Annotated in this window: 55 protein-coding genes and 2 pseudogenes (1 of these 57 running past the window's edge); 49 read left to right on the forward strand and 8 right to left on the reverse strand. The window is 38.4% G+C overall.

Features of this window, described 5'->3' with window-relative positions; genetic code table 11:
* Nucleotides 1–24 precede the first annotated feature (24 nt).
* A complete protein-coding gene (locus ACIFOT_RS03205) occupies nt 25–936 on the reverse strand; it encodes a LysR family transcriptional regulator (RefSeq protein WP_430061590.1) in 912 nt (303 codons plus the stop codon).
* 154 nt (nt 937–1,090) lie between these two features.
* On the opposite strand from ACIFOT_RS03205, the gene gdhA reads away from it, so the two are divergent.
* From gdhA to ACIFOT_RS03220, 3 genes are all read left to right on the forward strand, one after another.
* The gene (gdhA, locus tag ACIFOT_RS03210) at nt 1,091–2,464 is read left to right on the forward strand and encodes an NADP-specific glutamate dehydrogenase (RefSeq protein WP_430061715.1); all 1,374 of its coding nucleotides are present in this window, start codon (nt 1,091–1,093) and stop codon (nt 2,462–2,464) included.
* 426 nt (nt 2,465–2,890) lie between these two features.
* Nucleotides 2,891–3,397, forward strand: coding sequence for a hypothetical protein (locus ACIFOT_RS03215; RefSeq protein ID WP_430061592.1), 507 nt, complete (start codon nt 2,891–2,893; stop codon nt 3,395–3,397).
* Nucleotides 3,398–3,551: 154 nt separating this feature from the next.
* Nucleotides 3,552–4,541: a Gfo/Idh/MocA family protein gene (locus tag ACIFOT_RS03220; RefSeq protein ID WP_430061594.1), complete on the forward strand. Its 990-nt coding sequence runs from the start codon at nt 3,552–3,554 to the stop codon at nt 4,539–4,541.
* A 210-nt stretch (nt 4,542–4,751) separates the two neighbouring features.
* On the opposite strand, the gene ACIFOT_RS03225 is transcribed toward ACIFOT_RS03220, so the two are convergent.
* Nucleotides 4,752–5,264: an N-acetyltransferase family protein gene (locus ACIFOT_RS03225; RefSeq protein ID WP_430061596.1), complete on the reverse strand. Its 513-nt coding sequence runs from the start codon at nt 5,262–5,264 to the stop codon at nt 4,752–4,754.
* 147 nt (nt 5,265–5,411) lie between these two features.
* Here ACIFOT_RS03225 and ACIFOT_RS03230 point away from each other — a divergent pair, with 147 nt between their 5' ends.
* The 5 genes and pseudogenes from ACIFOT_RS03230 to ACIFOT_RS03250 all read left to right on the forward strand — a co-directional run bounded on the left by ACIFOT_RS03230 (nt 5,412) and on the right by ACIFOT_RS03250 (nt 10,628).
* Nucleotides 5,412–6,323 carry a LysR family transcriptional regulator gene (locus tag ACIFOT_RS03230; RefSeq protein WP_430061598.1) on the forward strand — a complete coding sequence of 304 codons (912 nt, stop codon included), beginning with the start codon at nt 5,412–5,414 and terminating at the stop codon, nt 6,321–6,323.
* A gap of 259 nt (nt 6,324–6,582) precedes the next feature.
* Nucleotides 6,583–7,647, forward strand: coding sequence for a GerAB/ArcD/ProY family transporter (locus tag ACIFOT_RS03235; protein WP_430061600.1), 1,065 nt, complete (start codon nt 6,583–6,585; stop codon nt 7,645–7,647).
* Nucleotides 7,640–9,094 (forward strand): annotated as a pseudogene (locus ACIFOT_RS03240) (spore germination protein). The gene ACIFOT_RS03235 and the pseudogene ACIFOT_RS03240 overlap by 8 nt, the downstream one beginning before the upstream one ends.
* 5 nt (nt 9,095–9,099) lie before the next feature.
* Nucleotides 9,100–10,206, forward strand: a complete 1,107-nt coding sequence (locus tag ACIFOT_RS03245) for a Ger(x)C family spore germination protein (RefSeq protein WP_430061602.1) — start codon at nt 9,100–9,102, stop codon at nt 10,204–10,206.
* 221 nt (nt 10,207–10,427) lie between these two features.
* The gene (locus ACIFOT_RS03250; RefSeq protein WP_223587661.1) at nt 10,428–10,628 is read left to right on the forward strand and encodes a cold-shock protein; all 201 of its coding nucleotides are present in this window, start codon (nt 10,428–10,430) and stop codon (nt 10,626–10,628) included.
* A 210-nt stretch (nt 10,629–10,838) separates the two neighbouring features.
* Here ACIFOT_RS03250 and ACIFOT_RS03255 read toward each other — a convergent pair.
* A pseudogene (locus ACIFOT_RS03255) lies at nt 10,839–10,979 on the reverse strand (PLP-dependent aminotransferase family protein); the annotation flags it as partial.
* A 392-nt stretch (nt 10,980–11,371) separates the two neighbouring features.
* Between ACIFOT_RS03255 and ACIFOT_RS03260 the strand changes: the two are divergent.
* Entirely contained in the window at nt 11,372–11,896 is a 525-nt protein-coding gene (locus ACIFOT_RS03260; RefSeq protein WP_430061604.1) for a CBO0543 family protein, read from the forward strand.
* A 612-nt stretch (nt 11,897–12,508) separates the two neighbouring features.
* Here the strand turns inward: ACIFOT_RS03260 and ACIFOT_RS03265 are convergent.
* Entirely contained in the window at nt 12,509–13,426 is a 918-nt protein-coding gene (locus ACIFOT_RS03265) for an AraC family transcriptional regulator N-terminal domain-containing protein (RefSeq protein WP_430061606.1), read from the reverse strand.
* 196 nt (nt 13,427–13,622) lie between these two features.
* Between ACIFOT_RS03265 and ACIFOT_RS03270 the strand changes: the two genes are divergently transcribed.
* The 5 genes from ACIFOT_RS03270 (at nt 13,623) to ACIFOT_RS03290 (ending at nt 19,207) form a co-directional block, all read left to right on the forward strand.
* Nucleotides 13,623–14,606: an aldo/keto reductase gene (locus ACIFOT_RS03270; RefSeq protein ID WP_430061608.1), complete on the forward strand. Its 984-nt coding sequence runs from the start codon at nt 13,623–13,625 to the stop codon at nt 14,604–14,606.
* Between the two features lie 34 nt (nt 14,607–14,640).
* Entirely contained in the window at nt 14,641–15,492 is an 852-nt protein-coding gene (locus ACIFOT_RS03275) for an aldo/keto reductase (protein WP_430061610.1), read from the forward strand.
* 220 nt (nt 15,493–15,712) lie between these two features.
* Nucleotides 15,713–16,567 carry a Cof-type HAD-IIB family hydrolase gene (locus ACIFOT_RS03280; RefSeq protein ID WP_430061612.1) on the forward strand — a complete coding sequence of 285 codons (855 nt, stop codon included), beginning with the start codon at nt 15,713–15,715 and terminating at the stop codon, nt 16,565–16,567.
* 311 nt (nt 16,568–16,878) lie between these two features.
* Nucleotides 16,879–18,054, forward strand: coding sequence for a sulfite reductase subunit alpha (locus tag ACIFOT_RS03285; RefSeq protein ID WP_430061614.1), 1,176 nt, complete (start codon nt 16,879–16,881; stop codon nt 18,052–18,054).
* 322 nt (nt 18,055–18,376) lie between these two features.
* Nucleotides 18,377–19,207 (forward strand): DUF4405 domain-containing protein, encoded by an 831-nt coding sequence (locus ACIFOT_RS03290; RefSeq protein WP_430061616.1) that lies wholly within the window; start codon nt 18,377–18,379, stop codon nt 19,205–19,207.
* A gap of 221 nt (nt 19,208–19,428) precedes the next feature.
* On the opposite strand, the gene ACIFOT_RS03295 is transcribed toward ACIFOT_RS03290, so the two are convergent.
* Nucleotides 19,429–20,121, reverse strand: a complete 693-nt coding sequence (locus tag ACIFOT_RS03295; RefSeq protein ID WP_430061618.1) for a hypothetical protein — start codon at nt 20,119–20,121, stop codon at nt 19,429–19,431.
* 344 nt (nt 20,122–20,465) lie between these two features.
* Here ACIFOT_RS03295 and ACIFOT_RS03300 point away from each other — a divergent pair, with 344 nt between their 5' ends.
* Together ACIFOT_RS03300 and ACIFOT_RS03305 are read left to right on the forward strand one after the other, a co-directional pair.
* Nucleotides 20,466–20,864 (forward strand): DoxX family protein, encoded by a 399-nt coding sequence (locus ACIFOT_RS03300; protein ID WP_430061620.1) that lies wholly within the window; start codon nt 20,466–20,468, stop codon nt 20,862–20,864.
* Between the two features lie 95 nt (nt 20,865–20,959).
* A complete protein-coding gene (locus tag ACIFOT_RS03305) occupies nt 20,960–21,928 on the forward strand; it encodes a ring-cleaving dioxygenase (protein ID WP_430061622.1) in 969 nt (322 codons plus the stop codon).
* Between the two features lie 223 nt (nt 21,929–22,151).
* On the opposite strand, the gene ACIFOT_RS03310 is transcribed toward ACIFOT_RS03305, so the two are convergent.
* Nucleotides 22,152–23,069, reverse strand: a complete 918-nt coding sequence (locus ACIFOT_RS03310; RefSeq protein ID WP_430061717.1) for a DNA-3-methyladenine glycosylase 2 — start codon at nt 23,067–23,069, stop codon at nt 22,152–22,154.
* A gap of 201 nt (nt 23,070–23,270) precedes the next feature.
* On the opposite strand from ACIFOT_RS03310, the gene ACIFOT_RS03315 reads away from it, so the two are divergent.
* The 9 genes from ACIFOT_RS03315 (at nt 23,271) to ACIFOT_RS03355 (ending at nt 31,842) form a co-directional block, all read left to right on the forward strand.
* A complete protein-coding gene (locus tag ACIFOT_RS03315; RefSeq protein WP_430061624.1) occupies nt 23,271–23,861 on the forward strand; it encodes a bifunctional transcriptional activator/DNA repair enzyme AdaA in 591 nt (196 codons plus the stop codon).
* Nucleotides 23,858–24,382 carry a methylated-DNA--[protein]-cysteine S-methyltransferase gene (locus ACIFOT_RS03320; protein ID WP_430061626.1) on the forward strand — a complete coding sequence of 175 codons (525 nt, stop codon included), beginning with the start codon at nt 23,858–23,860 and terminating at the stop codon, nt 24,380–24,382. Before ACIFOT_RS03315 ends, ACIFOT_RS03320 begins: the two co-directional genes overlap by 4 nt.
* A 198-nt stretch (nt 24,383–24,580) precedes the next feature.
* Complete coding sequence (locus ACIFOT_RS03325; RefSeq protein WP_430061628.1) at nt 24,581–25,294, forward strand: metallophosphoesterase; 714 nt, start codon at nt 24,581–24,583, stop codon at nt 25,292–25,294.
* A 25-nt stretch (nt 25,295–25,319) separates the two neighbouring features.
* Nucleotides 25,320–26,285 carry an NAD(P)H-dependent flavin oxidoreductase gene (locus ACIFOT_RS03330; protein WP_430061630.1) on the forward strand — a complete coding sequence of 322 codons (966 nt, stop codon included), beginning with the start codon at nt 25,320–25,322 and terminating at the stop codon, nt 26,283–26,285.
* Between the two features lie 261 nt (nt 26,286–26,546).
* The gene (locus tag ACIFOT_RS03335; RefSeq protein WP_430061632.1) at nt 26,547–27,578 is read left to right on the forward strand and encodes an ABC transporter permease; all 1,032 of its coding nucleotides are present in this window, start codon (nt 26,547–26,549) and stop codon (nt 27,576–27,578) included.
* Between the two features lies 1 nt (nt 27,579).
* Nucleotides 27,580–28,266: an ABC transporter ATP-binding protein gene (locus tag ACIFOT_RS03340; RefSeq protein ID WP_430061634.1), complete on the forward strand. Its 687-nt coding sequence runs from the start codon at nt 27,580–27,582 to the stop codon at nt 28,264–28,266.
* A 39-nt stretch (nt 28,267–28,305) separates the two neighbouring features.
* A complete protein-coding gene (locus ACIFOT_RS03345; protein ID WP_430061636.1) occupies nt 28,306–28,986 on the forward strand; it encodes a response regulator transcription factor in 681 nt (226 codons plus the stop codon).
* The gene (locus tag ACIFOT_RS03350; RefSeq protein ID WP_430061638.1) at nt 28,983–30,362 is read left to right on the forward strand and encodes a sensor histidine kinase; all 1,380 of its coding nucleotides are present in this window, start codon (nt 28,983–28,985) and stop codon (nt 30,360–30,362) included. Before ACIFOT_RS03345 ends, ACIFOT_RS03350 begins: the two co-directional genes overlap by 4 nt.
* 607 nt (nt 30,363–30,969) lie before the next feature.
* On the forward strand, nt 30,970–31,842 hold the full coding sequence (locus ACIFOT_RS03355; protein WP_430061640.1) for a DUF1002 domain-containing protein: 873 nt from the start codon (nt 30,970–30,972) through the stop codon (nt 31,840–31,842).
* Between the two features lie 457 nt (nt 31,843–32,299).
* Here ACIFOT_RS03355 and ACIFOT_RS03360 read toward each other — a convergent pair whose 3' ends face one another.
* On the reverse strand, nt 32,300–32,734 hold the full coding sequence (locus ACIFOT_RS03360) for a S1 domain-containing RNA-binding protein (protein ID WP_430061642.1): 435 nt from the start codon (nt 32,732–32,734) through the stop codon (nt 32,300–32,302).
* Nucleotides 32,735–32,891: 157 nt separating this feature from the next.
* On the opposite strand from ACIFOT_RS03360, the gene ACIFOT_RS03365 reads away from it, so the two are divergent.
* The 3 genes from ACIFOT_RS03365 to sda all read left to right on the forward strand — a co-directional run bounded on the left by ACIFOT_RS03365 (nt 32,892) and on the right by sda (nt 34,222).
* Nucleotides 32,892–33,140: a hypothetical protein gene (locus ACIFOT_RS03365; protein ID WP_430061644.1), complete on the forward strand. Its 249-nt coding sequence runs from the start codon at nt 32,892–32,894 to the stop codon at nt 33,138–33,140.
* Nucleotides 33,141–33,261: 121 nt separating this feature from the next.
* Nucleotides 33,262–33,903 carry a hypothetical protein gene (locus ACIFOT_RS03370; RefSeq protein WP_430061646.1) on the forward strand — a complete coding sequence of 214 codons (642 nt, stop codon included), beginning with the start codon at nt 33,262–33,264 and terminating at the stop codon, nt 33,901–33,903.
* Nucleotides 33,904–34,072: 169 nt separating this feature from the next.
* Complete coding sequence (gene sda, locus ACIFOT_RS03375) at nt 34,073–34,222, forward strand: sporulation histidine kinase inhibitor Sda (protein WP_430061647.1); 150 nt, start codon at nt 34,073–34,075, stop codon at nt 34,220–34,222.
* 598 nt (nt 34,223–34,820) lie between these two features.
* On the opposite strand, the gene ACIFOT_RS03380 is transcribed toward sda, so the two are convergent.
* Entirely contained in the window at nt 34,821–36,851 is a 2,031-nt protein-coding gene (locus ACIFOT_RS03380; RefSeq protein WP_430061649.1) for an alpha-galactosidase, read from the reverse strand.
* Between the two features lie 303 nt (nt 36,852–37,154).
* Between ACIFOT_RS03380 and ACIFOT_RS03385 the strand changes: the two genes are divergently transcribed.
* The 21 genes from ACIFOT_RS03385 to ssuE all read left to right on the forward strand — a co-directional run.
* Nucleotides 37,155–38,054 (forward strand): LysR family transcriptional regulator, encoded by a 900-nt coding sequence (locus ACIFOT_RS03385; RefSeq protein ID WP_430061650.1) that lies wholly within the window; start codon nt 37,155–37,157, stop codon nt 38,052–38,054.
* 187 nt (nt 38,055–38,241) lie between these two features.
* Nucleotides 38,242–38,592, forward strand: a complete 351-nt coding sequence (locus ACIFOT_RS03390; RefSeq protein ID WP_430061652.1) for a hypothetical protein — start codon at nt 38,242–38,244, stop codon at nt 38,590–38,592.
* A gap of 173 nt (nt 38,593–38,765) precedes the next feature.
* Complete coding sequence (locus tag ACIFOT_RS03395; RefSeq protein ID WP_430061654.1) at nt 38,766–39,800, forward strand: LLM class flavin-dependent oxidoreductase; 1,035 nt, start codon at nt 38,766–38,768, stop codon at nt 39,798–39,800.
* Nucleotides 39,801–39,936: 136 nt separating this feature from the next.
* Nucleotides 39,937–41,274, forward strand: a complete 1,338-nt coding sequence (locus tag ACIFOT_RS03400; protein WP_430061655.1) for an LLM class flavin-dependent oxidoreductase — start codon at nt 39,937–39,939, stop codon at nt 41,272–41,274.
* 12 nt (nt 41,275–41,286) lie between these two features.
* The gene (locus ACIFOT_RS03405; protein WP_430061657.1) at nt 41,287–42,939 is read left to right on the forward strand and encodes an ABC transporter substrate-binding protein; all 1,653 of its coding nucleotides are present in this window, start codon (nt 41,287–41,289) and stop codon (nt 42,937–42,939) included.
* A gap of 28 nt (nt 42,940–42,967) precedes the next feature.
* Entirely contained in the window at nt 42,968–43,894 is a 927-nt protein-coding gene (locus ACIFOT_RS03410) for an ABC transporter permease (protein ID WP_430061719.1), read from the forward strand.
* Between the two features lie 37 nt (nt 43,895–43,931).
* Nucleotides 43,932–44,822: an ABC transporter permease gene (locus tag ACIFOT_RS03415; RefSeq protein ID WP_430061659.1), complete on the forward strand. Its 891-nt coding sequence runs from the start codon at nt 43,932–43,934 to the stop codon at nt 44,820–44,822.
* Between the two features lie 14 nt (nt 44,823–44,836).
* Nucleotides 44,837–46,852 carry a dipeptide ABC transporter ATP-binding protein gene (locus ACIFOT_RS03420; RefSeq protein WP_430061661.1) on the forward strand — a complete coding sequence of 672 codons (2,016 nt, stop codon included), beginning with the start codon at nt 44,837–44,839 and terminating at the stop codon, nt 46,850–46,852.
* A 484-nt stretch (nt 46,853–47,336) separates the two neighbouring features.
* A complete protein-coding gene (locus ACIFOT_RS03425) occupies nt 47,337–48,395 on the forward strand; it encodes an LLM class flavin-dependent oxidoreductase (RefSeq protein WP_430061663.1) in 1,059 nt (352 codons plus the stop codon).
* A 36-nt stretch (nt 48,396–48,431) separates the two neighbouring features.
* Nucleotides 48,432–49,763: an LLM class flavin-dependent oxidoreductase gene (locus ACIFOT_RS03430; protein WP_430061665.1), complete on the forward strand. Its 1,332-nt coding sequence runs from the start codon at nt 48,432–48,434 to the stop codon at nt 49,761–49,763.
* 80 nt (nt 49,764–49,843) lie between these two features.
* Entirely contained in the window at nt 49,844–50,602 is a 759-nt protein-coding gene (locus ACIFOT_RS03435) for an alpha/beta hydrolase (protein ID WP_430061667.1), read from the forward strand.
* Nucleotides 50,603–50,746: 144 nt separating this feature from the next.
* Nucleotides 50,747–52,081 (forward strand): LLM class flavin-dependent oxidoreductase, encoded by a 1,335-nt coding sequence (locus tag ACIFOT_RS03440; protein ID WP_430061669.1) that lies wholly within the window; start codon nt 50,747–50,749, stop codon nt 52,079–52,081.
* Between the two features lie 140 nt (nt 52,082–52,221).
* Complete coding sequence (locus ACIFOT_RS03445) at nt 52,222–52,497, forward strand: glutaredoxin family protein (protein ID WP_430061670.1); 276 nt, start codon at nt 52,222–52,224, stop codon at nt 52,495–52,497.
* 54 nt (nt 52,498–52,551) lie between these two features.
* Nucleotides 52,552–53,382, forward strand: coding sequence for a transporter substrate-binding domain-containing protein (locus ACIFOT_RS03450; protein ID WP_430061672.1), 831 nt, complete (start codon nt 52,552–52,554; stop codon nt 53,380–53,382).
* Nucleotides 53,383–53,417: 35 nt separating this feature from the next.
* Nucleotides 53,418–54,125 carry an amino acid ABC transporter permease gene (locus ACIFOT_RS03455; protein WP_430061674.1) on the forward strand — a complete coding sequence of 236 codons (708 nt, stop codon included), beginning with the start codon at nt 53,418–53,420 and terminating at the stop codon, nt 54,123–54,125.
* 15 nt (nt 54,126–54,140) lie between these two features.
* Complete coding sequence (locus ACIFOT_RS03460; protein WP_430061676.1) at nt 54,141–54,836, forward strand: amino acid ABC transporter permease; 696 nt, start codon at nt 54,141–54,143, stop codon at nt 54,834–54,836.
* Nucleotides 54,837–54,847: 11 nt separating this feature from the next.
* Nucleotides 54,848–55,618: an amino acid ABC transporter ATP-binding protein gene (locus ACIFOT_RS03465; RefSeq protein WP_430061678.1), complete on the forward strand. Its 771-nt coding sequence runs from the start codon at nt 54,848–54,850 to the stop codon at nt 55,616–55,618.
* 31 nt (nt 55,619–55,649) lie between these two features.
* Nucleotides 55,650–56,162 carry a GNAT family N-acetyltransferase gene (locus ACIFOT_RS03470; RefSeq protein ID WP_430061680.1) on the forward strand — a complete coding sequence of 171 codons (513 nt, stop codon included), beginning with the start codon at nt 55,650–55,652 and terminating at the stop codon, nt 56,160–56,162.
* 16 nt (nt 56,163–56,178) lie between these two features.
* Nucleotides 56,179–57,318, forward strand: a complete 1,140-nt coding sequence (locus ACIFOT_RS03475; RefSeq protein WP_430061682.1) for a M20 peptidase aminoacylase family protein — start codon at nt 56,179–56,181, stop codon at nt 57,316–57,318.
* 55 nt (nt 57,319–57,373) lie between these two features.
* Nucleotides 57,374–57,598: a Fur-regulated basic protein FbpA gene (locus ACIFOT_RS03480; RefSeq protein ID WP_430061684.1), complete on the forward strand. Its 225-nt coding sequence runs from the start codon at nt 57,374–57,376 to the stop codon at nt 57,596–57,598.
* 40 nt (nt 57,599–57,638) lie between these two features.
* Nucleotides 57,639–57,671, forward strand: the start of a protein-coding gene (ssuE, locus tag ACIFOT_RS03485; protein WP_430061686.1) for an NADPH-dependent FMN reductase. 525 nt of this gene lie beyond the right edge of the window; the window shows 33 of its 558 coding nt (coding positions 1–33); it begins with the start codon at nt 57,639–57,641; its stop codon lies off the right edge, out of view.

Here is a 57,671-nt window from a genome sequence, read left to right on the forward strand (position 1 = left end):
TTCATGCGCCTACTCTATTTAGGTTCATTTTTTAAATTCATGTAATCGTTCATAAGTTTCAAGCAGGAAGTCATAAAACAAAGCTTCGGTGGGAAGAAGTTTCCGTTGGGCAGGGTAGATGACACCGACTGAACGCGTGAGATTAGCATCAGATAATGGGACCATAACAGTGGAACGTGGTGTGTTATCTACCAAAGTCATCTCAGGCATCAATGCCACACCCAGACCTGCTGAGACTAATCCTTTTAATGCATCAATATCTTTCCCTTCGAAGGCGATTTGGGGTGAAAAACCTGCATCATTACAGGACTCAACAACTTGTTCGCGAAAAACAAATCCTTCTGGAAGAACACAGAATGGGTCATCTTTTAAGTCTCGTAACCTAATCGATTTCCTGTCAGATAACGGATGATGAAGAGGGATGAGAGCAACGATATTTTCCGTAAATAGTGTAGCGCCTTTAATTTTTTTCTCTTTTTCCGGATTGGGCATGGGGGCGATCATGGCCAAATTAAATTCACCATTTACAACACCATCTATTAAATCATAATAAAGGGCATTGCTCATTTGAAATTTCGCTTCTGGGTACCTAGTGCGAAATGCATATATGATGAACGGCAAGGTATGAGCCGCCATGCTTATAGGGAATGCAATTCGAACGGTTCCTTTTTCAGGATTTAAATTTTCCTCTACTTCTCTCTTTGCATCCTCCATCATATTCCATACTTGTTTCATTCTTTCAAAAAAAATTCTTCCAATGGGGGTCAACTTTACACTTCGTCCCTCACGAATAAAAAGTTTTACCCCCAATTCGTTTTCTAAATTGAAGATTTGTCTGCTCACGGATGATTGGGCAACATGCAAGGCATCTGCGGCCTCTGTTACATGCTCTCTTTTTGCCACCTCTATGAAATATTGAATTTGCCTTGTTTCCATTTTGTATCACTCCATTTAATGCGTAAAATGCATTAATTTCATCGAAAATTAAGATTGTAACTATTAATTAATAAATTATAAAATGAAAACACATTGAAGAAAAGGAATTTTCTTAATTTTAAAATAGATCTGGGGCTGAAAACTTATGAAAATGATGGAAAGAGTGGAAGAGAATCAAACACAAATTGTAAAGGAATACGTAAATCGTTTAATAAAAGGTGTTAAACTGCGTAATCCAAATGAATCGGAATTTCAGCAGGCTGTTAGAGAAGTCCTTGATTCTTTAGTACCTGTCCTTGTAAAAAATCCGAACTATATTAAACAAGCAGTTCTAGAAAGAATGATGGAACCTGAGCGAATGATTACCTTCAGAGTCCCTTGGGTGGACGATAGAGGGAATGTCCAAGTGAATCGTGGATTTCGTGTTCAGTTTAATAGCGCAATAGGACCGTACAAAGGGGGACTGCGGTTTCACCCTTCTGTTAACGCAAGCATCATAAAATTTCTCGGCTTTGAACAAATCTTCAAAAACTCATTAACAGGACAGCCAATAGGCGGTGGAAAAGGCGGTTCTGACTTTGATCCAAAAGGTAAATCTGATTTAGAAATAATGCGCTTTTGCCAGAGCTTTATGACAGAGCTAAGCAGACATATCGGGCCGGATATCGATGTTCCTGCTGGGGATATCGGGGTTGGGGCTAAAGAGATCGGATATATGTTCGGGCAATATAAAAAGTTAAAAGGTGCTTATGAAGCAGGTGTCCTAACGGGAAAAGGCATTGGTTATGGAGGAAGCTTGGGACGGAAAGAAGCGACAGGATATGGCACCGTATACTTTGTAGAAGAAATGCTGAATACACAGGGATTAAGCTTTAAAGGAAGTACTGTCGTCGTATCTGGATCGGGGAATGTTTCGATTTATGCAATGGAAAAAGCCATGCAGTTTGGTGCTAAAGTGGTTGCCTGCAGCGATTCAAATGGCTATGTTTATGATCCAAATGGTATTGACTTAGAAACGGTTAAAAGATTAAAAGAAGTAGAGAATAAAAGAATAAACGAGTACGTTAAAGAACATCTTGATGCAGTTTATCAAGAAGGCTGTTCGGGAATCTGGACGATCCCATGTGATATTGCTTTACCATGTGCAACTCAAAATGAGTTAAACAAGGAAGCAGCTGAACGGTTAATTTTCAATGGAGTAAAGGCAGTCGGAGAAGGTGCAAATATGCCTTCTACATTAGAAGCCATTGATACTTTTATGGAGCATAATGTTTTATTCGCGCCTGCCAAAGCTGCCAATGCAGGTGGGGTTGCTGTTTCCGCGTTAGAAATGGCCCAAAATAGTGCACGGTTAGCTTGGACACAAGAAGAAGTAGATTTGAAATTACAAGCGATCATGAAAGATATTTATAGTAAGAGTATGAAAGCCTCAGAAGAATATGATGCCCCAGGAAATCTGGTTATCGGTGCCAATATAGCAGGTTTCTTAAAGGTAGCAGATGCAATGATTGAGCAGGGAATAAACTAACTTCATATTTTTGTCTTGATGAAAGGTCACTGAATAGTGGCCTTTTTTGTTAATTATTATTTTTCTGAATTTTTGTAATAAATTTTATATATGTAATTTACATATACAAGTAACATATTGTATAATATGTGTAAATTACATATATGAGTCTAATAGGTCATTAGGTAAAAAAGTTCATCATTTTAAGAATGGGGGCATTTTTGTGAGTGAGAAAGAGGAAATACTACTATATAAAACTTCTAATATTTTAAACAAAGATACAAGCATGATGAATCTGAACGATATTATTGAGGAACTAGTACGAATTATTGAATTAAATACGAAGAATAACTCATAACAAGAATTAAACTTTAGGAGTTTTCCCAAACACCCATGTTTGGCTATTCACATAAAATGAAAAAGGCTAAATTTTCGGGAGGGAAAATAGTGAGTTATTTTTTGCCTGCTCAAAGTCAACAACCACTTTTAATACATGTGTCTTCTGGTCCAGACAGTGCAGGAAACGGCTTTTCAAACTTTGAGAGATCGGTTTACCCTAACTTTTTTTCAGCTTTTGTGACCGCGGTATACCTTCAACGGTATGGAACTCCAGTTACAATGTTTTTTAATGGAGAAGGTGTGAATGGATTAATTAAAGGAAGACTGGCAACCATGATTGGCAATCCTGAAGCGGGAAAAACGATCACAGAACAATTAGGGATGTCCATTCCTGATTTTCTCCAAAGCGACCATCCACAAAATTTATTGGAATGGGCACAGACATTTGTCCGTCATGGAGGGCAAGTAACCTACTGTGGAACAACCAATACATGGGCCGGAAATGCAAAATCCTGGTCCGATAATTCTAAAATGGAATCGTTCGCCAACCCGCTAAATATTCAACAGGTAGCTGCAATTGTAATGAATAAAAATAGGAATTATATTGCTTTATAAAGATAGGCTAAACCCAACAGCAGATGTGTGTTGGGTTTATTATGCAGAAAATCGTAAAAGGGACATTTCGTCCCTTTTTTATTTGGATAAATTTGATCTGATTGATAAACTGATAGAAGACATAGAAAAGCAGAGTAGAAAAGGGGGAAGTTAAGTGAAATATGACAAAGTACGCTGGGGTATTATTGGCTGCGGTGATGTGACGGAAGTGAAAAGCGGGCCGGCATTTCAAAAGGTACAGAACTCCGAGTTGGTCGCTGTCATGAGAAGAAATGGGGAACTTGCACAGGACTTCGCAAAACGGCACAACGTAGCAAAATGGTATGATGATGCGGATGCGCTTATTAATGATCCAGAAGTTGATGCTGTTTATATTGCGACTCCTCCAGGATCCCATAAGGAATACACGATTAAAGTGGCGAAGGCTGGAAAACCCGTTTATGTGGAAAAGCCCATGGCTCTTAATTTCGCAGAATGTGAAGAAATGATTGCAGCCTGTGAGACTGCTGGCGTTCCTTTATACGTCGCCTATTACCGCCGGGCGCAGCCGAAATTTGTAAAAATAAAAGAACTGCTTGAAGCTAAAGAGATCGGGGATGTTAGGTTTGTGTCCAGCATGCAGTATCGACAAGTTTCGGAAGATGTGAAGGACTTACAAAATCCCCCATGGCGGGTTCAGTCCGAATTGGCTGGAGGTGGTTTATTCTTTGATTTAGCCAGCCATACGCTGGACATATTCGATTTTTTGCTTGGCCCCATCAAGGATGTCCAAGGGTTTGCTTCCAATCAAGCAGGCTATTATCGTGCAGAGGATATCGTTACAGGTACATATCTATTTGAATCAGGAATCCATGGTGTGGGTAGCTGGTGTTTTTCAGCATTTGAAAATGTCGATGTCAATGAAATTGTCGGAAGCAAAGGGAAAATTAGCTTTTCTACCTTTGGAAATGACCCGATTATTATGAGGAAAGAGAATGAAGAGAAACGATGGAGCTTTGATCGGCCTCAGCATGTCCATCAACCCCTTGTGGAAATGATTGTTGCTGATTTAACTGGAGATGGCGGGAAGTGTCCAAGTACAGGAGTAACAGGCGCGAGAACAAACTGGGTTTTGGGTAAAATGGTGGAAAATTATTATTTATAGCTAACCATTCCTTGTTAAATGAGCAACAGAAAGAGCATGTTTTGAAAAAAATTGAACAAAACATGCTCATAATGGAATAAACCGGTTTAATCCATGTGCTATTTTTTCTGGATGACTGGGGACATGAACTTTTCTTTATCTGATGGATTCCATTCAGTCACAGCTTTTACCTTTTAGTAATGTTATTTATAAGTATTGCAAAGAATATTTTTATTCTTCTGTCGGATTATTAGGTCCGTTAAGTTCTAATTGATAGAAAGCTAAGTCTAGCCATCTATTGAATTTAAAACCTGCCTTTTCTATTGTACCCGAATGAACGAAGCCAAAGTTTTTATGCATGGCAATGCTTTTTTCATTTGCTGCATCAATTCCAGCAATTAAGGTAATATACTCTCTTTCCTTGGCAGTAGCGATTAATTCTTTCATTAAAGAAGCCCCAATGCCTTTTTTTCTGTATGCCTTGTCTACATAAACAGAATGTTCAATAGAATATTTATAAGCGGGCCATGCTCTAAAAGGACCGAATGTCGCAAATCCAACCACTTTATTATCTTGTTCGCATACTATTATTGGATACCCTTCAACCATCTTTTGTTCATACCAAATTTGTCTGCTTTCAAGCGTTTGGGGTTTATAGGCGTATACAGCAGTAGTATTGAGAATGGCGTCATTATAGATATGTAAAATGTCCACTAAGTCTTTTTGAGTTGCTTCCCTTATCATTCTTTTCTTCCTTTCAAAATAATTTATCTTTCAACATTTATTGTAGAATGTTTCATACAAAACGTAAAATTGAACTTTTTAACCCCTTGCTATAGGATAAAGTTATAGCAAAGCATCCAGCAAATTCAGATAAGAGAAGGTTAGAATATGACGCCTCAACAATTTCGATACATAGTGGAGATTGCCAAGCATAATTCTATTAGTCAAGCTGCTTCTGCACTTTACGTAACACAGCCGAGTATCAGCAAAGCAGTGCGTGAACTCGAAACTGAGTTAGGGATTACGATTCTTAATAGAACGAATAAAGGCGTTGTCTTCACAAAAGAAGGTACAGAGTTATTATTTTATGCAAAAAAGCTTCTAGAACAAATGGAGTCTGTTGTCCATCATTTTAACAAAGAGAAAACAATAAACTTAACAAAGTTTTCTATTTCATCTCAACATTATGGTTTCGCTATAGAGGCTGTTGCAAATTTAATGGATTATTTTGCCGACAGGAACTATGAGCTGGCGATTCGGGAAGGTAAGACAACCGATGTGATTGATGACGTATATACAAGCAGAAGTATTCTTGGAATTTTATCTCTGACCGATTTAAATAAGCACTTTTTTGAGCGTTATTTTATCTCTAAATCACTAATGTTTACCCCCCTTGGTTCACTGAAACAGCACGTCTTTCTCCGAAAAGAGCACCCTCTAGCTCATCTCGAATCCATTACCTTGGAGCAGTTAAGGGACTATCCTTATTTAACCTACCAACAGGACGACATGTTGCTTCATTTTGCGGAAGAAGCCCTGAATGTAGACAATATCGGGAAACTAGTCTATCTCAGGGATAGAGGGGCAATGAATAATCTCCTGTCAAATACAGATAGCTACAATCTGGGAACAGGCTGTATCGTGAATAATTACATGAACCCCAATATTATCTCTATACCATTGGAAGGAAGCAATATAATTCAAGTGGGAATAGTGAAACGAAACGATGTATTTTTGCCAGATGAGCTTCTGGTTTATGTTGAATTTTTAAAATTAGCTTTGGAAAAATCTAAGCCGTAGGAAATGTGACTCCGTCCTAATTTTAGGACTGGGTTACACATTTTTAAGGTTAAGCTTAGGAATGACCGCTGCTGCGGTCAGTTTTCTTATTGGATTGTCGGGGCAGTTAAAGAACACAGGGTAAATTAAATAAAACTTCTTTGGGAATTGATTATTATGGATAATATGCCATTTACATTGGGAAGATAATTTGGATAAGTAATAGGCTAGTAGGCTTTTTAACCTTTTACCGATGCATTCAAAGAAGGGGATTATAGTGATGCAAAAGGTGATTTATTCTGTACATATGTATATTCTACTCATCATGTCTACTGGATTTATGGTCCATGTATTGCTGCATCCCGTTGTTTTAACTTCATCCAAGCGGGACGCATGGATATCTGTAATCGGGAGCTTTGCCCCTTTCATCATTTGGACGATACTTATTTATTTTCTATACAAAAAATACGAACAAAAAAACATTTTTACTTTAATATTTTCATTGCATCCCTGGATTTCATATGGAATCAGTATTTTATTTGGAATTTATTTTTTTCTGACTTCGTTTATCACTTTCAAATATACAATCTTCTGGGCTAATGCGAATTACACGTTTGACATCCCCAATTTTATGATCGCGCTTTTATTCGCTTTTCTTTGCTATTATGCTTCACATAAAGGAATTCGTACCATTGGTGCCATCTCATTTTTCTTATTGCCTTTTGTTGTGATGTTTGGTTTTTTAGTGGGAATTGGAAATATTAAAAATAAGGATTACAGCATGCTCTTTCCAATTTTTGAGCATGGATATAAACCTTTTCTTCACGGAATGATGTATACATGTGCCAGTCTCTTCGAAACGATCTATTTTCTTTTCATTACGCCTTATCTGAAGAACGGAATCAAAATGAAAATGTTCCTGATTGTTGCCATCTTTATCTTCCTTTTAACGCTCGGTCCATTAATTGGAGGCATCGCTGAATTTGGTGCTGAGGAGGCAGGAAATATGAAAGTTCTTGCATATGAACAATGGAAGTTATTGAAACTTGGCACCCTTATCACCCGTCTTGATTTTTTGTCGATCTTCCAGTGGTTCTCTGGAGCATTCATACGGATTTGTTTAAGCATGTTAATCGTAAACCAGCTATTTATTCGCAAAAAGAATCGCTGGATTCTCCCCATTCTTTATAGCCTGCTTATGGTTAGCGTGGTCATCCCATGGGATTTCGAGTCATTTTATTCGTTTTTGTATTCCATCTATTACCCTGCAAGCCTGGTTTTTCTGCTTTTTAGTTTTGGATTATTGCTCCTTTTGAGCCGAAGCAAAGGTGATGTTCATGAATAAAAAGGACTTAACAACATCCGGACTAAAAAAATGGTATAAGAACTCATCCGATATTGTGATCATTACAAAATCCTATCAAGGGCCCGGTTCTTTCCATTCTCTAACCTTTTTGTATTGCCCGAATATCGTCAATACAACGATGATTAACGAATCCATTCTCCCTAAAATAACGGAGGTAATGGAGAAGGAACAAAGGTTTACGATGGAACGTTTAAACAGCTTCCTGGGAATCTCTGAACTAAAAGATGAGGCAGATTTCAAAAATGAACTGGAGAAAAAGCTTTTTTCCGGGGAATTGGTCATTTTTAATGAGGATTCAAAGGATGTGTATTTCATTTCGGTCTCCAATCCGCCAAAGAGGAGCCCGGAAGAATCCAGTTTGGAGACATCGGTAAGAGGACCAAGAGACGGCTTTGTGGAAAACATCTCTGATAACATGGCCTTAATCCGTCAGAGATTAAAAACGTCTTCCTTAAAAAGTATTGAATAAACCATCGGAGATAGAAGCAAAACGAAAATTTTATTGCTTTTTATCGAAGGTATCTTGAATCCCTCTATTTTGGAGGAAGTGCAAAAACGGCTGGGATCCTTAAAAATAGATGTTTTAAACAGCAGCAATCAATTGGAGGAAATGCTCTATGACCGAACCTATTCCATTTTTCCGTTAATGGATTACATTGGCAGACCGGATTTTGTCGTGGATTCCTTGAATCAAGGGAGATTTGCCATATTAGTGGAGGGAAGCCCTAGCTGCTTGCTTGGTCCGACAAGCGTGAACCAATTGTCACATTCTCCGGAGGATACGAACAATAGCTTTTTTTATATCAGTTTTGTCCGAATCTTAAGGATACTGGCATTATTCACTACGATATTTTTACCGGGATTTTTCATTGCTTTGATTACGTTCCAAACGGAACAGCTGCCTTATACCTTGCTTGCAACCATTTCCATGTCGAGAGTCGGGCTTCCTTTATCAAGTCCAATGGAAGAATTTATGATGCTTACCTTGTTTGAACTGTTTAAAGAAGCGGGTCTTAGGCTTCCAAAAGCAGTCGGGCAAACCGTTGCGGTTTTAGGTGGATTGATTATCGGTGACGCAGCAATCCGGGCTGGATTAACGTCGCCGGCCATGCTGGTAATCATATCGATCACCGTAATTTCAGGATATACATTGGTTAACCAAAATATCGGAGGGAATATCGTCATTCTTCGGTATTTTGTTCTATTTCTGTCATCTATCTTTGGGATGTATGGATTTTTTATATCCTTATTTACCATTATAACTTTAGTTTTTTCGCTTGAGAGTTTTGGTGAACCATATGTTCCCCACTTTTTCAATCCTAATTTGCCTGATATCTTAAAATCCTATCTAAGGTTTCCCTTTAAGCTTTTAAAAAAACGCAATCAAGCCTATCAGCCTCAGGATAACACAAGGCAAAAGGAGTAGTTTTTATGAAGAGCTTTATCATTTTTATAATCCTAATTACTCTGTCGCTGCTTTTGACAGGATGCTGGGGGGCAAAAAAAATTGAAGGGGAGGTATATAATACCGCCCTTGGGTTTGATTATAAAAATGGGAAATTCGAAGTGTATACCCAGGGATTGAATTTTGGGAACATTGCTAAACAGGAAGGAGTCAAAATAGAAGATTTGCCTATTTTGATCGGGGAAGCGAAAGATGAAAACATCCTATCAGCATACGGTGCATTAGAACAAAATACCTCTATGCCATTGAGTTTGGGACATGTTAAGGCAATCATATTAAGCGAAAGGATCATAAAAGAAAAAATGGCGGATGTGATCGATATCATGGGTCAATCGCCAAATCTTCGGTACAACATATTCCTTTTTGGCACAAAAGAGAATCTAAAGGAATTGTTACAAACTCATAGCTTTTTTAATTATTCGCAATTGTATTCGATCATCCATGGACCGGATGAGTTGATCAAACAAAACTATTCACTTCCAGTTCTGAGGTACAATCAATTTACTTCCCGTTATTATCGACCAATTGGAACCATCATGATCCCGTCTTTATCCATTGATAAAGCCCATTTTTCAGAAGGAAAATCAAAACAGATAGCGATACTAAACGGAGAATACATAATGTCCCAGCAGCATTACAAAGGCTGGTTAAATAAAGAAGAACTATACGGGCTCAGGTGGTTCTCTAAAGGCATCCGTTCATTTAATGTCCGGGTAGCAACGAAAACGGTAGCGGTAAAAATAAAAAATCCCAAAACAAAAATTGTGGTTTTAAAAGGGAACCAACCATCATATAGGATTGCGGTAAAAGGACAGGCTGCCCTGTACCAAAATTCCGATAACAAAACATACAGGAAAATGCGAAGCGAAATAAATAAAAAAATTAAAAACGATATTCTAACGACCATACAAAAAGGCGACAAATTGAATACTGATGTCCTGAATATCAGTGAAAAGTCTTATAAATACCATTTAAAACATTGGGATATCGGTGCGATTAGAAGATTTAATCTGCATTCTGTAAAAGATATAAAGGTGGATATAAAGATAATTGAATCGGGAAAATACAAATAATGAAAGCCATAAAGATACAGCATTGGAGGTATTTTTATTATTTTTGATTATATTGCTCTCAAACAAGGGGGTGTAAAATCTCGATTTGAAAACTTGAAAACGTTTTTAATTAGTGATATTCTTTAATAAATATTTTTGTTCGGTGTATTTCGTCTTGATAATCACTAAGAGCAAGGATAGTAATATATTGTGTGTTTAACACACTAGGAGGCAACTGAAAAATGGAAAATGGTAAAGTAAAATGGTTTAACAGCGAAAAAGGCTTCGGATTCATCGAGCGTGAAGGTGGAGAAGATGTTTTTGTTCACTTCTCAGCTATCCAAGGCGAAGGCTTCAAAACTCTTGAAGAAGGCCAATCAGTTACTTTTGACGTTGAGCAAGGTAACCGTGGACCTCAAGCGGCTAACGTTCGTAAAGCTTAATAAAAAATAGTTTTTACATGGAACACCCCGTAATCGTTAGATTCAACTAACTATGACGGGGTGTTTTTATGTCCATGCCTTTTTTAAAAGCACTATTCCTAATTGTATTTCCTCACATGTAAGATTAACATTGGGCTAACAAGATGAATGGATTTATTATCGAAGACGATTATGATAGTGAATTTCGTTATACACAGCAGCCATTTCCAGCACTAACCTTGAAGTCGTTTGTTCTAATTTTGAAAAATCAGTACCTGATTCATAAACTGGTAAAGTTTCAAAAGTAAAACAATGAAATTGAAAAGCCTCCCTTGCTCCATCATAACCTGGGTCTTCTACACTTATGCTATTTTTAAAGAAGGTCTCCAATAATCATAATAGTCGTATTGATACAAACATAACGCCTTGTTTTCACCACCATGGTATTCATATGCCTGTTCATCGCCAACTAATCCAACTTTACTTAAAAAAATAGAACCTTCTACTCTTGTTTTACAGGTTAAGGAACTATATGAAAGTCTTCGAATTGCCTCAAAAGAACAATATGAATCAGGGAAGAAAAAAGGATGGGGGTAACACAAAGTACATTTTTTTAGCTCATTCTTCAACGATTGAAGTTTCAGCTGCCTTTTTTGGCGGCTTTTCTTATTGAAGTACCGGTGCCGTATAGTTGAAGAACAAGTTAAGGATATATTGGTAAGTTTATGTAAAGAATAATAAGAAAAAATTAAAGGAAAAGCTTGATGAATGTAATCCTATTTATAGTATATGGATTTATTGGATGGAAATTTGGGAATTGGAAAGAATTTAAAAGTCTGTATCCTACTCTTCTTTTTTTAATAATAGGTGATTTTCTGTCTCAATTTTTGTTATTTGATTATACTATGTGGATGTTTCGTCCTTTAGGACCTTTGGATAATTTTTTTCATTTAAATCACACATTGATTGCACTAGGAAAAATGCTTATACAATATCCAGTGACAATTGCTGTGTTTCTTGGAAGAATGAATCCAAACAAAAAGAGTCTGTTAATTTCAATTGTTTTGTGGTCAGTAATTTATTCAATTACTGAAAAGGTTGCACAAATTTCAGGTATACTTACCTATCATCATGGTTGGAATTATGGTTGGGATTTGGTATTTAACGTCATGATATTTTTAATGTTGTTTATACATTACAAAAAACCTGTACTGGCATGGGTTCTTGTAGTTCCAATAATTCTAGGGTTGTGGTGGATATTCGATGTCCCATTTTCTGTCCTTAAATAATTCTTTTTAGCCCTTTTCTTCGAAAAATGTGAACGTTACCCATTGTATGGTACGTTTTTCATATTCAGCTAATAGGTGCTTGTGTTGAAGATTGAGCTGTCATCGTGACAGCTTTTTCTTGTTCCACTTACGAAGCAGGATAATTGAATTAGATTCGGCAAAAATATCCCCTAAAAAAGGCTTTTAACCTTTTCTTCCTTTCCTAAAACCCAAGTAAAAAACACCCAAACTATATGATACAAACCCGAAAATAATCATAATAACCTTCTTATGCAAATTCCACAGTAAGGCTACTTCGGAAATGAAATTTCCTTTTGTATGCAAATAATAGAGATAGACAATTAGCAGGGATAGGAAAATAAGAAAGATTACCTTAAGTAAACGAAAGAAATTTAAATTGTCGAGAAAAAGTGTTATCTTTCTCTTCTTTTTTGAGGAAGATTTTTTTGGTCTTGTTTCTGTCATAAAATTCTCCTCTCGATTTTTTGTTGTAAATTCACGTTCTGCGATAGAAAATGGAACTCGTTAAAGGCACACTTGGTCTTTCTTTAATAGAAATCTCCAATCATAGCATAAAAAAAGAAATTGGTCTTGTACCATAAGAGCAGAGATTCATGCATTTATCTTATCGTCATATTTCTCCCTAATGCGCTTGATATCCTCTCTAGGTGGAAAACCAAACATACGGGAATATTCCCGGCTGAATTGCGATGGACTTTCATAGCCTACCCGGAAGGCAACGTCAGCAGCATCTGTTGACTCGGATAATAACAAGCGACGGGCTTCCTGCAGCCTTAATTGTTTTTGGAACTGTATCGGGCTCATGGCGGTTACTTCTTTAAAGTGTCTATGAAGTGAAGAAACACTCATGTTCGCGATTTCCGCAAGCTCCTCAATGCGAAAAGACCTATCATAGTTATCAAGGATATGTTGTATAGCATCACTAATTTGAAAAGTAGAGCTTCCTTCTATTGCTATTTGCCCCAGTATAGATCCATGCTGCCCTTGCAGAACCCTATAGAGAATTTCCTTTTTGAAAATAGGAGCAAGTACCGGAATATCTTTAGAATTTTCTAGTAATAAAGCTAATCTGATTACCGCATCCAACAAAGAAGGCTCAATCTTGCTGACAAACATACCTCGTTTTGCACTTTCTTTCGGGCCAACCCGAATTTCGGAATCACTTAAAACCTCTAAGATTTGACTCGGTGTAAATTCAAGCTTAAGAGCCAAATACGGAACGTCGGAAGAAGCTTCTATTACTTGGCCGGTAACTGGCAAGTTAACGGATGCAACAAGATAATCGGCAGGACTGTACCTAAAGCGTTCCTGTGCCAGAGATACTTCCTTCACACCTTGAACCACAATGCAAAGGGAAGGTTTGTATACTCTGTAAATTGGTTCGGTAACATTAGACTCACGAATGAAAAATAAAGATGGAATATCGGTAGCATGTACTCCGTCCCAGCCTGAATAACGCTCAATGAGTTTAGCAAGTTCATCTTGCTGTTTATTTATTTGTTCAGACATACAATCCTCCTTAGTTCATCATCATTGATGTTTCTATTATAATGCCTCTTTAATTAATGCGTAAGTGGTTGTGAGAGGATTAGGCAATCTTTTGCGACGAATGGGATACCGATTACGTTTTTATTTATTGGATAATAAGTGAGTAGAAAGAACAAATGAACAACAACTGAAAATAAAAATGGAAGGAAGATAAATTATGCAAAAACGCAAATTGGGGAAAAGTGGATTAGAAGTTTCTGCGGTAGGACTCGGTTGTATGGGGATGAGTCATGGTTACGGCCTAGCTTCAGATAAGAAAGAAATGATTTCTCTAATCCATAAGGCGTTTGATCGTGGTGTGACTTTCTTCGATACCGCCGAAGTTTATGGTCCATATGTGAATGAGGAGCTGGTAGGGGAAGCTTTAGCCCCATTAAAGGGAAAGGTGATCGTCGCCACAAAATTCGGTATCCAAATGGAAAATGGCAAGCAGGTGCTTGACAGCAATCCGGAGCGCATTAGGCAATCAGTCGAAGGCTCGCTTAAACGCCTTAAAGTGGATACCATTGACTTGTACTATCAACATCGTGTCGACCCAAATGTGCCGATTGAGGAAGTAGCCGGAGCAGTACAAGACCTAATCAAGGAAGGTAAGGTAAAACATTGGGGACTTTCTGAGGCGGGAGTGGTTACGATACGCCGTGCACATGCAGTTCAGCCGCTTACAGCGATTCAAAGTGAATACTCCATGATGTGGAGAAGTCCTGAAGAAGAACTGCTGCCTGTCCTCGATGAACTAGGGATTGGCTTCGTTCCATTCAGTCCGCTAGGAAAAGGATTCCTAACCGGAAAAATTGATAAGAATGCTGCATTCGTTAACTCTGACTTCCGCAGTATTGTACCTCGCTTCAAACCAGAGAATATCGAAGCAAATCAGGTTTTGGTCGAATTGATCCAGAACATTGCTGCAGTAAAAGAAGCAACGCCAGCTCAAATCGCCCTTGCATGGGTGCTTGCCCAGAAGCCATGGATCGTCCCAATTCCAGGCACACGAAAATTGGAGCGTCTGGAAGAAAATCTTGGTTCAGTGGAAGTTGTGCTGACTCCTATGGAACTAAAAGATTTAAATGAAGCTCTCTCGAAGATCGAGATTTCGGGAGACCGCTATCCAGCAGAATACGCAAATAGAGTGGGAAAATAACAGCCATTAGACATAAAAAAATGGAGGATTTCAGATGCAAAAGGTAATTTTGAACAATGGTGTTGAGATGCCTATTCTGGGCTTCGGTGTTTATCAAATTCAAGATGCAAAAGAATGTGAACAAAGCGTTTATGATGCTATTATGGCTGGCTGTCGTCAAATCGATACAGCAGCTTCTTATCTAAACGAAGAAGCAGTTGGCAGAGCCATCAAACGGAGTGGTGTTCCAAGAGAGGAATTGTTTATTACGACCAAACTCTGGGTGCAGGTTACGGGTTATAAGAGCACAAAGAAAGCATTCGAAAAATCATTGGAAAGGCTCCAATTGGATTATTTGGATTTATATTTAATTCATCAGCCATACGGCGATGTTTATGGTTCTTGGCGTGCAATGGAGGAATTGTACCGAGAAGGTAAAATCAAAGCTATTGGAGTGAGTAATTTCCATCCTGACCGGCTGATCGATTTAATCATTCATAATGAAGTGATTCCTGCTGTTAACCAGGTTGAAACACATCCTTTCAACCAACAAATAGAAAGTACTGAATTAATGAAAGAGAACACTGTTCAAATAGAGTCCTGGGGCCCATTTGCTGAAGGACGAAATAACATGTTCCAGAACGAGATTTTAGTATTAATAGCAGAAAAATATAATAAATCCGTTGCCCAGGTGATTTTACGTTGGTTGACACAAAGAGGAATCGTCGCCATTCCAAAGTCAGTTCGTAAGGAAAGAATCATCGAAAACTTCAGTATCTTTGACTTTGAACTAAGCATTGAGGATATGGAGAAGATTGCTACGTTAGATACGAAGGAGAGCTTGTTCTTTTCACATAGAGATCCTGAAATGGTAAAATGGATTGGTACCCGTAAATTAGATATTTAACACTAAAATAAATTAACAATTTAATGACTAATCATTAATATAATTGAATCAAGTAGATGCAGGATTGTAACTAAAATTGCAGGCAAAACCTTAATGGATTGTTACTGCTCATTTAGGCAAAAACCTTAATCGCTAAAATCAGCAATTTTTTCGTTTGCAATTTTAGTGGTTTAGGTTTTTCTTTTTTTATAAAAAAATTTTTGCAGAGGAGAGCAATCTTATGAAACTAATTGCAGTTGATTTGGACGGGACAACACTCAATTCAAGAAAAGAAATTAGTGAGGAAAACATAAGGGTAATTAAAAAAGCACAGCAACAAGGGCATATCGTCATGGCATTATCAGGAAGATCAGCGATATCAGTTCATGCAGAACTTGCTAAATACGGTTTAGATTGCCCAGTCGGCGGAAATAATGGATCAGAATTGTATGCTGATGGCAAATTGATTGAGATAATTTCATTGACATTATCCCAAAGTCAAAGAATTGTCTTAGAACTTGAAAAAGAATCGATGCCTTATAAAATTGGTACAGCCAAAAGTACGTATGCACATAAAGATTGGATGGAACGATTTGAGTACGTACTATCATCAGGACGTGTACCAAATGAATACTACACACATAAGGATTATGAAATGTATACAACTGCTCCTCATGTTTACGGACAGCCAATATTTAATCAGCTTGAGGAGATCATTAACGAAGAATCCGCGGTACAAAAATTCCTCATTTTAGGACTTGATCCAGAACAGAAACAGCGGTTGCATACAATTTTAGAATCCATTGAAGAAACCTTTGTTACATCTTCTTCCCCATTTAATCTTGAAATCACACATATTAATGGTAATAAAGGGAATGGTCTCAAAACAATGGCACGCCATTTTCAGATTCCATTAGAAAATACTGTGGCGATTGGCGATGAAAAAAACGATATCCCCATGTTCAAAGCTGCAGGTTTATCAATTGCAATGGGGAATGCCGAAGACGAAGTGAAAAAACACAGTGATTTCGTTACTTTAACCAATGATGAACATGGAGTTGCCTACGCGATTGATAAATACATTTTGAAAGATTAAAAGTTTTTATCCTTTCGATCAACTGCCAGCGATTAATTGCTGGTTTTGTTTTTGTGTAGATATTGCACCATATATTAAATGAGGATAAGTTAATTCGTGATGTATGACACACTCAATTAAAAATTTTTAGTGTAAAATAAAAATAATAGTTTTTATTGGAAATGTGAATATATTAGTTGTTTTATTAGAAAATGTATTAGATACTGTTGATGGATGCACTTTTAGTACAATTGAATTATCAAATGGGGACCGAACAAAAATGTGACAGGTAAACAATCAAAATTTTATAATGCAAACTTTTTGAGGTGAAGATGATGCAACTTACTTTAGAAAACCTAAAAGATAAAACGGCAGCAACACCATTTTCAAGAACGAATCCATTTCAAGCGAAGGTGCTCAATAATGTAAATTTAAATGGAGCAGGTTCTAGTAAAGAAACGATTCATATTGAGCTATCATTAGAGGGATCAGGCCTTTCTTATGTCCCAGGTGATGCACTTGGTATTATTCCTGCGAATGACCCAGAACTGGTGGCTTCTCTAATAGATGAGATGGCGTGGGATGAAGAAGCAATTGTGATCATTAATAAACAGGGTGAAACACTACCTTTAAAAGTAGCTTTGACAACTTATTTTGAAATCACACTATTATCGAAAAAAATCCTGCAGCAAGCAGCTGAATTTACAGATAATGAAGAGTTAAAAAAGCTGGTACTAGTAGAAAATGCAAATCAGCTAAAAGAATATACTAATGGTCGCGATCTGCTTGATATGTTCCGTGATTTCGGTCCATGGAAAGCTACAGCACAAGAGTTTGTTTCGCTTTTAAGAAAAATGACCCCGCGTCTTTATTCCATTGCCAGCAGCATTGCCGCTCATCCTGGTGAAGTGCATTTAACGATAGGTGCAGTTCGTTACATGGCTCACGGCCGCGAGCGAAAAGGGGTATGTTCAGTTTTAGTTGCAGAACGTGTTCAAGAAGGGGATACGCTTCCAGTATTTGTTCAGCCAAATAAACACTTCCATCTCCCAGAGTCCCAAGAGAAGGATATCATTATGGTAGGTCCTGGGACCGGCATTGCCCCATTCCGTTCCTTTATCGAAGAACGTGCTGTGAATAAAGCTGCTGGCAGATCATGGCTGTTTTTTGGAGACCAGCACGCGGCGTCAGATTTCCTTTATCAAGATGAGTTAGAGAAGTATCAAAAAGATGGAGTACTGACAAGAGTAGATACTGCGTTCTCTCGTGATTCTGAACAGAAGGTTTATGTACAGCATAAAATGCTTGAAAACAGTAAAGAATTGTTTGCATGGCTGGAAAATGGAGCTTACTTCTTCGTTTGTGGAGATAAGCAATATATGGCGAAAGACGTTCACGAAGCACTTCTTACAGTAATAGAAAAGGAAGGAAGCATGACTCGTGAAGAAGCCCAAGCTTATCTGGATGCTATGAAAGAGCAAGGGCGCTACCAGCGTGATGTGTATTAAATATAATTAAAACTTTTCAAAAAGAGTGACCTCATTCCGCTTAAAGCGGCCAATGAAGTCACTCTTTTTTGCGATGATTGGAGGGCAGCGGGGTGGAGTAAGAAACTGGCATTCCCCTTACAATCTCAGATTCAGTTTCGATGTAGATCCTTTTACGTTATCAAAATCATTTGTAATTCCGGTTTCAGTCACGTAGACCCTTTCTATGCTACCCTATTCACTTTTTTAACCTAAAATTAATATTTAATTTAAGGTGATCTTAAGGTTATCCAATTAAAATGGGTATTAGTTAAAGGGTACTATTTAAATTCGGAGGATTACTATGAAAAAGAATTATACAAAAATTGTCCTTGATTTGTTGATGGCCATTACGTTTGTGCTTCTAATGAATCCAAGAGTATTAGACGGTTTACCGTTTCATGAAATAGCAGGTCTGGTTATAGGAGTAGCAATCCTTGTCCACATCGGATTGAATTATCAATGGGTGTTCAATACAACCAAAAAAATACTTGACCCAAAACTCCCAAATAAAACGCGATTTAGTTACTTGTTAAATCTACTCCTTTTAGTTTCAATGGCTGCAGTCATTGTAACAGGGATACTTATTTCTAGGGTAGTATTGCCAAGTCTCGCCATTGAGGGAAGTCATACAATCCGTGAACTACACGGTTTTTCTGCGGATGCTACACTTGCTTTAGTGGGTCTTCATGTTGCGGTACATTGGCAATGGATTATGAGTATATGTAAAAAAGCGTTCAAATCGAAGGACGGAAAACTTAGGAAGGGTGTTTTAGCATCAGTTATTCTATCACTTGCCATTTTGGCAGGTGGAATTCAATGGTTTGCCTCAACTGCAACTCCAAGCAATGGTGAAATCATGCCAAAACAAATGCAGCAAAGTGAGCAGGCAACTAATAATGTGACTACAGCGAACCAAGGGAATACAACGTATACAAATCAAGCAACGCCTAACCGAGATTTTCGAGAAGGAAAATTCCATGGAAAAGAGGGACATGGCGGCAGCAGCAATCCAATTCTCGTCGTCCTTAACTATTTTGCAATATGGGCAGCCATCATCATTCCTACCTACTATATTGAAATACGAATATTAAGGAAAAAACGAGAATCAAGGCTTCGTCCTCAAACCTCCTAACAAAAAGCCCGCTTAATGTTAAGCGGGCTCTTTGTTACCATTCTTTTAAAGTAAAAAAGACTTAACCCCTTGGTTAAGTCTCTATATAAAATTTTCCACTTATTATTTCCTTTCCTAATTTTTTTTCATTTATATTTTATCGAGAAGGATTATCCTATTAATCCTTGTGTTTCGATATTATTAATTATATGAAGTTTTTATTCCATAATGGATAATGCTAATCAACACCTCCCCATAATTAAAATGGTATGGTTCTGATCACCTGGACCGATGAAATCTAACGCGGCAGGAGAAAATACTGTAACTTTTCTTTTTACGCCCTCCAAAAGTATTCGGATTTGTCCAAGAACTACATTAGACTGGAAGACACTGCCTCCCAAGAAAATCCTCTTTTTGACTCTCCTTTCTATGACATCCTTATTTTTTTTACAAACAGTGCGTTCCATTTTCCGCACTTCCACTTTCTCGTTAAGCTGCGATAAATTCTTCTCCGTTTGAAGAACTTCTTCTTCAATCGAAGCGACAATCCCGATTTCACGTTTATTTAATACCAAGACGAAGTGATAGCCTGTCTCCGATTTCTTCTGGACAACCGCTGCTTCATCCGTAATAAACGTGACGAATTCTTCGGATTTGTTCGTTTGTGAGTCTGGAGAGATTTCTTTTTGCTTGATGACTCGAAATATTGCTTTTGCTCCAATTTCTTCAAAGTCAAAGGGTCTAATACTTTGGGTGCGGACGAGATATAGATCAGCAACCTTCCCTTTGCTAGTTAATTGGATACATAAAGCAACATCCTTATTCACCGCCTTTCCCTCATCGTTCGAGAGCATTGGGACATTCATGTTCATTCCTGGAAATTGAACGAAGATGTAGCTGAAGTTTTTCTTAGGCTGTATATTCAGAAGTCTCATAAACTCACAACCTTTCCGATTTTGTAATAGGGTTTTTCCCCGTATAGGTTTATAAATTCAATATTTTTTTTTACTTTCCTTTCAAGGTATGCTGAGTTTTCATCGTCACTTTCTTATGAAATCCGATGGATAATTCCTTTTGTTGAGTATTTATGAGCAATTCTTTTATCGAAAAACAAAGATTGAAAAATTTTTTGTCGTTTTAACAGCTTCCAGTTCATTCATAAAATTTTAGAATTGTAATTAAAACAATAAGTGTTGACTCAAAAGATTATTCGTAGTATATTTATCTCACATTCAAGATATTCGAATTCGAAATAAAAACAAATAGGAGGAATTTTTAGATGATAAATATTGGTTTATTAATTATTCGTTTAGTAGTTGGTGTTTTATTTGTAGGTCACGGCGCTCAAAAATTGTTTGGCTGGTTTGGCGGGTATTGTTTAAAAGGGACGGGAGGCTGGTTTGAATCCATTGGCATGAAACCAGGAGTAACCATGGCTCTATTTGCAGGACTTACAGAATTAATCGGTGGAATCCTGTTTGCTTTAGGACTCTTAACTCCCGTTGCAGGAATCCTGATAGCAGGAACCATGGTAATGGCAATCGTGAAGGTGCATGCTCCTAACGGATTATGGGCAACAGCAAATGGTTATGAATATAACCTTACATTGCTCGCAGTTGCTATTGGTGTAGCATTAATAGGCCCTGGTCAATATGCATTAGATGCTTTTCTAATCTAAATATCTCGAATTAGAGAATTTTTAATTTAATATATTTATATATAATCAAAATTTTAACGGAAAAATACAATAAGAATCCAAGAGGAGTGAAAAACATGGAACTATTAGGATTACATCATGTATCAATTATGACTGGGAAAGCAGAAAAAAATTATGAATTCTATACGAAAATTTTAGGAATGAGACTGGTGAAAAAAACAGTCAATCAAGATGATACAAAGTCTTATCATCTATTCTATGCTGACGCAGAAGGAACACCTGGTACGGAGATTACCTTTTTTGACATCCCTGGACTTGGAAATTCTTACAGAGGAACTTCTGAAATTTCTACTGTATCGTTGAGAGTTAAAAGTACTAATTCATTGGAATTTTGGAAAGAACGTTTTAGCCGCTATGGAATTGAACATGGTGATATTGAAAAAAGAGCTCAACGTGATACTTTAGCGTTTAGGGACTTTGATGGAACTCGATTAATGCTCGTTGCAGATAACGGTGAAAAAGGTGTAAGAGGCGGTATTCCTTGGCAACGGGATGATATTCCTACAGAACATGCCATTATAGGTCTAGGTCCTGTAACACTTACTGTTGGAATTTCCGAACCAACGATTGGAGTTCTTACTGAAGTCATGGGTTTTCGTTTTGTCGGTTCTTATCCATCTCTTGAAGGGGATTTCCCTGAAATCTTGGTTTATGCAACGGGAGAAGGAGGCAGCGGGGCAGAAGTTCATATTGAGACAAGGCCCGATTTGCCAAGAGCTCGGTTAGGCCGTGGAGGAGTCCATCATGTTGCTTTTCGGGTTCCGAATGAAGAAGAATACGATCAATGGGCACAGCACATAAAGAATAACCGTCTGCCAAATTCAGGAAAGGTAGAGCGATTTTATTTTAAAGCGTTATATTTCAGAGAGCCAAATGGTATTTTGTTTGAATTATCAACCGATACACCAGGGTTTGCTGCAGATGAGCCTATGGAAACAATGGGTCAAAAGTTAGCATTACCGCCATTTTTAGAGCCTCGTCGAAAAGAAATTGAAGAAAACTTACGGTCTCTAGAACTGAATTGAACGATTAAAATTTCAGCAGAACACCAATTGTTATTAGAAAAGATAAATGCAGATGTCGAACTACATTGGGAATATAGAGGGCTTAACATTGGAAGAAGTTGAGGCTGCTTCGAATTGGTATAAAAGGATTCATTTAAAGTAAAAAGCTTTAATAATCTAAGAAAACGCACTGGGGAAATTTCCGCCAGTGCGTTTTTGCGAGCTTAAATATTAACGCAACCCTTTAATAAAGAACCCTCCATAAATAAAAGGTGGCATAGGCTTGCCAATTCTCCCATTTTGATTCATACGCTAAGAGCTCATCCTTAGCAGGCTTTCTCTCTGAACCAGTAAGATGTTTGATTGCATTATGCAGTCCGACATCATCAATTGGATATGCATTGGTAAAATGCAAGCAGCGCATTAAGACATAATTCGCTGTCCATGGACCAATTCCGCGAATCTTAATTAAACTCTTCTCTGCTTCTTTAAGGCTATCAATTCTCAATAATTTTTCCTTTGATAGTTCTTCGCTGGCCATCAATTTGGCAATGCCAATAATATATTCACTTTTTTTTAAGGTCATTTTTATATCTGCCAGGTCTGCTGGAGTTAACTGAGCAATTCGATTGTAGGATGGAAATACCCAATATTTCTTGCTATTCCACTCAACTGAATCACCAAATTTTTCAACAAATTGTCTTTTTAAGGTGTAGGCGAATGCTAAGTTTATCTGCTGTCCTAATACTCCCCAGCAAAGTGCCTCGAATAAATCGGGAACGCCGATTAATCGTAATCCGTAAAATTTTTGGACTGGCCACTTAAGCAGTGGGTCTGCTTTTGCAATTTCATAAAATGGTGTTAAATCGCGGTCAAGGTCAAACCATTCACGAATAAAATTGAGAACCTCCGCTCGCTCAGACTGCTTAAAAGTTCCTGGGTCATTTAATAACTGCACGATCATCTGATTACATTCATTAACGTGGATTTGTACTAAGGCTCGGGTTTCACCAACAGCAATTACCCTGGTGATGATTTCATTTTCAACTTCAAACATAACTTCATTTTTGTTCCGTTGTAAATAGCCGAGATTTGCTTTTATATCAAAATCTTCCGGCAAATCAATGGTGATATTCCCGTTGTTATCTTGAAAATAGTTCATTGTATTTTGTCTATTGGACACAATTTAACCCCCCACATCTTTTTCTTTCATTATCACAAAAAATAATTTCATTATCTTGCCTTTATAGTTGAATATGCTTTTTTTTTATTGAAATCGAGTTATATTGATATTAACAAAGCGCAGGTGGAGTTATTTAAGAATATTGACTCCGGACCTATAATAAAAGTAGGGGTGGTCAAAATGAAACATGAGGGTTCAAGCGATGAAATGATGACCGATGAAAAGTGGCAGGCCATTATCAGTAACGATGCAGCGTACAATCATCAATTTTTCTATGCTGTTAAGACCACAGGGATTTTCTGTAAGCCTTCATGCAAATCGCGTATTCCTAAAAAGGAAAATGTCCGGATTTTTCAAAACGCTGAAGAAGCACTATCGGCCCATTTCCGTCCTTGTAAACGATGCAAGCCCACAAATGAGCGATTACCTGATAACGATTGGGTTGCGCTCATTACAGCGTACATTGATAAGAATTATTCTGATAAGCTGACGCTAGAAACGCTTGCTGAAATGAGCCACGGGAGTCCCTATCATTTGCATCGGACTTTTAAAAGGATTTCCGGCATTACTCCAGTTGTATATATCCAGCAAATCAGAATAAATACAGCGAAAAATTTATTGCTTCAGAATGACGTGCCAATTGCGGATATTGGAAAGGCGGTAGGGATACCTAATATCCCTTATTTTATAACATTATTTAAAAAGATGATCGGACATACTCCTGCCCAATATCGACAATTTCATAATAAGTCGGAGGGATTGAATAAATGAAGGCCAAAAATAAGAAACCCATATATTGGACCTTGCTTAAATTTAAAGATTGGAAAATAAATATAGCGGCTTCAGAGAAGGGACTGTGTTACGTTGGCTCACAGAACAAACCGTTTGAGGAATTGTCAGTTTGGGCAGAAAAGCGATTTCCTGGAAGCCCTCTCGTCGAGGATGGGAAGAAGCTAGAGCCTTATGCAGCCGAACTAATAGAATATTTTGAGGGAAAACGAAAGAATTTCTCCGTCCCGTTTGATTATCATGGTACAGAGTTCCAAGTCGCTGTTTGGAACGCACTTTGTGAAATTCCATTTGGAGAGACCAAAACCTATTCTGACATTGCAAACTATATTCATAAACCAGCAGCTGTTCGAGCAGTTGGCGCGGCAATTGGTGCTAATCCGGTGTTAATTACCGTGCCGTGCCACCGGGTTGTCGGAAAAAATGGCTCGTTGACCGGATACCGCGGCGGATTAGAGATGAAGACACACCTCCTTGATTTGGAGCGGCAAGGATCTCAATAGATATTAAGCATTGATGAGGCTTATATGCCTCATCTTTATTCTTATTACTAAGGCCACGAACAAAGTGGAACATCGATTCTTTAATAAAAATTAGAAAATTCAGAGGAATTCACGCCTATTATGTTGAAATAATAAATCAAGCGTTATTTGTGATTTGCCCTTAATTATAAAAAATTAGTAATGTAAGAGAGGTGAAAAATGAGGAAAATCGTAATTTCTGATATTCATGGTTGTGCAGCAGAGCTTGATCAACTTTTGAACAAGACAAACGCTCAACCGGAAGAAGTTATTTTTCTAGGAGACTATATTGATTCCGGACCAGATAGTCTAGGGGTATTAGATAGGGTAATAGATTGGTGCGGCCAAGGTGCAACGGCATTACTAGGCAATCATGACGATTTATTTTTACGATGGCTGGATGATAAAGAAATTATTTTTTATTATGGCAGAATTGGCGGGATGGCTACGATTAATTGCTGCCTACAAAGACTTGGGATGGACAGTGTTGAATATTCTCAATTGCTGCATGACCCAATAAAAGAAAATGAAATAAGAAAAACCATCATGGATTGTTTTTGTAAACAAATTTCCTTCTTACACTCGCTCCCACTATTTAAAAAGGAGTCAGAACTGATTTTTGTTCACGCAGGAATTAATCCGAAAAAAGGATTGGAAAAAACGACCAAAATTGAGTTCCTCAATCTTCGTGATGAATTTATTTACGAGTATAAAGGTTTTGAAACGATCATTTTCGGTCATACACCAACTAGAAGATTACATAATCATAATAATGTATATTTTGGTCCGAACCGAGTAATCGGGATCGATGGAGGGTGTGCCTTCGGAGGACAGCTAAATGCATTAATCATAAACGATAGTCAGTTCAGATCAGCATCAGTATTAAGAAAATAAATTTTCAAATGGAGGCAAAATGAACATGTCAAATATTCCATCAATATTGAAAGGGTTGCGTATTCCCGTAATCGGCGCACCGCTTTTTATCATTAGTAATCCGAAACTAGTCATTGCACAGTGTAAGGCAGGAATTGTTGGTTCTATGCCGGCACTAAATGCCAGGCCTGCATCCATGCTCGATGAATGGCTAGCAGAAATCACAGAGGAGCTGGCAGCGTACAACGCTCAGAATCCGGACCGGCCTGCTGCCCCGTTCGCTATTAATCAAATTGTGCACAAATCCAATGATCGGCTCGAACATGACGTGGAATTGTGTAAGAAATATAAAGTTCCGATCATTATTACTTCCCTAGGGGCTCGTGAGGATGTTAATGCCGCCATACATAGTTACGGTGGAATTGTAATGCATGATGTAATCAATAACAAGTTTGCGCACAAGGCCATCGAAAAAGGGGCAGATGGGTTGATTGCCGTTGCTGCAGGTGCTGGCGGTCATGCTGGTGTGAAGAGCCCGTTTGCATTGATTCAAGAAATCCGCCAATGGTTCAACGGTCCGCTTGCACTGTCCGGATCGATTGCCAATGGTAATGCGGTATTAGCAGCCCAGGCGCTGGGAGCCGATTTTGCCTATATCGGATCGCCTTTCATTGCGACCCATGAAGCGAATGCTGTTGAAGAATACAAGCAAGCAATCGTTGATTCTACATCTGACGATATTGTTTATAGTAATTTGTTTACAGGTGTCCATGGAAACTATCTGGCTCCATCCATCCGGAATGCTGGGTTGGATCCTGATGCACTTCCAGAAAGCGATCCATCTAAGATGAGTTTTTCGGATGGATCATCGAAGCCGAAAGCATGGAAGGAAATCTGGGGATCTGGTCAGGGAATCGGAGTTATTAATGAGGTCACTGGTGCAGGAGAATTCGTTGACAAGCTATATCAAGAGTATCTGGCAGCAAAAGAGAGAATCGTTCATATCGGATGAACAAATCTCGCAAAAAAGGCACCTTCAATTTTTATATTGTGTTGTAGCGGGTAAAGCGACTCTCATTCGAGGGTCGCTTTTATATTTTTACTTGCTTCTTATTTTAACCAATGGTTAATAATGGTTAATTATTATGTATTTTACATACCTAATTCAGTGCGTTAAGAAATTCTACAGATAAATGTCATTTCCTGTTCATCCCCCGTTCACAAACGGATTATAAACTAACGATATCAAAGAGGAATTGGGGGTATAAAGAAGATGAACATTGCTTGGAAAGAAATGAAGAAAAATAAAGGAAGGTTTTTGATTTTAGGTTCTATCGTTTTTCTGGTTAGTTTATTAACGTTTATCATCTCTGGTATAGCAAACGGCTTATCTCAAGATAATGCAGCTTTAATTAAAGATTTGCCAAATGGCCAATTCTATATGACGAAAGAAGCAGACGAAACCTATAATCTTTCAAGAATTAATAGCAGCACCCAAAAGAAAATACTAGACAAACACCAAAACGCTGCAGCCTTTTCAATTCAAATGGGTTTTTTGAATGAACGTAATCATAAGCAGCGGAGCGTCGCCTTTGTTACGTCAACCGAATCGAAGTGGTTTCAAAATGTAAAAAAAGGAGAAGTCGTACTGGACCGTTCTATGGAAGAGGATGGTATAAAAATTGGTGATACGTTAACGAATAATCAGTACGATGGCAAGTTTATTGTAAAAGGCTTTGTAGATCACAGTAAATACAGCCATGCCCCCGTTGCGTATGTCAATATGGAGGACTACCAAGAAATTTACCGGGCTAATCAAATGCAACTTATTTTCATACCGGGAGATTCAACACAAGGATTCGCTGGTCTACAAGCTTTTTCAAAGGATCAGTTCCTTAATGCCATTCCGAGTTATAAAGCAGAACAGATGTCCCTGAATATGATTATTTGGTTTTTAGTGATTATTAGCGGAATGTTATTTGCTATCTTTTTCTACATGATGAACGTTCAAAAAATCGGTTTATACGGTATTTTAAAAGCCATTGGTGTTAAAACAAGCACTTTATTTAAAATGATGTGGACGCAAATGGTGTTGATCACCATCATTGCGCTTGGTCTGTCGATTACACTGAGCCAATTGTTTAATCTGGCTGCGCCTGAAGGAATGCCTTTCCATTTAACCACGGAAAATACCGTACAATTATCGATTATCTTCCTAGTAATCGGTTTTATTGGAGCTACACTTTCCGGTGTTCAGATTAAAAAGATAGAACCATTACAAGCGATTCAACAAGGAGAGGGATAAAATGACGATATTTACAATCGATCATGTTAGAAAAACTTTTACAAATGGTGAAGTGAAGGAAGAGATTCTAAAAGGAGTGAATCTTTCTCTCAAGGAAGGAGAGGTAACAGCATTAGTTGGAGCGTCCGGCTCTGGTAAAAGCACACTCCTAACCATAGCGGCGGGTCTTCAGCCCGCATCGGACGGAACAGTCATTTTCGAAGGAAATAATATAACGAAAATGAGTTCAGAACAAGTGCGAAAAATTCGGGCGACTCAATTCGGTTTTGTCTTTCAATTTGCCCATCTAGTTCCTTTTCTAACAGTTGAAGAACAACTGATGCTCATGATGGAGGTATCAGAATCAAAAATCAATAAACGTGAACAAAAAAAGGAAATTAACAAAATACTAAAATTAGTGGAAATGGACCATCGCAAAAACGCCTATCCTTCCTCTTTATCCGGCGGGGAAAAGCAGCGGGTTGCCATAGCCCGTGCCATAATTCATCAACCAAAGGTTCTCTTCGCGGATGAACCAACGGCAAGTTTGGATTCAAAACGGTCTAAAGATGTGATGGAGTTAATCCGAAATTTAACGAAAACACTAAGCATAATGACATTAATGGTAACCCATGACGAAGAAATGCTCTCATTTGCCGATCATGTCATTAAAATGAGTGATGGACAGATTTTGCAAAGTGTCGTTTAATTTTTTGTAGACATTGTCATTTTTATAGGAGATGCATTCATGACCAATATTTTAATTGTTGATGATGATATCAATGTTTTGCAGCTTGTAACGATTCATTTATCTGAACAGGGTTATCAAGTATTCCAGGCAAAAGACGGGATGGAAGGGCTGGAAATATTGAAGAAGGCAGCATGTAATCTGGCCGTTGTCGATGTGATGATGCCTTTCATGGATGGCTATGCCCTAACGAAAGAGATTCGAAAACAATACGATATTCCCGTCATTCTTTTAACGGCCAAAAATCAAATCGAGGACAAAGAGCAAGGATTTGAAGCCGGTACGGATGATTACCTTATTAAGCCATTTGAACCAAAGGAATTAAGCTATCGTGTTAAAGCGCTGTTACGGCGATATGATCATCAAGCAGATGAATCCATTCAGCGTATTGGCAGTACGACGATCAACAAAAAGAGCTATGAGGTTCAGATTGGGAATCGAACCTTTCTTTTACCCCTAAAGGAATTTGAACTATTAGCTTTTTTCATTTCGAATCCTAAGCAGGTGTTTTCCAGAGAACATCTCATCGAACAGATTTGGGGATTGAATTTTCAAGGGGACGAAAGAACAGTAGATGTCCATATTAAAAGGTTAAGGGAACGTTTCTCTAAGTTGACAGATGATTTCCAAATAAAAACAGTACGCGGTGTGGGATATCTATTGGAGGTCCAACGTACATGAAGTCCCTTTATGTGAAATTTATTGTTATCACCATTGGCATGATGTTGATTAGCTTTATTTTGGCTTTTATCATCTCGAATATCTATTATCAACAAAAGCTAAAGCCTTTTAATGATAGAAAAAATACAAAAGTCGCGCTGGACGTTGCTGACTTTGCTGAAAAACATCCCGAGATTAGCCTGACAGAGTATTTGGATAGCATTTCTGCGGTTGGATACCAAATATGCCTTGTCGATCATCAAGGGAACAGAACTTTTTTTGGCGAGCCATTCAGGGACAAAAGTCTGTCAGGTTCAACTGAAAAGTATGTCTTAAACGGTCATGTTTTTCACGGGATTCTTGATTTTCCACAGCAAACATTTGTGACAGGCTTTTTTGCCAATGAACTAAAGAATACCATTGGTGTTCCCTTGAGACTGAACGGAAAAACCTTTGCTCTATTTGTGCGTCCTGACATAAAATTTCTTTTCGGCGAGATGCATGTTCTATTTGGCTGGATCCTGGTCTTGTCGATTACGTTGTCCATTGTGATGGTCCTTATTAATACGAAGTATTTAGTGAAACCGATATCCACTTTGACTAAAGCAACAAAATCACTGTCAAATGGTCGTTTTAATGTTGAACTGGAAATTAACCGCCATGATGAGTTAGGAGAGCTTTCACAAAGTTTTTTACAAATGGCAAGGAAATTAGAACAAATGGATGACATAAGAAAGGAATTCATTTCTAATATATCTCATGATATCCAGTCACCGCTTTCGAATATAAAAGGATACACCAGCCTTTTAGAAAATGAACTCATAAGTTTAGAAGATAGAAAACAGTATGTATCGATCATTAATAGTGAAATTAGGAGGCTGTCTAACTTAACAAAACAATTATTGCTTCTCGCTTCATTAGATCGAAATGAGGATATCGTAAAAAAGAAACGATTTAATGTTGGAGGACAAATTAAGGAATTGGTACGACATTACCAATGGGCAATAAGCGAGAAAGAGATTATGCTAAGCTACTCCCTGCCAGATATAAAGATTGTCGGCGATCCATCCTTACTGAATACGGTGTGGGATAACCTATTATCCAATGCAATAAAATACAATAAGCCAAATGGTAATATAGAAATTTCACTCGAACAAAGAGGGCAATCTGTTTGCGTAACGTTTAAGGATACAGGAATAGGGATGAATAATTCTGAAATAGAAAGGAGCTTTGAGCGCTTTTACCGTGCCGACAAGGCACGTACCCGAACAATCGACGGGACGGGTCTCGGATTATCCATCGTCAAAACGATTGTCGCTCTGCACGGCGGTTCCATTCAGGTGAGCAGTAAAGAGAATGAAGGGACTACGTTTATTGTAGAATTGCCTGTTTACTGATGAGAAGTGGGGGAAGCGGTTAAAGCCTAAGTCGTATTAAAGTTTGGGTCACAAATTGAAGAACAACAATTAATAGACCACTACAATGCAAGGCAAGCTAAATATCAGAATATCAAGGTGCTCGAAGTAGTTTCATCCCTGCCAAGAAATCCTTCTGGAAATACTGAAAAGAGAACTGCGGTTAAGAGGATAATCTTAAAAACAAACTATCTGCTGCCATTTTGGCGGCTGTTTTTCTTTACGATGAAAAACTCCTCTAAAGTATATTCGCAATTCAAAAGTCATATTTATTAAGATTTTTGTGGTTTAATCTTATGGTTGTAATATTATTATTTACCATGTAAGAATTTTAATTGTATTAGAATAAATGTTACCTATTCTTTTAATGAAAACTCAAACCTCTATGTTAAGATAATGCAAAGCCATTTTTTCAATGTCTGCAAACACGAGGAATAGCAGATGCGAAAGCTTCTCTGAAATGGTGAAAGGAGATACTTTTTATGGGAGCTTGGTCAACAAAAAAGGTTAACTGTTTATGAATTGAAAAAAGCGAATTATCGTCAAACATTCTAATGTAAATCGTTGCATGTATAAAGGAGGACTTTTTATGAAACTAAAATTACAGGCAATGTTTCTTGCCATAACGATGCTTTTATCTATTCCTTCTATCTGTTTTGCAGACGCATCAGAAGGAAATGTCATTGTTACTGTAGGAGAAAACCTAACAAAACAGCAAAAAAATGAAATGTTATCAGAGTTAGAGGTACCGGATAACGTACAAATTATTACCGTATCCAATAAAGAAGAGCATGAATATTTAGGTGAGTTTATTCCCAAGGGACAAATTGGTAACCGTGCTATTTCATCAGCAAGTATCACAATCGGTGCTAAAGATTCCGGGTTAAAGGTTCAAACGAACAATATTACTTGGGTTACGGATGAAATGTATACCAATGCCTTGATTACAGCAGGTGTAAAGGATGCAACCATTCACGTTTCCGCTCCATATTCTGTATCAGGAACAGCTGCATTAACAGGAATTATGAAAGCTTATGAAACGACAACCAATAAAGAAATTCCTGAAGAGGTCAAAAAAGCGGCGAATGAAGAAATGGTGAAAACAGCACAGCTTGGTGATTCTATTGGAGCGGACAATGCTGCTGCTCTTATGGGAAAAGTAAAGGATGAAATCGCCAAGAATGAACCGAAAACAGAAGCTGACTTGCGTGCATTAATTGAACAAGTTGCCTCAGAGCTTGGGGTTACATTAACAGATGCAGAGTTAGATAGTCTAGTAGACTTCTTCAGCGAACTGAAAGCAATGGATATTGACTGGAACCAAGTAAAAGAACAATTAAGTGTAACTTCAGAAAAAATCTCGACATTTTTGCAATCGGGAGAGGGGCAGTCATTTTTACAAAAGCTGCAAGATTTCTTAAATCATACACTTGATTCGATTCGTGTCCTATTTAATAAATAAACAAAGCAATAATAAATGTGACTAATCAAAAAATTAGATTGCAAATTAGTTTTTTCAACAATTGTGTTTGGATATTCAAGAACAATCATCATTTAAAGGGCGCTTTCTTTAATAAGAGGGCGTCTTTTGGTAATAGAGACAGTGATGACCTAATTATATTGGAGTGTGTATTTTAAGTTTGTGAATTTTTATTCTTAGAGTAACGGGGTGATTTAGTAATGCGTCAAGGCTGTTAATGAGGGAAGTTTTTTCAAAAAATTGGCTATCCTTCAGGTTAAATGGAGATAAGTAGTAACCCCTCTTAGAGGAATTTTCGTTTTTAAGAAAAGTTCTGATAAACTTTAATGTTGTTTTTTTAATGACCTAAGGCGATAAAAGATACATTAAAAAAGGCAAGCCAGTTTATTATAGAGGCTTGCCTTTATTTATATTATGAAGTTTTAAAAATCGCAGTACGTTATCCTCGTCTCCCGCCTCTACCGCCCTGCTTTGCTCCAGTGTTACGTTTGAGAGTAGACAAATTCTCTTCACTAGTCTTTAAAAAACGAGCTATTTTATCTTCGAAATTTTCCTTGGGTTTGAAATTGCCTTTTGAACGACTATCAACTCTTCCCTGACGTGGAGGGCGTTGTGAAAAAGAGGAGGTTTGTCCTTCGGGTCTATCAATAGCTTTTTTGATGGACAAGGCAATTTTTCCATCTTTCTCACTAATCACTTTTACTTCAATCAGGTCGCCTACTTTGAGATGGTCATTAACGTCTTTTACATAGCTATCTGCAACCTCACTGATATGCACAAGACCTGTTGAGCCTCCCGGTAATTCTACGAAAGCTCCGAAATTAGTGATACCTGTGACTTTACCTTGTACCTTGCTTCCTACTTCAACTGACATAAAAATTATTTTCCCCCTCAATATTGTTAAAAACACTTTATTATAACAAATTATTAAGTGAAATAATATCAACTGGAGTTATTTTCCTACCACCTTTTCGCATTCCTCCTCAACTAACCCATTTTTCCAGTTAAAGATCGAGCTAGCAATAGATCAAATGGTTTCAGCAGGCGGAACGGCTATATTTATTAAGGTGGACGCTTCTTCACAAGAACAAGAGCCAGAAGAATTGGCAAACGTTGTTGTTTTCTTGGCAAGAGATACAGCAAGTGGAATGGTAAAAATATTGTCAATAAAAGCATGGTGGTTTTGGAAAAGTTCAAAGCCGCCATTTTTTATAAAATTAATAAAATTTAATCATTTTATTGTTAATGTGCAATTGACGAAGCATGACCCATATGTGTAAAATACATATATAGTGATTTTGTAAATCATAGTTGTGACCTAGTATTCTTGAACTCTACATACCTCCGTTTCATAAGGAGGAAAAATAGAGAAATTAACAGAGAAAATGAGGAGGAATTAAGGTGGCCCAAAAGGTGATTCAAAAAGAAGAAGTTGTAAAAAAGGAAGTTAAAAAAGTAGAGGTCCCAAAAGTTGAGGCTGCAACAGTTGAGATTCAAAACGTAGAGCAGGAAAAAGAAACAAGTTATTTTACAGAGTCATTTATTGAAACATTTTGGAATCAATTTGAAGGTGCAGTATCTCGTACTAGAGAATATAGAGCACAACGTCAAGAACTTTACTTAAAAGCTATTAAAGAAACAACAAATTTCAATGGAATATACCGCAAAACTTTAAAGGGTCTCTTTGAGCAAGCGACAAAACTTAATAGCGATTTGCGTAATGGCTTATTCAAAAATTCTATTATTAAAACAAATGAATCTACTCAAGAAGTGACTGAATCTTTAAAAGGTCAAGTAAGTGAAGCAGCTAGTAAATTAGAGGAGCTTTATTTAACTCCATTTAACACAGCCTTTGATTTAATGGAAAGATCAGAAAAGATTTTTGAACAAAATAGCGAGGCATTCTTGGAATATACAAATGAAGCTCGGAATGCTTGGGAAGCTGTCACAGACAACTATTTAAAACAAGCAAGAAAAGCACATCAAAATATTGCTCATCGATTGGAAGATAGCGTGCGTATACTTGTTGCTCCAAGTAAATAAAGTACAAATCTGAAGAAAAACACAATCTAATCTGACAAAAAAAGCAGCTTTATTACGTGGAACGCTGCTTTTTTGCATTTGAATTGCTGATGACATTTTACAACTTAGTATTTCTTTTTCATATTCTTAATTGAAAGAAGGTATTTGAGTAAAGTGGAGTGAGACACGTATGCAAATCCTAAGCACTGAACAATTGCAAGAAGCATTTAATTCTGCTATTAAGTTAAATCTTAGTAAAGACTTTATTATGCTATTGGCTAATGAGTTAAACACACGAATTATTATTGAATCACCCAAAAGTGACTATAGAAAAATCTAAAATTGGAACTTATTACCTCTACAAGCTGCCTTGAAAATGAATAAGGAACGTAAAGCCCTCCAGAAATCGAAGCAATACGAGGAAAAATGAAAGAAGCCCAAAAACAATTTGGCAGCAATAATGCCCAAGTTGTGGAATATAAGAAACAATTAAACGATCTATGCAATAGATATTTTGGTCATAGCCAAACCGATTATAAATGGAAAAAACAGTAATAACTTTCAATGTTTTTTCAGAACTATGGACAAGGATATTTTCATAAAATAGTTTATCAAACTGTGAGGATGTTTTTGTTGATGAACTATAGAGTTTCCCACCCCCAATCTATAATAGGTCAGGCGTGGACTGGTAAACATGTCATATTGCTGCATTGCACTGCAGATAATCAATTTATTGGCCTTTTTAAAAGCTTTCATGCACCGACAGAGCCTCCAAGATCCAATTGTTCTGAAACCTTATCTCAGTTACTCAGTATTGGATATCATATTCATGCCGTCACAGCCATTTCGCCCAATCATATCCAGTATGTATTAGTTTTATAAAAAAGAGTTCGAGACAATGGTCCGAACTCTTTTTTATTGCAGTCAAACCTCGTTTGCTAGTCCCATACTTCTTCTTGACCAAACTTTTTCGGTCTTCTAAATAGCCTTTGGCCAATTAATTTATATTTCTTAGTAGCAATTCCAAGTACTGTCAAAAGGATCACCATAATTAAAACTATTAGAATTGTAAGCTGAGATGTAAATGATGGTTTATCGGTCTGAGCTGCGGGAGACTTTTCGCTAGTACCCACGTCATTTTTTGCCGTAACAAAATACGAGTAATAGGTGCCCTTTATACGTGGGGCTGCCTTATCGATATAGTTCGGATTAGTTAGATTCGATGCGATTGGCTTGTAACTGCTGCTGAGTCCAAAACGATTAATTTCCTTTCGATAGACTGTATAAGAACCCGTACCAAATGTGGGATTCCAGGAAAGTGAAACAGAATCTTTATTTTTCCTATTGGCTAAAACCCAGTCCGGTGAATCAGGTGCTGTTGTCATTTTTGTATGAAAGGAATAGATGCCAATCTGTTTTTCAGCTCCATCCGAAACGGAAGATATTTTCCAGTAGTAGCGTGTATCCGTCTCCAAGTCAGCTAAAACGATAGAGGGCGAAGATATGGTTCGATCAGATACGATGTTTTTAAAAATAGGATCAGCAGCTACGAGTACATGGTAGCTGTCTGCCATTGATTGGGCATCCCAGTTCAACGAAACATAGGATGGGTCTACATCCATTTCCCCGCTTTTTGGCGAAACAGAATGGGATGACGCCGGAACTACATGAATCATACGGGAATCATGACTGGAAAGACTAGCTGTGAATCCAGAGTCCATTTCTCCTAAATCTTGATGGCTCCAAATATCATGAACCAAAGCTGGTCCTTCAATATCCAAATCTGACCAATTAACAGCTACACTTTGAGTAGATTTGCCAATATTAAAGAGCCCAATATTGTACGAACCATCCGGCAGAGTTTGATAGAATACTTGAGAATTAGATGTTTTATATAAGCGTTTCCCTGGTACTCCACTTTGGTTGACACCAATAATTTCATCATTCGTTAGCAGGCTGATTCCATAGTCATCTAGTTTTGTCAGGTCGCTTCCTATAACGAAATGGGATGCGGCAATTGCCCATAAAGATACATATGAACGTTTTTCTTCTTCCGTTAGACCATCCTTACTTCCATTAGCCACATTTAATGAATCCAAGTCATTCCAACCGCCTGATCCAGCATGAGGCTGCCAGTTTGCGACATCACTAAATCTCCTTGACACCTTTTTCCAATTGGTGTGAGTAGGTGTGCCGTAGGCCTCCACATCGTGGTCAGTCCGCCAGCCATTGGATAACTGCTGCCAGGTGGATATATGTTTGATATCCAAGTTATTGGATAACTCAACATGAATCGGTCTTCCTGTTTTCTTCAAAGCTTTTGCCCATGCCTCAATATCAGGAATGTCCTGGTTACGAACTCCGTCAATTTTAAGGTAATCTACTCCATAGGAAGCAAACAGCCTCGCCCAAGAATCGATATATTCCTGAGCCCCTGGTTTTGAGTAATCAATCGCATACATATTGTCGAAATTAAAGCTAACTTTTTGACCTTTGCTCAAGTCCACAATATCTTTTGCATGGTAGGGGGTTCCTTCAATCGGAGTGTTTTGGTCAATCGCCCCTTTAGGAATACCAAGGGTTACATAAAGACCAAACTTCAATCCTTTTTTGTGGATATAGTCCCCAACAGCTTTCATACCATTTGGAAACTTCTCAGGGTCAACAACCCATCTCCCATACTCATCTACGGTAGTGGTCCAATTCAGCTGATAATAATCATCAAGATTGACATATTCGTATCCGTGTGACATAAATCTTGATGCCATAATATCAGCAGCCGCTTTAATGTTTTCCTCTGTCGGCTTCTTGCGAATTGAACTCCAGCTGCTCCAGCCCATAAATGGGCGCTGGGCTAAATTGTTATAGGAAGAAGCTTCGACCTCATCCAAATCAATAATGGAAAAAGGAAAGTTACCAGCAAGGATGAATGTGCACGTTAATAAAGTTGAGATAACCTTCTTAAGCATAAAACTTCCCCCAAGATTTATAGATTTAATTCATAAGAAATAGTTTTGTAGTTATTAAGTCTATAATATTACAGAAAACTTATTTTTTTAATGAACAATATGTTCCAACTTAATCGGTTGACTTAGTAGAAAATTATTTAAATCTTACTTTACACATTGGATTAATTGGAGTAAAATTTAGGAAACTTTTAAAAAATGAATTCTGCCGATTGGTCGTCCAAAGGCTCCTTAACACATTCGTGTGTTTTGGAGCTTTTTTTATTGGCAACGGTAATTAATTAAATCGGAAAGGGGTTGGAAGAATTGAATATCGATCATCTAGAAGCGTTTATGTATGTGGTTCATTTGGAAAGTATCCATAAAGCAGCAGAAGCTCTTTATTTATCTCAGCCAACCGTTACTGCGAGAATTAAAACACTGGAACGGGATTTAGGAATTGAATTATTTTTACGAAAGGGGAGAAGCTTGACATTATCGGAAGAAGGGAAAGCCTTTATTCCATATGCAGAGCAAATCATAAAAACCTACAATCAAGGAAAGAAACTATTGAAAAAAGAAGATAATCCAGAGGAAATTGTGATAGGGGCAAATATTATTACCTCACAATACTTTATTCCGTTTGCCCTTCCTTTCTTGAAAAGCTCCCATCCCGAGTTGCGATTTAAATTTATCTCAGCGCCAAACGAAGTATTGCTGGAAAAACTTCTTCAGAAACAGGTCGATATCGCTTTTTTAAAGGAGGTATCTCATCATGGAATTCAAAAGCATGAGCTCTTAAATAATTCCGTCAGATTAGTAGTTTATCCGGATCACTCATTTCATTCTCAAAAAAATATTACTGTCCAGCAATTGGCTTTGGAACCGATGGTATTTTTCGAGTGTGGTGCTTTTGACTGGAATCGGATTCACAAATTATTTGAAGTGGCCAATGTAAAACCCAATATAGAATTTTTAGTGGACCATCTTGAAGTGGCAAAATCGATCATACTAAGCAAAAATGGCATAGGATTTTTACCTTACTTATGCGTTAAAAAAGAGTTGGAGCAGGGTGATCTTATCGAAATCGATGTTTCACATTTTATTCATTTAAATCAGCATATTTATGCGGCTTACTTAAATAATAGTTATGAAAATAAACAGCTATGGAATGAAATTCTTTTTTCTGTTAAAGAATTTGAAAAGCAAAGCATCATATGTGATTAATTATTCCTATTTGTTGATTGATTTTTTCTATCAGTTAACATATTGCCATTACCATCTTCTGGGTGATAGGATTAATCTCAATTAAATAAAACAGCCCACGAACTCTACAGCAGGGAATAGCAAAGTTATAATTCCGACTATTCGGGTTTGTATTATTGGCTATATGTATATTAGGAGGATGACGTTTATGAAACCTCATAGTAAAAATTCAGTCAGAACATTTACAAAGAATGTAAGTTCCTTAGCAGCCTGTAAGTATCTCAACTTGCCGGATTTGCAGTTTTTTATTTGGTGTAACCAACAGTACGGAGTCAATCGAGGGATATATAATACGATTGATCAATGGTTTTATGAATATGGAATTGACAATATATATTGCCGAAGAATTCAGCTCTTGGCGTTTTTAGATTTTGTCAAAGATGAGATACACGAGCCAAATAAACATAAATTTATTCGCTTTGGCCATGGCGGTCTAACAAAAAGACTGAATGAATTTCTGAAAGATGATGCTCAAGGTGGAAAGGTAATACCACTGTAGAGAGAAAAAACAAACAATAGTTTTTTGATAGAATTTTTTTATCAATAATCTATTTTTTCCTATCAGTAAAAGTATTGCCAGTTCAGTATTTTCAGTGATAGGATAAAAAACAATTAAAATAAAACATACTTTTTCAATTGGTGATATCGGAATAAAAACGGAGGCGAAAATAAATGAGTTATCAACTGAGTATTTTAGATCAGAGCCCAGTATTTCCTGGAACCACCGCTTCTCATGCATTACAGAAAACCGTACGCTTGGCGCAAAAAGCGGAAGAATGGGGCTATTCACGTTTTTGGGTATCAGAGCATCATCATTCAGACCAAGTGGCAGGTTCCTCACCGGAAGTATTGATTTCATACCTATTGGCACGAACAAACACTATTCGAGTTGGCTCAGGAGGTGTAATGCTGCAGCATTATAGTCCATATAAAGTTGCAGAAAACTTTCATGTCTTAGCGACACTTGCTCCGGGAAGAGTTGACCTAGGCATAGGAAAAGCACCAGGCGGGCTTCCATTATCAACCAAAGCCTTACAATTTGGGACAGTCAATAATGGGCATGACTTTAGTGAAAAGATTTCGTTATTGCAAAAAACAATTGAAAATTCAGTCGAAGATGATCACCCGCTTGCAGGAATCCAAGCAACTCCCATTCCCCATGAAAAACCTGAAATTTTTCTGCTTGGTGCAAGTGTAAATAGTGCAGAACTTGCTGCAAGTCTAGGAATCTCATTCGTTTTTGCCAAATTTATCAATAGTGATGATAGAATCCTTCGAGATTCGGCAATTGCATATCGGCAAGGTTTTCCTAGCGGAAAATTCATCATTTCACTGGCGGTTATTGCCGCTCCTACCCATGCTGAAGCAGAAGAGCTCGTAGGCAATAGAAAAATTGTAAAAGTCCATCTGCAAAGCGGAAGATCGGTGACATTACAATCTCTTGAACAAGCAGAAGTGTTCGGAAGCCAGGCTGGTGAACCATATGAAATCACGGAGCAAGAAGCCGATATTATTATAGGAACCCCTGCTTTGGTGAAAGAAAAGTTAGACCAGCTTCACAGAAACTATCAGGTGGATGAATTTATTTTACATACACCGATTGAAAAAGATGAAGAAAGAATTCGATCCTTTCAGCTTTTAAGCCCGTTATACCAAACAGAAGAGGATATCAAGCAGACACCAAATAAGGAATACGCCCAAAAATAAAGTAGATTCATTTAAAACATGCGAAACAAGCTAGGAAATTATAACAAAGTATTTAAATCAATAAATAGGGCCGTTATACAACATTAAAACACACTATTCACATAGGAATAAAAGACAATGAAGGAGGAAATTAAAAATGTCAGCTAAAAGGCAATTAAAATTTGGAACGATCATTCATGGCGTCGGAGGAAATATTGCCGCATGGAGACATCCAGAGATATTAACGGATGCGAGTGTGAATTTTGATTTTTATAAGGAACAAGCACAAAAGTCAGAAAAGGCTAAATTCGATTTTGTCTTTATTGCAGATGGTTTGCATATTAACGAAAAATCATTGCCTCATTTCCTAAATCGGTTTGAACCGCTCACAATTCTATCGGCACTTGCAGCCGTAACGAAACGAATTGGCCTTGCAGGAACCGTATCAACTTCCTATAGTGAACCGTTTACTGTCGCAAGACAATTTTCATCACTAGATCATATAAGTCATGGCCGTGCCGGTTGGAATGTAGTTACGTCTCCATTAGAGAAAACGGCACTAAACTTTAGCAAAACAATCGAGGAGCATCCTGATCATTCAAAAAGATATCGAATTGCCTCTGAATATCTAGATGTAGCCAAAGGATTATGGGATTCATGGGAAGATGATGCATTTATTCGAGATAAGGAATCAGGGGTATTCTTTGATCCTGAAAAATTACATCAATTAAATCACAAAGGGGAGTTTTTCTCTGTACAAGGGCCATTAAATATAGCCAGATCGAAGCAAGGCCGCCCGATCATCTTCCAAGCAGGTTCCTCTGAAGATGGGAAAAACCTTGCTGCCAAATATGCCGATGCCATTTTCACAGGTCAGGCTACATTAGAAGCAGCCCAAAAATTCTATCAAGATGTGAAACGGAGGACGGCTGCATATGGCAGGAATCCTGAACACATTCTTATTTTGCCAGGTATCGAGCCGATTGTTGGAAAAACAGAGGAAGAAGCTGAACAGAAATATCAAGAGATTGCTAATTTAGTATCGATTGACCAGGCTTTGAACTATTTAGGACGCTTTTTTGAACATCATGATTTTTCACAGTATCCACTTGATGAACCATTTCCAGAAATCGGGGATTTAGGATCAAACAGCTTTAAAAGTGGAACGGATCTTATCAAAAAGGAGGCGAAAGAACAAAACTTAACACTAAGGCAGGTAGCGCTAAGGGCGGCGACACCAAGAACACCTTTTATTGGAACGCCAGAAAGAGTAGCTGATCTTATCCAAGAATGGTTCGAAGGCTATGGGGCGGATGGATTTATTGTTCACTTCAATCTCCCAAGCAATTTAAATGGATTTATTGATTATGTTGTGCCGATTCTTCAAGAACGTGGATTATTTCGAACAGAATATGAATCTGACACATTGAGGGGAAATCTTGGACTCCCATACCCGGTTAATCGTTATGCACAATCTACAGTGAAAAATGGATAGGAGGCGTTTGCAATGAAACAAGTTAATCAGACAAAATTAGTAGCCATTCTTTTAGTATTTGTCCTTCTTGTGTCAGGCTGTGCAAGTAGTTCTAGTACGAAAAATAGTAGTTCGCAAGAAACAAACAAAGAGGACGCATCACAGCCAAAGTCAGGAGGAGAATTAACTTATGCCCTTGCAACTTCTCCGGATTCGCTTGACCCCGCTCGAAGCGGGTTAGCGGTGGCAGTTCGTGCTTTCAGAACAATCTTTGATAGTTTGGTAGTTCAAGCGCCTGATAACACAATAAAACCGTGGCTTGCAACGGAATGGACTGTTTCAGATGATGGAAAAAGCTATACATTTAAGCTGCGTAGTGACGTTAAGTTCCAGGATGGAACCCCCTTTAATGCCGCAGCGGTAAAGTATAGTTTTGACAGAATACTGGATCCAAAAACCCAAGCAAAAAATGCCGTCGCTCTTTTGAAACCCTACCAATCGTCAGAAGTGATTGATGATTACACCATCAAAATTAATCTAGCAACACCTTCAGCCTCGTTTTTAAGTAATTTAAGCCAGGCCATGCTTGGGATTGTTTCCCCAACAGCTGCAGAGAAGTATGGTGATCAATTTAGTAAAAACCCTGTAGGAACCGGGCCCTATAAATTTGTCAGTTGGTCAGAAAACGCAGACATTGTAGTTGAAAAAAATAAGGATTATCGCTGGGGTCCCGCTAATGTAGAAAATAAGGAAGCACCTTATTTAGATAAAATTACATTTAAAATCATTCCAGAGGAGGCAACCCGTATCGGCAGTGTCCAAAGCGGGCAAGTGCTAGCGGCTGAAACTGTCCCGCCGCAAAATATCGCATCGCTAAAGAATGATTCGAAAACTCAATTACTTAAGGTAAATACTATTGGCCTGCCATACACACTCTTTTTCAATCAAAGAAAACCACCATGGAATGATGTGAAGGTCCGTCAAGCGGTTCAACTTGCCGTTGATGTTGATTCGATTGTTAAGACATTGTATTTAGGAACATATGAAAGGTCATGGTCACCAATCACACCGGGCATTTTAGGCTACGATAAATCCCTTGAAGGTGAGACGAAGGCAAATATTAAAAAAGCCAACCAAATCCTCGACGAACTAGGGTATAAAAAAGGTTCGGATGGAATCCGGGTAAAAGATGGAAAGCCGTTTACATTGAAATATGTAGATGGAACGCCTAATCGTGAGAAAAGAAATGATATTGCTGTCATAGTTCAGCAGCAGTTAAAAAAGATTGGAATTAAAGTAGAGATTAATATTACGAAAGATGTTGCAACAGTTATCTATAAAAACGCAGATTACGACTTGTATGGAAACAGCCAAGTTAATTCCGATCCCAATGCACTTAGTGCCATATACCATACACGCACACATGAAGAGGAAGCTGTTTTTAAAGGCTTAACTGGAGGTTCAGATCCAGAACTGGATCAGTGGCTCGAGCAAGGAACTATAGAGCTCAATCCTGCAAAACGTGAAGAAACTTATAAAAAAGTACAGCAAAAAATTATAAAAGATGCTTGGATCATTCCCATTTATGTTTTTCCATACACAGTGGCAGCGTCTAAAACCGTAAATGGCATTACATTCGACTCATTAGGATATCCATTGTTCAATGATGTCAATATTGAACAATAAAGAGAAAAGGGGCTGATAGATTGTGGCTATAGTGAACAAGATCCTTTTAAAGATATTGACGGCACTTGTATCCATTTTTGGCTCCTTAGTCCTTGTCTTTTGCATCATTTATTTGCTTCCGGGGGATCCAGTGCTATCCATGCTTGATCCCTCTGTAGCTACTCCTGAAATGGTAGAAAATTTACGCAAGGAATTGGGGCTTGATCAACCGTTTTATGTGCAATTCTTAGATTATTTTATGAGTGTCCTTCATGGGGACTTTGGTCAATCGTTAGTCAACAGGGATCAGGTTCTTCCAAAAATTTTAGAACACTTTCCTGCAACGCTTGCGCTAACACTGGCCAGCGCTTTAGTTTCGATTATAATTGGTGTGTTTTTCGGTGTATTATCAGCGATTTACCGTAATAAATGGATCGATTTTATCGCACGTTTGATTGGTTTATTTGGGATATCGATGCCTACATTTTGGTCAGGGATTTTACTTATATTAATTTTTTCAGTATTCCTGAACTGGTTTCCTGCGATGGGTTCAGATGGCTGGAAAACAATTGTCCTTCCATCACTTTCCCTCGGTTTTGTCGGTGCAGGATTAATCATTCGAATGGTGCGTACTAGTATGCTGGAAGTGATTAATGAACCTTTCATTGTTACATTAAGGGCTAAAGGTCTTTCTGAACGTGCAGTTATGTATCGACATGCTCTTCGCAACGCCCTTATTCCTGCGATTACCATCATTGGTCTAAATATTGGGGAGCTTATGGCAGGTACAGTGGTGATAGAAACGGTATTTTCAAGACAGGGAATCGGCCGAATTGTGGCGGATGCCATTATGGCCAAAGACCTGCCTGTAATACAAGGTGTTGTCTTCTTTAGTGCAATTGTATTTGTGATTATCAATCTATTAGTAGATCTATCTTATTCGATCATTGACCCAAGGGTACGCAGGGCTAACTAAATGGTAACAGAAAAATGATAAGCGGGAGGAAACTATAATGAAGGAAGTGGTTAATTCCAAAACGGTGCTGCAGGTTCCAAAATGGAAGTTTGCAAGAATAAACACAAATGTCTCGGTATCAAACTTCTTTATATATGGTGCAGGTATAATTGTAATCTTCATTATTACCTGCACCTTATTTCCAAAATGGCTTGCGCCCTATTCGCCAACCTTTATGGATACAGCCCATACTTTAAGTGCACCAAGTTCGGCACATTGGTTCGGAACAGATTATTTTGGGAGAGACGTTTTAAGTCTTGTCATATATGGAAGCAGGGACTCGCTTATAATTGGGATCGCTTCCGTTCTCATTGGAGGATTAATTGGCGGAATAATAGGTTCCGCAGCCGGTTATTTTGGTGGCTTCATTGATGTCGTATTTATGCGGTTTATTGAGATTTTGATGACAATTCCTGCGGTTCTTCTTGCATTAGCGATTGCTGCTGCACTGGGACCCGGTTTATTTAATATTGTCTTAGCGGTTGCTGCGGCATCCATTCCAGGATATGCACGTGTCATGAGAGGGCAGATGATATCGATAAAAAAACGCCAGTATGTAGATGCCTCGCGCTCAATTGGTACACCTGAGTGGAAAATTTTTCTCTGGCACCTGCTTCCAAATTCCTGGTCCCCTCTGTTAGTCATGGCAACAATTGGTCTTGGATCCTCTATTTTAATAGGGGCAGGGTTAAGTTTTCTTGGACTGGGAGTAATTAAAGAAATACCTGATTGGGGAGCACTACTTTCACAGGGACGCGGTTATTTGACGGTAGGATGGTGGATATGTACTTTTCCTGGCTTAGCGATTACTCTTTTGGTTCTCTCTGTAAACATTATGGGGGATAAACTGCGTGATACTTTTGATCCAAAAATAAGCAAAAAGAGATAAAGGAGGGACCTCAGATGGAGAAGTTGCTTGACATCCAGCATTTAAAGGTGGATTTTGCATTAAAAGATCGTTTTCTTACCGCCATAAGCGATGTATCGCTACATATTAAAGCCGGGGAGACTGTCTGCCTTGTCGGAGAGTCTGGAAGTGGGAAAAGTGTTACCTCAAAGGCAATCATGAGGCTAATCGATTATGAAAATGGAATGATTTCAGATGGAAGCATTGTACTGAAGGGACTAGACCTCACCCAACTCTCTCAAAAAAAGCTCCGTTCCATTCGAGGTAAGAAAGTGGCGATGATCTTTCAAGAGCCAATGGCTGCTTTCGACCCCGTGTTTACAATAGGAAGCCAGATTATCGAAACCATTCTTGAAAACAAGCAGTCTACTAAACTGCATGCGAAAAAACGTGCGCTTTATTTGCTGGAACGAGTGGGCATATCCGATGCTGAACTACGATTGAATCAATATCCGAACGAGTTATCTGGAGGCATGCTGCAACGGGCCATGATTGCGATGGCGCTTGCTTGCGGACCGGACCTTCTCATCGCGGATGAACCTACGACGGCCTTGGATGTTACCATTCAAGCACAAATATTGAAACTCCTTCAAGAATTGAAAAAAGAGTTTGGCATGTCTATTCTTTTAATTACACATGATATGGGCGTTGCAGCAGAAATGGCTGACCGGATTATTGTGATGTATGCCGGCCGAATCGTTGAGCAAGCAACGGCAGCACAATTGTTTGAGCAGCCCCATCATCCATATACACGTGGGTTGATGCAGTCGATTACGACGATAGATAGTGATCGTCGTAAAAAACTCTATTCTATCAATGGATCTATCCCGGGACTGGCTGATTTGCCATCGGGCTGCCAGTTTCATCCCCGCTGCCCCTTTGCAACGGATCGTTGTAGAGTAGAATCACCGCCTTTATTAGAAGTGAATAATCGGGAGTCTGCATGCTGGCATGCAGAGGAAATATTGAGGACTGATTGGAAACAACCAGTACAAGAAACAGTGGTGCTGTCTGAAAATGAAGTTCTAACCAGCTCAAAGCACTATGCTGAACCTCTGTTTACAATTCAAGAAGTGAGTAAATATTATCCGATTGGAAAAAGTCTTATATCTCGAAACCCATCCTTTATTAAAGCAGTGGACAAAGTCTCATTCACCATTGAAAAGGGAGAGACATTTGGTCTTGTTGGAGAATCAGGCAGTGGTAAGTCGACATTGGGCCGGGTTCTTTTACAATTGGAAAAGTTGACAAGTGGTAATGTTTTTTTTCAAGACCGGGATTTAACAAAATTAGGGGCAGGAGAATTACGTGAAAAGCGGAAAGATATGCAAGTGATTTATCAAGACCCCTATGGTTCTGTAAATCCTCGTTGGAAAGTTGGCGAAATAATTGGCGAGCCATTGCAAGTTCATGAAACACTTAGTCTGAAAGAAAAGAAAAATAGAGTTCAAGAATTGTTAGAAAAAGTTGGCCTAAATAAAAACGGGTTTGATCGATATCCACATGAATTTTCTGGAGGGCAGCGTCAGCGTATTGCTATTGCAAGAGCAATTGCGCTAAATCCACAGTTTATCCTAGCTGATGAATCCGTGTCAGCGTTAGATGTTTCTGTTCAGGCACAGATTATTAATTTATTGCAGGATTTACAGAAAGAGCGCAATTTAACTTATTTATTTATCGCACATGGTTTAAATATTGTCCGTCATGTCTCAGATCGTATTGGGGTGATGTATTTAGGTCAACTGGTGGAATTGGCCGATAGTGAAGAACTGTTCTTGCATCCTGCCCACCATTATACCAAAGGACTAATTGACTCAATTCCAGTCGCAGATCCTTTGTACAACAGGGAACGGATATCTATACAAGGAGAGATACCATCCCCATTGAATCCTCCGAGCGGCTGCCGTTTTCATAGCCGTTGTCCAGCTGCGACGGCCCGTTGTCGAGAAGAACAACCACTATTTAAGGAAATAAATAAAGGGCATTGGGCTGCCTGCCATTATCCGGTATAAATCCGTATAGATGAAGGATACAAACAAGAGAAGCAGAGGTCCAAAGTGCATTTCATAAGTGGGATGGAAGGACAAAAATAACCGAAGCAGAGGTCAAAGTATCCTTCATAAGCGGGATGAAGGACAAAAACAGGAGAAACAGAGGTCAAAATGTCTTTCATAAGTGGAGTGAAGGACAAAAATAGCTGAATCAGAGGTCAAAGTGTCTTTCATAAGCGGGATGAAGGACAAAAACAGCTGAATCAGAGGTCAAAGCGTCTTTCATAAGCGGGATGAAGGACAAAAATATCCGAAGCAGCGGTCAAAATGTCTTTCATAAGTGGGATGAAGGACAATAACAGTAGAAGCAGAGGTCAAAGTGTCTTTCATAAGCGGGATGAAGACAAAATAGCTAACCCGAGATTAGAGTGTCTTTCAAATAAAAAAAGGGTAAAAACAGTTGCTGCCCTAAGTAGCGAAAAGGCTAGAAAAGGGGGAAATATGAATGAAATTTGTTTTGTTTGACCTTATGAGTAATCATCCAAATGGTGTAACAGGAGAAAATTTAAAGGCACAGGAAAGAATTCAACAAGTGATTGACCAGGCCGTTTTGGCCGAATCGCTTGGTTTTGATGGCTATGGGGTAGGTGAGCGTCATGGGGCACCGTTTTTATCTTCGTCTCCAGCTGTAATGTTAACAGCGATTGCTGCCAAAACCACCAAAATCCGATTGCTTCCTACTGTATCGGTTTTGAGTGTCCTTGATCCGGTACGAGTCGCAGAGGATTATGCGACACTTGATCATCTTTCCGGTGGAAGATTAGAAATGATGATTGGTAAAGGCAACGATCCACGTCATTACCCGTTATTTGGAATAACAGAAGAGGAGCAATGGGCTTCCCTTGCTGAGCGTTATGATCTTCTTAAACGCTTATGGACTGAAGAAAATGTCTCATGGGAAGGAAACTACCGTTCACCAATATATAATGTAACGACTGAACCAAGACCATATCAAAATCAGATACCTATTTGGCATGGGAGTGCATCGAGTCCACTCTCAACTGAACTGGCAGCAAAGAATGGAGAGCCCATTTTTTCATCTAATGCTTTTCATCCTATGGCTAAATATAAAGAGTTGATTGACCATTATCGCGAACGTTTAGAGTATTATGGGTTTGATTCGAAAAAAGCGGTTGTTGGTGCTGGTGCTGGAAGTTTGTACTTGGCCGATACAAACGAAGGAGCTATTAACCGTTTCCGGCCGTACTATGATATTCAAATGAATACAGAAGCCGCAAAACATAACCAATCCCCATTTAAGGATCTTGAGGATCACATTGAAAATGGCTCAGCATTAATTGGAGGGGCAGAATTTGTTATAGAGAAGATCCTCAAATATCACCAAGCATTCGGACATCAAGTACAAAGTATAAGTGTGGGCGGCTTAAGTAAGGAAGAACAATATGAGCAGCTAGAACGGTTTGCTACGGATGTTATGCCAGTTCTTAGACGAGAGGTGCCAAGTACAGTTTGGGAAATGGGAGCTGCTGCGGTGGAATCTTAATACAATAAATGTGAAATCTGACAGAAAGGGGTATTCATGAGCAAACTAAGTAAAAAAATGCATCTAAATCTATTTTTATATAATATGGGACATCATGAGGCCTCGTGGCGTCATCCGGAATCGCCTTCTGATCAATTGATGAACTTCTCTTATTATAAACAATTGGCTCAAAAAGCAGAAATGGCAAAAATGGATTCTATCTTTCTCGCAGATCGTATTTCAACTTCACCAAAGGCTGTCGATAACGGGCCGCTTATTTCCTATGAACCAACTGCATTATTATCTGCATTAGCAGCAGTTACGGATCGTATAGGATTAATTGCAACTGTATCAACAAGTTTTAATGAGCCTTACAATGTTGCCCGAAGATTTTCTTCCCTTGATTTTCTGAGCAATGGGCGCGCTGGATGGAATATCATTACATCTGGAACTGATAGTGAAGCACAAAATTTTAATCTTGAAGAAATCCCTGATCATGCTAAACGCTATAAAAAAGCAAAAGAATTCTTAGAGGTAACGAGGAAGCTTTGGGATAGCTGGGAAGATGATGCTATTTTAGCTGATAAAGTGAAAGGAATTTTTGCAGACAAACATAAAGTACATGAAATTCATCATAAGGGAGAATTTTTTAAAGTTCGTGGACCGTTAAACATTCCAAGTTCCCCGCAGAAAAGACCGGTACTCGTTCAAGCAGGAACATCAGAGGATGGAAAGGAATTTTCCTCTCAATATGCTGATGCCATTTTTACCGCACAGCAAACATTTGAAGATGCAAGAGCTTTTTATCAAGATGTAAAGGCAAGGGTAGGCAGGAACGGCAGGGACCCGAATCAAGTAAAAATATTGCCGGGGATTAGTTTTATTATCGGGAATACAGTAGAAGAAGCGAAAGAAAGACAAGAAGAGTTAGCTGACAAAATGAATTTCAGCCATAGTTTAATACAGCTTTCGAATAGAATTGGGGTGGATTTAACATCAGTTTCTTTAGATGAACCCCTGCCCGATCTACCTGTAATCGATGAGATTCAAGGACATCAAAGTCGCAGTCAATTAATCATTCATTTGGCCCAACGTAAAAATCTTACAGTCAGACAATTGCTTATCCGTTTAGGAGGAGGAAGGGGCCATTTTACAATCAGCGGGACCCCAAAGAGAATTGCGGATGAACTTGAATTTTGGTTTCTTAACAAGGCAGCTGATGGTTTTAATATCATGCCACAAGTAATGAATCGTGATTTCGAACCATTTGTCAATTTAGTTATACCAGAATTGCAGCGCAGACAGCTCTTTAGGACGGAATATACAGGTTATACATTGAGAGATCATTACGGTCTGCAGTTTCCAAAAAATCAAATTGTATCTGAATAAAAAATCGGCTTTTTTTATAATTCTAATTCCAACTTAGTTAATGTGTTTAGTTAGATTTAAGTAAAAGGAGGGTGAAAAAGATGGAAGAAAGATTTCCTATTATTAAGGGGGCAGAAGAATTTTATTATAAGGAAAGCAATATTGGGATTCTAATTTCACATGGATTTGTCGGTACTCCACAAAGCGTGCATTACGTTGGCGAAAAACTTGCACAATTGGGGTATTCGGTTTTGGCACAAAGATTAAAAGGGCATGGAACCCATTATTATGATTTAGAGAATTGCACACACGAAGAGTGGTTTGAATCTTTGGAAAAGGGCTATCAAAAATTAACCCAGCATTGCAGCAGTATTTTTGTATTGGGCCAGTCAATGGGTGGAACACTGGCGCTTTGGCTTGCTCATAAACACAAGGATATAAAAGGAATTATCTTAGTTAATCCAGCCTTATCTCTTCCGTCATTTGACCATTTAAGGGGCAAAGAAATACCTAGATTCATTGATGAAGGAAATCCCGATATTAAGGCAAAGGATGCCTATGAGATTACTTATCAAAAAGTACCCATTAAAGCCATTCATCAATTGCAAACTTTAATGGACATAACACCAGCAATAATACCAGATATTCATTGTCCAGTATTAGGCGTTAAGTCTGCAGTCGATCATGTCGTACCACCGGAAAATACGGATTATATTATGGATCATATAGGGTCTGCAGGAAAGGAAATGATTGTTTTGGAAAATTCCTATCATGTGGCATCTTTAGACCATGACAAGGATCTAATTATAGAAGAGTGCCAACGATTTGTTCAACAGCATATTATCCATGGCGTAAGTTAGATTGATAGAATTTCCGAATGAAAACAAAAAATTTTTCTATCAGATAAAGTATAGAATTCCCAATATTTAAATGGTAGGATAAAGCACAAGAATAATAAAAAGTATTCCTATCAAATAACTCGGAGTTAAAAAGGAGGATCTTAAATGCCTAATCCCAAACAATTGAAATTTGGTGCAATTATTCATGGTGTCGGCGGAAATATTGCTGGATGGAGGCATCCGAATATTCAAGCAGATGCAAGTGTCAGTTTGGAGTTTTACACCAATCAGGCACAAAAAGCAGAACAAGGTAAATTTGACTTAGTCTTCATTGCAGATGGTTTGCATATTAACGAGAAGTCAATCCCACACTTTTTAAATCGTTTTGAACCACTTACCATTTTGTCTGCCCTTGCTGCGGTCACTTCGAGAATAGGTCTCGTTGGTACACTATCAACCTCGTATAGTGAACCGTTCAATGTTGCAAGGCAATTTTCGTCTCTTGACCAAATCAGCCAAGGCCGGGCTGGTTGGAATGTGGTTACCTCCCCACTTGAAAAAACGGCACTTAACTTCAGTAAAACGATCGAAGAACATCCTGATCACGCCAAAAGATACCGGATTGCAGCTGAATATTTGCAGGTAGCCAAAGGACTTTGGGATTCTTGGGAAGATGACGCGTTTGTCCGGGATAAAGAAACTGGAGTATTCTTTGAGCCAGATAAATTACATCATTTAAATCATAGAGGGGAATTTTTCTCCGTGCAAGGTCCGCTTAATATCGGCAGATCGAAGCAAGGCAGACCGGTCATATTTCAAGCTGGTTCCTCCGATGCAGGTAAAGACCTTGCAGCCAAAGAAGCAGATGCCATCTTTACAGGCCATCCAACATTAGCAGCGGCACAAGATTTTTATCGGGATGTCAAAAATAGAGCAAAAGCATATGGACGTAATCCGGATGAACTCGTCATCCTGCCAGGAATCGCACCAATCATTGCGGACTCAGAGGAAGAGGCAGAAAGAAAATATCAAGAAATTGCTAATCTAGTATCCATTGACAAAGCGCTGGATTATCTGGGCAGGTATTTCGAGCATCATGATTTCTCACAATATCCACTCGATCAACCGTTCCCTGAACTAGGAGACTTGGGTCAAAATAGCTTCCAAAGTCATACCAATAGAATTAAAAAGCAAGCAAAGGAACAAAATTTAACGCTCCGCCAAGTTGCATTAAGAGAAACGACACCAAAGCCTGCTTTTTTTGGAACTCCGGAAAAAGTAGCGGACCTTATTCAGGAATGGTTTGAAGCTGATGGCGCTGATGGGTTTATTATTGGTTCCGCAGTTCCAAAGGGATTGAATGATTTTGTGGATCATGTCGTGCCGATTCTGCAAAAACGTGGACTATATAGAACCGAATACGAGGCTGACACATTACGTGGAAACCTGGGAATTCCTTTTCCGAAAAACCGATATGAAAAAAAGGTGATAACCAAATGATAAAACTGACTAAATATAGTTTTTCTAATCTGAATATCTGCCGGCTAGACAACTAGAGGCTCTTTATTAAAAGAGAATGAATCTTTTAATAAAGAGCCTATTTTATTAAAAATATATCAAAATTATAGGAGGAATAAAAAATGGGAAAAGAATTATCTGTTGTAGTTTGGGCTAAAGAAGGGTGTCATTATTGCGGAGAGGTAAAACAATATTTAGAGGAAAGAGGAATAAATTACAAAACGATCGACGTTACACACCATGATGAACGCCGAGATATTTTGGAAGTCAAGTATGGTGTCCGTCATGTACCAGTGGTTGAAATCGGTCAAGATGAGGTATATGAGGGAGTCACACAAGTTGGAATAGAGCATATCGAGAAAGTGCTAGAAAGGTTTAATCATAAAATATTGAAATAATTCTGACTAAATCAATAGAAATTTATGTAAATAAAAAGGATAGGTGCATGTGATATGAAGAAAAAATTAACGATTTTAATAACGGTACTGCTAATTCTAGCGCTCGGTGCATGCTCTTCACAAGAAACGAATAACACTTCCAATGCAAGCTCGGAAACCGCTAAAGGAGACACAAAGGTACAAAAAATCATAGTTGGCACAGGGACACAGTTTCCGAATGTCTGCTTTATTGATAAGAATGGAAAATTAACCGGTTATGATGTGGAATTAGTTCGGAAGATAGATGAAAAGCTGCCAGAATATCAGTTTGAATTCAAGACGATGGAGTTTTCAAATCTGTTAATTAGCCTAGAAACAAATAAAATCGATTTTATCGCCCACCAAATGGAAGTGAATGAAGAACGACAAAAGAAGTTTCTTTTTAATACCGAACCTTATAATATCTTTCCTCTTCATGTAACGGTTAATAAAAATAACAATAATATCCACTCCATTAAAGATTTAAAAGGGAAGAAGGCAATCGTCAGTGCAACTAGTAACTCTGCTGTTTTCTTAAAAAAGTATAACAAGGAAAATAATGCTGGAATTGAAATTGTCTATTCAGGTAATGGACCTGATTCAACGATTAATCAACTCAAAACTGGCAGGGCAGATGCAACGATTACAACACCATTTTCAGTAGATTTTAATAATAAGGCTGTTGATGCCCAGCAAAAAGTGGTCGGTGAACCGCTCTTGAATTCAAAAGTTTATTTCCTTCTAAGAAAGGATGAAACACCACTGCAAAAAAGAATCGACGAAGCGATCGTTGAGCTGAAAAAAGAAGGAGTAGTCAGTGAATTGAGTGAAAAATGGCTGGGAGCTGACTACACAGTCAACTTTTAACCAGTTGGAAGGAAGTGTTAGGAGGCGGTTAATAAATGGGGAAAGCATTTGATCCTTCATTAATTTTCGAATTTATACCGACATTATTTCATTATCTAGGGGTCACTCTTCAGATTTTAGCAGCATCTATTTTTCTAGGACTTATCCTCGGTGTAGCAGCCGCTATACCGAGGCTGTTTAAAATACCTATCTTAAATCAATTGGTCATTTTATATGTTTCTTTTATACGCGGGACACCGATTCTAATCCAATTATTCCTTGTTTTTTATGGGGTGCCTGCCGTCCTTCAGATTATCAACATTGATGTTTCAAAACTGGAGGTTTTTTATTTCGTCATCATTACTTATGCGATTAGTAATGGAGCAGGATTTTCAGAAATTTTTCGAGGAGCCATACGTGCGGTTGATAAAGGGCAAACGGAAGCGGCCTATTCAGTGGGAATGACCAGCACTCAGAACTTTTTTCGAATCGTTTTGCCACAGGCCCTTCGGATTGCCTTTCCAAATGTGGCTAACTCCGTTATCGGTTCATTAAAGGATACTTCACTCGCGTTCACGATTGGTGTTATGGATATGATGGGGAGAGGAGATACCTTGATTTCTGCAACCGCCCATGCGCTGGAAGTGTATATATCTCTTTCTATTATCTATTATTCTGTTGTTCTATTGTTTGAAAAGATATTTGAAAAACTGGAAAAATATTTCAATCGTTATCAGAAAGCTGATCTATCAGCAGCTGCATAAAAAGGAGGGATATACATGACGATCGATATTCCTTTTATCTGGACCGCTTTTAAAGAAATCATTAAGTCTCTTCCCATTACGCTTATATTAACCCTTGTTCCCTTGGCGGTCGGTTTTTTAATCGGATTGGCGGTGGCACTAGTCAGGATATATAAAACAAGGTTTCTACACCAGACAGCGAATGGATATGTTTCTTTTTTCAGAGGTACGCCAATCATCATGCACATTATGGTCATTTATTATGGAATCCCCTTATTAATTGATCAGGTGTCATCCAAATTTGATTTAAACATTCAAACAAACAAAATACCGATTATTTTGTTTGTATTGATTGCCTTGTCGTTAGCCGCAGGTGCCTATTTATCTGAAATTATCCGCTCAGGGATCATCAGTGTTTCGACTGGTCAATTGGAAGCTGCTTACTCGGTGGGGATGACAAGGTTTCAAGCGATGTTCAGAATCGTTCTTCCACAGGCTTTGGCTCAGTCTATTCCCAATTTTACTAATCTATTTGTCGGTTTTTTACACACATCCTCTATTGCATTTCTCGTTTCAGAGAAAGAATTGACGGGTGCCGCCAATATCGTCGCTTCTACGAATCTGAAATTTTTAGAGGCCTTTATCGCGGCAGGAATCATCTATTGGGGACTTACGGTTTTGGTAGAGGGAATTTCTTTTTTACTTGAAAAAAGGGTGACATCGTATAGTTGAGGAGGCGTGTCATGATTGATTTAAAAGGAATAAAAAAATCATTCAATAAAACGGATGTGTTAAAAGGGATTAACTTGAAAATCGAAAAAGGCGAAGTGGTAACGATTCTTGGTCCAAGTGGATCGGGAAAAACCACGCTGCTTAGATGCTTAAATTTTTTGGAGAAGCCTGATGAAGGCGTGGTTGAAATTGGAAATATACTGGTCGATACCGAAAAGGCAACGAAAAAGGAGATGTTGTCTATTAGAAAACAATCGGCGATGGTTTTTCAACACTATAATTTATTTGCCCATAAGACGGTGTTGCAAAATGTAATGGAAGGGCTGATCGTCGCGAAAAAAGTGAAGAAACAGGATGCCAGGTACCGAAGCGAACGGGTGCTTGAAAAAGTGGGCCTTCAAGATAAATTACACCATTATCCATCGCAACTATCTGGGGGCCAGCAACAGCGGGTAGGAATTGCCAGGGCGTTGGCGTTGAATCCTGAAGTCATTCTCTTTGATGAGCCAACATCCGCCCTTGATCCTGAATTAGTCGGCGAAGTGCTTTCCGTTATTAAAGCCATTGCCCAGGAAGGCATTACGATGGTCGTGGTCACACATGAAATGAGTTTTGCCAAGGAAGTTTCGGATCGCGTTTTGTTTATGGATGGAGGAGTCATTGTAGAAGAAGGTACACCGTTGGAAATTTTTCATGCTCCAAAAGAAGAACGGACCCGTCGTTTCCTGCAGCGAATTTCCAGTGACTCATTTTTTCCATATTTAAAAGAACGGGTAAATTAAAAACTAACTGAATTGGGAGAAGGTGTCCATTATGTCGATAGATCAAATTATCATAGACGAATTAGTGGAAGAAGAAAAAGAAACGGTCCGCAACTTATTAGTAGAGAGCTATCAGCAGTATGAGGATGCTTATAAAAATCCTCAAGTATGGGAGACTTATTTAACCAATATTAAGGCATCAGTTGACAATCCAGACGTCGAAAAGATTTTGATTGCGAAAAGTAATGACAAAATTCTTGGTACTCTGCAGTTATTTCTATCATCGGAAAAGGCATATCAAAGACCGGAATTACAAATTTTTTCCCCAATCATTCGGCTTTTGGCCGTTCATCCGGAGGCGCGGGGACGAGGCATAGCCCAAGAATTATTAAAAGCGAGTCTCGATTTTGCAAAATCGCAGGAAGCCGATAAATTGTATTTGCACACCGGTGATAAAATGCAGAATGCCATTCGCTTGTATGAATGGTTTGGGTTTAAGCGAGATCGAACGAAAGAATTTATGAACAATGATATTTTAGTAAAATGCTATCGATTTGATTTTTAGGAAAGGAATTTTTGTTATGAATCAGGAGGAATTTGAGCGGTACTTAATATCGATTCGTCGTCATTTGCATCAATACCCGGAATTATCGAATCAAGAATTTGAAACGACGAAGTCCATTGAAAAATGGCTGCTGGAACTAGGCATCCCCATTCGGAAAACGGATTTGAAAACAGGTGTGTTTGCTGACATAAAAGGAGGGAATCCTGGTCCGATTGTGGCGGTGCGTGCGGATATTGATGCACTTCCGATTGAGGAAAAAACGGGCCTGCCCTATGCTTCAAAAAATAAAGGGGTCATGCATGCTTGCGGTCATGATTTTCATACAGCGGCACTTATCGGAGCGGCTCGTCTTTTAAAAAGACACCAGTCTGAGTTAAATGGAACCGTACGCTTGCTCTTTCAACCTGCAGAGGAATTAGGAGGAGGCGCCAAACAGGTAATAGATGACGGACAGTTGGATGGAGTTGGGGCGATTATTGGCCTGCACAATAAACCAGACTTGCCTGTAGGCACCATTGGTTTAAAGGAAGGTCCATTAATGTCGGCAGTAGATCGATTTCAAATTGTTCTGTATGGAAAAGGAAGTCACGCAGCCATACCGCAAAATGGAAAGGACCCAATCCTCACTGCCGGCCATCTTATTACGGCCCTTCAGACCGTGGTCAGCCGGAATGTGTCCCCACTTCATAGTGCCGTGCTGAGTGTGACGAAGATAATCGGCGGCAGTACGTGGAACGTCATTCCAGGGGAAGTCAAACTAGAGGGAACGATTCGAACCTTTGATCAGGCTATTCGGGACGAAGTAAAGGCAAGGTTCTTTAACATTGTTGAAGCGATCGCCAAAGCTTTTTCACACGAAGTAGAAATTGATTGGTTTGCAGGACCGCCGCCACTTAGCAATCATAAGACAATTACAGAGGTTGCCAAGAAATCTGCCGAAAAGCAGTCGTTGTATGTCATCAATCCAGAACCGTCCATGGCTGGTGAGGATTTCTCCTACTATCTTCAAGAGATTCCAGGAACATTTGCCTTTTTTGGTACAAATGGGACCGAAGAATGGCACCATCCTGCATTCACTCTTGATGAATCGGCGCTAATAAAAGCGGCGTATTATTTATTTGAAACATCAAGAGAATTGTTAAATCTAAATAAATGAAATGTTAGTATCACCCATTATTATGAAAGATAGAATTTAAAGTCTATATATAGGAGTGATTGAGTTGGGAGAGATTCTTCGAAAAGCTGTGGAAAATAAGCGGAAAAATTTAATCGACAAACTCATTGCTTATAATGTCTATAAGAAAGATGATCAACATCTTTTTGAATTATCCTTGACGCAACTTGAAGACGAGTATAAAAGATTTCAATCACTTAATCATCCTCATAGCGATTTTGGGTCGATTCAATTGATTAATAAAAAACCGAACAAAAGGTAATTTGGAACTTATAAATTATTGATGAAAGGTAGTTCGCACGATGAGTAAAGTTACAATTATTTCTGGAAGCCCT

Source organism: Neobacillus sp. NRS-1170 (assembly GCF_050468025.1).

What these genes read in the sequence shown, in the direction of transcription:
- ACIFOT_RS03205 (WP_430061590.1), bottom strand. Translation starts at nt 936, where the DNA reads ATGGAAACAAGGCAAATTCAATATTTCATAGAGGTGGCAAAAAGAGAG.
- gdhA (WP_430061715.1), top strand. Translation starts at nt 1,091, where the DNA reads ATGGAAAGAGTGGAAGAGAATCAAACACAAATTGTAAAGGAATACGTA.
- ACIFOT_RS03225 (WP_430061596.1), bottom strand. Translation starts at nt 5,264, where the DNA reads ATGATAAGGGAAGCAACTCAAAAAGACTTAGTGGACATTTTACATATC.
- ACIFOT_RS03230 (WP_430061598.1), top strand. Translation starts at nt 5,412, where the DNA reads ATGACGCCTCAACAATTTCGATACATAGTGGAGATTGCCAAGCATAAT.
- ACIFOT_RS03235 (WP_430061600.1), top strand. Translation starts at nt 6,583, where the DNA reads ATGCAAAAGGTGATTTATTCTGTACATATGTATATTCTACTCATCATG.
- ACIFOT_RS03245 (WP_430061602.1), top strand. Translation starts at nt 9,100, where the DNA reads ATGAAGAGCTTTATCATTTTTATAATCCTAATTACTCTGTCGCTGCTT.
- ACIFOT_RS03250 (WP_223587661.1), top strand. Translation starts at nt 10,428, where the DNA reads ATGGAAAATGGTAAAGTAAAATGGTTTAACAGCGAAAAAGGCTTCGGA.
- ACIFOT_RS03260 (WP_430061604.1), top strand. Translation starts at nt 11,372, where the DNA reads ATGAATGTAATCCTATTTATAGTATATGGATTTATTGGATGGAAATTT.
- ACIFOT_RS03265 (WP_430061606.1), bottom strand. Translation starts at nt 13,426, where the DNA reads ATGTCTGAACAAATAAATAAACAGCAAGATGAACTTGCTAAACTCATT.
- ACIFOT_RS03270 (WP_430061608.1), top strand. Translation starts at nt 13,623, where the DNA reads ATGCAAAAACGCAAATTGGGGAAAAGTGGATTAGAAGTTTCTGCGGTA.
- ACIFOT_RS03275 (WP_430061610.1), top strand. Translation starts at nt 14,641, where the DNA reads ATGCAAAAGGTAATTTTGAACAATGGTGTTGAGATGCCTATTCTGGGC.
- ACIFOT_RS03280 (WP_430061612.1), top strand. Translation starts at nt 15,713, where the DNA reads ATGAAACTAATTGCAGTTGATTTGGACGGGACAACACTCAATTCAAGA.
- ACIFOT_RS03285 (WP_430061614.1), top strand. Translation starts at nt 16,879, where the DNA reads ATGATGCAACTTACTTTAGAAAACCTAAAAGATAAAACGGCAGCAACA.
- ACIFOT_RS03290 (WP_430061616.1), top strand. Translation starts at nt 18,377, where the DNA reads ATGAAAAAGAATTATACAAAAATTGTCCTTGATTTGTTGATGGCCATT.
- ACIFOT_RS03295 (WP_430061618.1), bottom strand. Translation starts at nt 20,121, where the DNA reads ATGAGACTTCTGAATATACAGCCTAAGAAAAACTTCAGCTACATCTTC.
- ACIFOT_RS03300 (WP_430061620.1), top strand. Translation starts at nt 20,466, where the DNA reads ATGATAAATATTGGTTTATTAATTATTCGTTTAGTAGTTGGTGTTTTA.
- ACIFOT_RS03305 (WP_430061622.1), top strand. Translation starts at nt 20,960, where the DNA reads ATGGAACTATTAGGATTACATCATGTATCAATTATGACTGGGAAAGCA.
- ACIFOT_RS03310 (WP_430061717.1), bottom strand. Translation starts at nt 23,069, where the DNA reads ATGAACTATTTTCAAGATAACAACGGGAATATCACCATTGATTTGCCG.
- ACIFOT_RS03315 (WP_430061624.1), top strand. Translation starts at nt 23,271, where the DNA reads ATGAAACATGAGGGTTCAAGCGATGAAATGATGACCGATGAAAAGTGG.
- ACIFOT_RS03320 (WP_430061626.1), top strand. Translation starts at nt 23,858, where the DNA reads ATGAAGGCCAAAAATAAGAAACCCATATATTGGACCTTGCTTAAATTT.
- ACIFOT_RS03325 (WP_430061628.1), top strand. Translation starts at nt 24,581, where the DNA reads ATGAGGAAAATCGTAATTTCTGATATTCATGGTTGTGCAGCAGAGCTT.
- ACIFOT_RS03330 (WP_430061630.1), top strand. Translation starts at nt 25,320, where the DNA reads ATGTCAAATATTCCATCAATATTGAAAGGGTTGCGTATTCCCGTAATC.
- ACIFOT_RS03335 (WP_430061632.1), top strand. Translation starts at nt 26,547, where the DNA reads ATGAACATTGCTTGGAAAGAAATGAAGAAAAATAAAGGAAGGTTTTTG.
- ACIFOT_RS03340 (WP_430061634.1), top strand. Translation starts at nt 27,580, where the DNA reads ATGACGATATTTACAATCGATCATGTTAGAAAAACTTTTACAAATGGT.
- ACIFOT_RS03345 (WP_430061636.1), top strand. Translation starts at nt 28,306, where the DNA reads ATGACCAATATTTTAATTGTTGATGATGATATCAATGTTTTGCAGCTT.
- ACIFOT_RS03350 (WP_430061638.1), top strand. Translation starts at nt 28,983, where the DNA reads ATGAAGTCCCTTTATGTGAAATTTATTGTTATCACCATTGGCATGATG.
- ACIFOT_RS03355 (WP_430061640.1), top strand. Translation starts at nt 30,970, where the DNA reads ATGAAACTAAAATTACAGGCAATGTTTCTTGCCATAACGATGCTTTTA.
- ACIFOT_RS03360 (WP_430061642.1), bottom strand. Translation starts at nt 32,734, where the DNA reads ATGTCAGTTGAAGTAGGAAGCAAGGTACAAGGTAAAGTCACAGGTATC.
- ACIFOT_RS03365 (WP_430061644.1), top strand. Translation starts at nt 32,892, where the DNA reads ATGGTTTCAGCAGGCGGAACGGCTATATTTATTAAGGTGGACGCTTCT.
- sda (WP_430061647.1), top strand. Translation starts at nt 34,073, where the DNA reads ATGCAAATCCTAAGCACTGAACAATTGCAAGAAGCATTTAATTCTGCT.
- ACIFOT_RS03380 (WP_430061649.1), bottom strand. Translation starts at nt 36,851, where the DNA reads ATGCTTAAGAAGGTTATCTCAACTTTATTAACGTGCACATTCATCCTT.
- ACIFOT_RS03390 (WP_430061652.1), top strand. Translation starts at nt 38,242, where the DNA reads ATGAAACCTCATAGTAAAAATTCAGTCAGAACATTTACAAAGAATGTA.
- ACIFOT_RS03395 (WP_430061654.1), top strand. Translation starts at nt 38,766, where the DNA reads ATGAGTTATCAACTGAGTATTTTAGATCAGAGCCCAGTATTTCCTGGA.
- ACIFOT_RS03400 (WP_430061655.1), top strand. Translation starts at nt 39,937, where the DNA reads ATGTCAGCTAAAAGGCAATTAAAATTTGGAACGATCATTCATGGCGTC.
- ACIFOT_RS03405 (WP_430061657.1), top strand. Translation starts at nt 41,287, where the DNA reads ATGAAACAAGTTAATCAGACAAAATTAGTAGCCATTCTTTTAGTATTT.
- ACIFOT_RS03415 (WP_430061659.1), top strand. Translation starts at nt 43,932, where the DNA reads ATGAAGGAAGTGGTTAATTCCAAAACGGTGCTGCAGGTTCCAAAATGG.
- ACIFOT_RS03420 (WP_430061661.1), top strand. Translation starts at nt 44,837, where the DNA reads ATGGAGAAGTTGCTTGACATCCAGCATTTAAAGGTGGATTTTGCATTA.
- ACIFOT_RS03425 (WP_430061663.1), top strand. Translation starts at nt 47,337, where the DNA reads ATGAAATTTGTTTTGTTTGACCTTATGAGTAATCATCCAAATGGTGTA.
- ACIFOT_RS03430 (WP_430061665.1), top strand. Translation starts at nt 48,432, where the DNA reads ATGAGCAAACTAAGTAAAAAAATGCATCTAAATCTATTTTTATATAAT.
- ACIFOT_RS03435 (WP_430061667.1), top strand. Translation starts at nt 49,844, where the DNA reads ATGGAAGAAAGATTTCCTATTATTAAGGGGGCAGAAGAATTTTATTAT.
- ACIFOT_RS03440 (WP_430061669.1), top strand. Translation starts at nt 50,747, where the DNA reads ATGCCTAATCCCAAACAATTGAAATTTGGTGCAATTATTCATGGTGTC.
- ACIFOT_RS03445 (WP_430061670.1), top strand. Translation starts at nt 52,222, where the DNA reads ATGGGAAAAGAATTATCTGTTGTAGTTTGGGCTAAAGAAGGGTGTCAT.
- ACIFOT_RS03450 (WP_430061672.1), top strand. Translation starts at nt 52,552, where the DNA reads ATGAAGAAAAAATTAACGATTTTAATAACGGTACTGCTAATTCTAGCG.
- ACIFOT_RS03455 (WP_430061674.1), top strand. Translation starts at nt 53,418, where the DNA reads ATGGGGAAAGCATTTGATCCTTCATTAATTTTCGAATTTATACCGACA.
- ACIFOT_RS03460 (WP_430061676.1), top strand. Translation starts at nt 54,141, where the DNA reads ATGACGATCGATATTCCTTTTATCTGGACCGCTTTTAAAGAAATCATT.
- ACIFOT_RS03465 (WP_430061678.1), top strand. Translation starts at nt 54,848, where the DNA reads ATGATTGATTTAAAAGGAATAAAAAAATCATTCAATAAAACGGATGTG.
- ACIFOT_RS03470 (WP_430061680.1), top strand. Translation starts at nt 55,650, where the DNA reads ATGTCGATAGATCAAATTATCATAGACGAATTAGTGGAAGAAGAAAAA.
- ACIFOT_RS03475 (WP_430061682.1), top strand. Translation starts at nt 56,179, where the DNA reads ATGAATCAGGAGGAATTTGAGCGGTACTTAATATCGATTCGTCGTCAT.